Genomic DNA, 52,860 nt, shown 5'->3' with positions numbered 1-52,860 from the left:
CCAGCCAAACCAAAGGCCTGACCAGTCCGGGGTATAAATCATAATTGGCACTGGCTTTACAAGCACCCTGTTGAGTTCTCAAAGAACAACCACACACCGATCAGAAGCACCACACTCAGTGGAACCCATCTCGGGGCTTTTCCCGCTCTGTGTCCCCGCCGCTCTCGCGCCGGGCACTTTTACTACGTTACCTCACCGTTTTCGCCGTGTCAAACCGTGTGTCCCGGTCTGTCATGCTTCGTACGGGTTGGCACCGGCGCACTCACGCAGCAGCGAACCGCTGCGTCAGGTCGTCGGATTCGGCAGGCCGGCCGCTGCGGTCTCCCGCAGGCTCGCCCGGTGCCCTGCCGGTCGTAAACCTTACCCGGTCGGTTCCGCTGCACCAAATCCGCCTCGCGGCCGATCCGGCGAGCCCCGCCCGGACCGTGTCCCGCAGGAGCTAACCCCTGCCTGACCCGGTTGCCAGTCCGTTCCGGTGCTCCAGGATCTTCGTCCCGTTTGCCCCGTTCCGCGCTGGCAGAGAGAAAGTTACGCGTCCACGGGTTTGATCGTCAAATCGACGGGTAGCGTCCCGCGTCACACTCTGGTTGTAACGACGTTTTCGCAGTTCAGGATGCGGCGTTGCGACGGACGGCCAGCCACGAGCGGACGCCGAGGACACCGACGGTCGTACCGATGGCCAGCGACGCCGCGATCAACAGCGCGTGCACCCACAGGAAACTGGTGGGCGTGCCGTCCCCCACCGTGCCGGCCGACCAGGCCCGCGGGTCCTGCCAGATGGCCACCGCGAACCTCGGCCAGATCACCCAGGTCCAGATCCCGACCCCGACCAGGAAGACAGACCACCCGCGCGACAGCACCATGGCTGCCGAGTATGCCACCGGGGCTGGTCACCGGGGCGGACGGCGGCCCAGCTCGTTTCTGGCGCCACCAGGCTGGGCACTGAGTAGCGGGACAGCCGAAAGCCGTCCCCGGAGGTGCCCCGTGCAACCCTCGATCTTCAATCCATGGGCCTGGCGAGACCCGTCCGCTCTGGCCGGTGGGTACACGCAGACCACTCCCTCGACCAGCCCTCCGGACGAGCCGGGCGACAGGCGTGAAGGTCCCGACGCCCCCGGCCCGGGTACGCCCGTCGACCTGGTCGGCTACCAGGTCCAGGCGAGCGACGGGCGGATCGGCGCAATCGACGAGGCGAGCGACGAGGCGGATGCCGGCTACCTGGTGGTGGACACCGGGCCGTGGATCCTCGGTCGCAAGGTGCTGCTGCCAGCCGGCACGGTGGACCGGGTCGACCACCAGGACCGTGCCGTACACGTCGACCTGACCCGGCAGGAGATCAAGGACGCGCCGCCGTTCGACCCGGAGTCGACCGACCCGGAGTACCGGGACCGCGTCGGCAGGTACTACACGGACCGTTACCTGCCACCACCGGGAGAGGCACCGCGGGTAATGTGAGGCCGTGGTCCGGGTGAGCAGCTGCGCGCCGGAGGCGGTCGATCTGGTCGATGGCCTCCCGCTCGGCGTGGTGCCCCGGTTCCCATACAGCTCCGGCGATGGCCGTGAGCAACTCCTCGATGTCCTCCGTGCCGGTGGTCTGCGTTTCCGCGCCGGCGCGCGATGGCGGGCGACCCGCTGAGTCGATCCCGCTGACCGAGGGGGCCAACCCGCCCCGCTCGGCGCGCGCCCACGCGTGACCCACCTTCCGAGTACGAGAGGCACACCACCATGTCCGTCGCACGCATGCTCACCGGCGACCGGCCCACCGGTCGCCTGCACCTAGGCCACTACGTAGGCAGCATCGCCAACCGGGTGCGGTTGCACGAGCGGTACGAGAGCTTCTTCATCATCGCCGACCTGCACATGTTGACCACCAGGAACCGCCGCGAGGACATCGACCAGGTCTCCACCAACGCCCGCGAGATGGTGACCGACATCCTCGCCGCCGGCGTGGACCCAGCACGGGCCACGTTCTACCTCCAGTCGGCCATCCCGGAGGTGGGCGACCTCAACACCCTCCTGCAGAACCTGGTGACTGTCCCCCGGCTGGAACGGGTGCCGTCGCTCAAGGACATGGCCCGCGACGCCGGCAAGGAGGAGATGCCGTACGGGTTGCTGGGTTACCCGGTGCTCCAGGCCGCGGACATCCTCTGCGTCAAGGGTGAGGTGGTCCCGGTCGGCCGGGACAACGCCGCGCACGTCGAGGTGACCCGCGAGATCGCGCGCCGGTTCAACCACCTCTACGGGCCGGTCTTCCCGGTGCCCGAGCTGATCCCGGCGGAGACACCCAGCCTGGTGGGCACCGACGGGGCGGCCAAGATGAGCAAGAGCCGGGGCAACACGATCGCCCTCTCCGACGATCCGGCGACGGTGCGTCGAAAGGTGCTGGGCATGTACACCGACCCGAACCGGGTGCGGGCGGACGTGCCGGGAACGGTGGAGGGCAATCCGGTCTTCGCGTACCACGAGGTGTTCAACCCGGACCGGGACGAGGTGGCGGACCTGGCCCGGCGCTACCGGGCCGGGCGGGTCGGCGACGTGGAGGTCAAGGAGCGGCTGGTCGTCGCGTTGGAGTCGTTCCTGGCGCCGATCCGGCAGCGTCGGGCCGAGATCGAGGCTGACCGAGGGTTGGTGGACCGGTTGATCGTCGAGGGCACCGAGCGGACCCGGCTGGAGGCCCGCCAGACCCTGGTCGAGGTACGGCGGGCGATGGGGTTGACCGGCGCGTACCAGCAGGTGCGGCGGCGAGCCGAGCGCAGCAGGCGCCGGCGGGAGGCGTCGGCCTGAGCGGCGTGCGCCTCCAGAAGTTCCGGTCGTCGTGTCGACATCCCCGGTCCCCGTTCGTCGTCATGCTGTACGGCGGACGGCCCGCCGCGCGAGAGGAGCCGAGACGTGAAGTACATGCTGCTGTTCATGAGCCCCGCGACCGACGGGGAGGCCGGCAACGGGTGCACCTTCGAGGACTGGATCCGCTACGACCGGGAGATGAAGGACGCCGGGATCTGGGTGTCCGGGCATCCCCTCCAGGACCTGACCACCTGCACGACGGTGCAGGTGGGCCCGGACGGCGAGCGCACGATCACCGACGGGCCGTTCGCCGAGACCCGCGAGGTGCTCGGCGGGTACGACATCATCGACGTGCCGAATCTCGACGTCGCGCTGGACTGGGCGGCCCGCAGCCCGGGTGCCACCGGCGGCGCGTCGGTGCAGGTGCGGCCGGTCGCCGAGGTCAAGGTCGAGGTCTGACCGTGGCGGGTGCGGAGGCGGCAGCCGGGTCCGTGGAGGCGGTGTTCCGCGAGGAACACGGTCGGCTGCTCGCCTCACTCGTGCACCGTTTCGGCGACCTCGACCTGGCCGAGGAGGTCGCCTCGGAGGCGATCGAGGCGGCGCTGGTGCGCTGGCCCGTCGACGGTGTCCCGAGCCGGCCCGGCGCCTGGCTGCTGACCACGGCCCGCCGTCGGGCTGTCGACCGGCTGCGCCGGGACCGGGGGCTGGCGACCCGCCTGGCGGTGCTCCAGGCGGAGGCCGAGCGGGCCGACCCCGCGCCGCCCGCCGACGCGGACCCCGACCTGCCCGACGACCGGTTGGCGCTCTTCTTCACCTGTGCGCACCCGGCTCTGCCCGCGCAGGACCGTGGGGCGCTCACCCTGCGCTTCCTCGCCGGTCTCACCACGGCGGAGGTCGCGCGGGCCTTCCTGGTGCCGCACGCCACCATGGCCCAGCGTCTCGTCCGGGCCAAGCGGAAGATCCGCGACGCCCGCATCCCGTTCCGGGTGCCGGGCGCGGACGAGCTGCCGGGGCGTCTGCCCACGGTGCTCCAGGCCGTCTACTCGATCTTCACCGAGGGGTATGCCGCCAGCTCCGGCCCCGATCTCCAGCGCACCGAACTGGCCGAGGAGGCGATCCGGCTGGCTCGGATCCTGCGCCGGCTGCTGCCCGCCGAGCGGGAGGTAGCCGGTCTGCTCGGGCTGATGCTGCTGGTGCACGCCCGGCGTGTCGCCCGTACCGGGCCGGACGGGGCGGTGGTCCTCCTCGACGACCAGGACCGCGCACGCTGGGACCACGCGATGATCGACGAGGGGCGGGCGCTGGTACTCGTGGCGTTGACCGGCCCGGCGCCCGGGCCGTACGGGGTGCAGGCCGCCATCGCCGCGCTGCACGACGAGGCCGCCGACGTGGCCAGCACCGACTGGCCCCAGGTGGTGGCGCTCTACGACGTGCTGCTCACCATGGTCCCCTCACCGGTCGTGGCGCTGAACCGGGCTGCCGCCGTGGCGATGCGCGACGGGCCGGACGCCGGGCTCGCCCTGCTGGACGGGTTGGCCGACGATCCGCGTCTACGCGGCTACCACCTCTATCCGGCGACCAGGGCCGACCTGCTGCGTCGGCTCGGCCGCCACGACGAGGCCGCGGCGGCGTACCGCAGCGCGTTGGCGCTGGTAGGGACCGAGCCGGAACGGGCGCACCTGCTGCGCCGGCTGGCATCCGTCACCGACGACGGACCGGACCGCGGCTGTACCCTTCCCCGATGAGTCTTCCCCTGCCACCCGGTGAGTTCGCGGCCTACCTGTTCGACTGCGACGGCACCATCGTCGACTCGATGCCGCTGCACTACCTGGCCTGGCAGCGGGCCCTGGACGAGTGGGGCTGCGAGTTCCCGGAGGACCTCTTCTACGCCTGGGGTGGCCGTCCGACCGCCGACATCATCGTCGCGCTTAACGAGCGGCACGGCCTGGCCATGCCGGTGGCGACAGTGGTGGAGAACCGCGAGCGCATCTACCAGGAGTTGTTGCCGCAGCTCGCCGCCGTGCCCGAGGTCGTGGAGCACATCCACAACGCGCACCGGCGGGTGCCGTTCGCCGTCGTCTCCGGCAGCACCCGGGCCTCGGTCATCGCCTCCCTCGACGCGCTCGGCCTGCTGGACCGATTCGACGTGCTGGTCTGCGCCGAGGACTACACGCGGGCCAAGCCCGATCCGGAGGCGTTCCTGCTCGCGGCCGAGCACCTCGGCGTACCCCCGGGGTCCTGCCTGGTCTTCGAGGACACCGACCTGGGCATCCAGGCCGCGACGGCGGCCGGCATGGCTTCGGTACGCGTGCCGCAGCAGCGCACCCGCTGAGTGCTCAGGCCACCGTCAGCAGGAGCTTGCCCAGGTAGGAGGTCTCCAGGCGCTGGTGCGCCTCCCGTACCTTGCCCAGCGGGAACGTCTCCGCCACGTGCACCACGAACGGTCCCACCTCGATGAGTTCGTTGAGGCGCTGCAACTGTCGAGGGCTCGACTCGCCGTCGTAGGCCCGGACGACGACACCGGGTCGTTCGCCCGGCTCCGGCCGCACCCCGTGGGCGTACGCGACCACCCCGCCGTCGACAAGCGCCTCGGTGAGCCGGTCCAGCGTCCTGCCGGCAGCCATCGCGAGGATGGCGTCCACGCCGGCCGGTGCCGCGTCGCGGATCCGGGCGAGCACCTCGGTCATGTCGCCGTGCCCGTCGAGGGACACGTCGGCGCCGAGCCGGGTCACCAGCGCGACGCCGTCCGAGCCGGAGGCCACGGCGATCACGTTGAGCCCCTGCCGCTTGGCCAGCTGCACGGCCAGGTGGCCCTGGCCGCCGCTCGCGCCGAAGATCAGCAGCCAGGCGCCGGCCGACAGGCTGAGCGCGTCGAGTCCGGCGAGCGCGGTCAACGCGTCGGTGGGCATGGCGCCGGCGTGCTCGGCCGGTACGCCGTCGGGCACCTTCGCCGCGTACTGCGCCTGCACCGCCGCGTACTCGGCGTAGAAGCCGCCCTTGGGCCGTGCGGTGGCGGAGACGTAGACCAGGTCGCCCACCCCGACATTGGTGACCTGGCTGCCGGCCGCGACGACGGTCCCGGCGCCGTCGGAGCCGGGCACGATCGGGAGGTCGGAGCCCTCCGGAACCAGGACGCCCTGCCGCTCGTACACGTCCCACACCCCGACGCCGGCGCTCAAGACCTTGATCAGCACCTCGTCGTCGGCGATCTCCGGCACCGGCAGCTTCCGCAGGGTGATCACCTCCGGGCCGCCATGCTCGTCGAAGGCGGCAGCCTGCATCTGCTCGGGCACGTCCCCGTCAACCATGTGGACTCCCTGAAGATCACCACGGTGGCCGCCGCCGGTGGCGGCAGCAAGGCGGCCGCCGCCATGAAGCGGTTCGCCGTCTAGGCCGGGAAGGCGAGCCAAGCATGGCCGCGCGGATCACGCGGGCCAAGAAGAAGATCACCAACGCCCGGATGCCGTACCAAACCCCGTCGATGCCGCCCACCTACGGGCAGCGGCGGTGTCCACCGGAGTCAATGGCTGATAGTCGACGTCGTCTACCTGTCGTACACCCCGCGTTCATCTCCAGTTCCTACGTCGTTCAAAGGCTGCTTTGAGGTTCACCTGGTTACGTCCCCTTCGTCCCGACCGTGACCAGATTGGCTACCAGGATGCGACTGCCGTTCCGACGACGTGCCGTGCCGCCGGATCGCTCCGGCGGGGGTGGACCGCCAGACTCCGACCGTTCGACCCCGTCCGCCAGCCAGGCGCCGGACCGCAGTGATGATCACGCCGGTCATGCGCTGCGGGCACCGAGCAGGCTGCACGCCTTCAATCGCTACGAGATCAAGTACCTGATGTCGAGTACCGCCGTACCGGTGCTGCGCAAGGAACTCGCCCGGCGGCTCGACGCCGACAGTCACGGCATCGGTGGTGGCTACGGCGTCTGGAGCGTCTACTACGACACCCGTGATCTCCGGTTCTACTGGGAGAAGATCGAGGGCTTGCGGTTCCGGCGCAAGTTGCGGGTGCGGCACTACGGCGACCGGTCGACCGTCGACGACGACAGCACGGTGTTCGTCGAGATCAAGCAGCGGGTCAACCGGGTCACGCAGAAGCGCCGGGTCGCGTTGCCGTACCACCTCGCCCGCGACCTGTGCGACCGCCGGGAGATGGTCGCGCACGAGCCGGGCCAGCGGGCGTTCCTCGAGGAGGTCCTGGATCTGCTCTGTCGGCTGGACTTGCGCCCGGTGGCGATGACCGGGTACCAGCGCGAGGCGTTCGTCGGTCGCGGCGCCGAGGCCGGCCTGCGGGTCACCGTCGACCAGCGGGTCCGTGGCCGCGACCGCGACTTCGACCTCGGCGCGGACGCCGAGAACCGGCTCATCATCCCCGCCCGGCTCGCGGTGGTGGAGCTGAAGGCGAACGAGCGGATCCCGTACTGGCTCACCGACCTCGCGGCCGAACTGAACATGTCAGTGGTGCGGATCTCGAAGTACTGCCAGAGCGTCGAGGCGTTCGACCGCGCACCCCGATCGGTCTTCCATGTTTCCGATGACGACCCCTCCGGCACCCCCGTGCCGGCTGCTGCCCGAAGTGAGGCCTGACCCATGCCATTCGACGTCCAGGATCTGTCCGGCACGTTCAGCGTCGGCGACATCGTCATCGCGCTGTCACTGTCGTTCGTGCTCAGCGCCATGATCGGTTGGGTCTACCGGTTCACCCACCGCAACGTCTCCTACAGCCAGTCCTACGTGCAGACCCTCGTCATCCTCGGCATGCTCATCGCTCTGATCATGCTGGTGGTCGGGTCGAACATCGCCCGCGCGTTCGCGCTCGTCGGAGCGCTGTCGGTCGTGCGGTTCCGCAACGCCATCAAGGAGACCCGCGACGTCGGCTTCATCTTCCTGGTGATGGGCATCGGCATGGCCGCGGGCACCCGGTTCTACACCCTGGCAGTCGTCGCCGCCGTGGCGATCTGTCTCATCATCCTGGTCATGTACCGGTTCAACTGGTTCGCCTCCAGCATCCAGCGGCAGGTGGTGAAGGTCCAGGTCCCGCCGGACGGTGACTACACCGCACACATCCAGGACGTGCTCATCGCGCACACCAGCGAGTTCGAGCTGGTGAGCATGGAGTCGATCCGCGGCGGCGCCCTGACCGAGATGATGTACACCGTCCGGCTCAAGAAGGGCCAGGGCCCTGGCGACCTGATCACGGCCCTCGGCGAGCGGACCGGCGGGCAGCGGGTGACCGTGCTGACCGGCTACGACCAGACGGACCTGTGATGACGCCATCGCAAACGTCTCCGGCACCCCCGGGCGCGGCGATGCGGCGGCGGCTGGTGCACCGGATTCCGGTACGGGTACGGCACTACTGGAAACTGCTCGCCACCTGCGCGGCGTTCGTCGTGGTGTGCGCGGTGGTGTTCAGCACCGTACGGGTCACACCGCTGGTGACCAGCAGCGCCACCACCGCCGACCGGGTCCGCCAGAACATCGCCGGGACGACGGCTCTCTTCGACCCGGCCGTGGCGCATCGGATCACGGTGACCTTCCGCGACGAGGACTACCAGCGGCTGCTCGACGAATTCTGGGAGGAGGGCGAGAAGAGCTTCCTCGAGGCCGACCTGACGGTCGACGGCACGCGCGTTCCCAGCGTCGGTATCCGGTTGAAGGGCAACTCCACTCTCGCCGGGCTGACCCGCAACGGCGAAGCCCGACAGCGGGGGTTCGGCCCTGGCCGTCCCCCGGGCGGAGGGCAGGAACCCGGGCCGGGCGGTGACGCCCCCGTGGGGGGCTTCCCCGGCGGGGACCCAGCGGGTGCGCCGGGAGGCGGGGCGCGCGGCGGTGCCGGTCCGGGCGGATTCGCCCGGGCGTCGCTCAAGGCCGAGGAGCCGGAGACCCTGCCGTGGCTGATCCGCTTCGACGAGTTCGTCGAGGGCCGCCGCTACCAGGGCCACCGCGAGATCGCCGTACGGGTCGCCGGCATGGGTGGCGGCAGCACGGTCCTCAACGAGGCCGTGTCGCTTAACGTGTTGGCCGCCGCGGACGAGACCGCCCAGCGGTACGCGTACTCGAGTTTCACCGTCAACGACCGGCCCACCACCGCCCGGCTCATCGTCGAGCACCCGGACGAGGGTTTCGCCGACACGCTTGGCGGCGACGGTGTGCTGTACAAGAGCCTGGCCACCGGGCAGTTCACCGACCAGGGCGACGACCCCACCAGCTACGCGGACGACTTCAAACAGATCACCATGAAGGGCAGCCAGGATCTCCAGCCCGTCATCAATCTGATCAGGTGGGTCAACACCAGTAGCGACGCGGACTTCGACGCGCACCTGGACGACCACGTCGACGTACAGGCCCTCGCCCGCTACCTGGCCGTGCAGAACCTGCTGCTCAACTTCGACGACATGGCCGGGCCGGGCCGCAACTACTACCTGTGGTACGACCTGGACACGAAGAAGTTCACCGTCGTCGGCTGGGACTACAACCTCACCCTCACCGGCGACGCCAAGCAGGGCCCGCACGACGCCAGCCGGATGGGTGGCCGTTTCCCGCCGGGCGGAGGCGCCGCACCCGAGGGCATGCAACCGCCCGAGGGGATGCAACTACCTGAGGGGATGCAACTGCCGGAGGGAATGCAGCCGCCTCAGGGCATGCCGGGTCCGGGCGGCGACACCGCCGGTGCGCAGGGCCGACCGAACGGCTTCGGCGGCCACAAGCTCAAGGAACGCTTCCTCGCCAGCGCCGCCTTCAAGCCGGTCTACGAGAGCGCGTACCGCGACCTCTACCGCAGGATCTACGCGGACGGCACCGCGATGAACGCCGTCGACAGCATCACCACTGTCCTGTCCACGGTCGCCGGGTACGACCAGCAGAAGACCGCGACGGACGCCGAACAACTGAAGACACTCGTCCGGCAACGCACCGAGCACCTCGCCACCGACAGCGTCATCACCAGCGGGTGACGCGGATGGTCGGCGACGAGGCGTAGGACGCTGCGGGCGGTGGTGCGTTCGCGCACCACCGCCGCAGCATTCGCCCTTACGGCGTGGCGGTGGCCGTGGGGCGGAGCACCTCGCACGCCTTCAAGGCCTCGGCGGCCTTGGGGTCGGTCGTCGCCGGGTTGGCCCGAAGGTCGACGCCACGGTCGGCGAGGCAGTTGCGGTAGGCCGCGGTGGCGTCACCGTTGCCGCCCGCCGGGCCGCCGGGGCCGTTGCCTCCCGGGCCACCGGTGGGCCGCACCGACGCGCAGGCCTCCTGTGCCTTCTGCCAGGTCGCGTCGTCGACTCCCTGGGGGCGGAAGCCGTCCGTCCGTCCGCCACCCGGCCCGCCGGACGGGAACCCGCTGGGACGCCCGGACGGGGACGCGGTCGGGCGACCGGACGGGAAGTCGGTCGGCCGCCCGGCGGGAAACCCGCTGGGACGACCCGAGGGGAGGGTGTTCGAGATGTCGATGCCCTGGTCGCGGAGGCAGCCGAGGTATGCCGAGACACCCTCCGGCGCGCCTGCGGGCGCCTGGCTGGGGCCGTCGGAGCCACCGTCACCATCCGAGCCGCAACCGGCCGCCATGAGCAGCGCCGCCGACCCGGCGGCAAACGCCAGGGTCCATCGCGTACGGCGAGACTGTCGCATGCGCAGAGACACAGGTCCTCCATCCTCGTCGTGCCGCCGGGGTCGGAAACGTTCGGCGGCACACCGGCCCATGCAACCGTCACGACCTCCGGGCCAGGTCAGGCCAAGCTCAAAGAACCCTTCGAATCGACTCTGAGGGAACTTCGAGGTTCGGTTCAGCCATCTGCGAGGTGCGCCACCGATACTCGCCGCTTATGGGCTTCCTCCGAAGAAGATGGCGTGGCCACGGCAGGCTCGCCGTGTGCGGTCTCGCCGCGCTGGTCGTGCTCGGCGTCGCGGTGGTGGTGTGGACGTCGCACCGGGGAGAGCCGGCCCGGTCAGGCGACAGCAGCACCGCGCGGGTCGACCGGGGTGAGGTCGTCACGGCCGTCGCGACGACGGGATCGCTCGAGCCCGCGCAGACCCGCACGCTCGGCTTCAGCACCGACGGCACGGTGACGGCGGTCAACGTACGGCCCGGTGACCAGGTGAAGGCCGGTCAGGTGCTCGCCGAGATCGACGCGGCCGCGGCCAAGAAGCGGGTGAACGACCGGCGACAGTCACTCGACGACGCCGAGGACGCGCTCGACGAGGCGGAGGCGGCGGCCGACGCGGGGACGGGTGCCTGCCCCGTCGCGTCCGTCCGGAGCGGGCGGGTCCTCCCGGTCGCCCTGGTCGCCGGTGGCAGCCAGACGCCGTCGCCGTCCGCAACGCCGTCGCCGTCCGCGGTCCCGTCGGTGTCACCGAGCGGCCAACCGTCGCCGTCGCGATCGGTTCAACCGCCAGCGAGCCAGCCGTCGCGCTCCGCCGGCGGGCAAGAACCGGGTGGTGGCAAGGCACCCGGCGGTCAGGTGCCGGGCGGCGGCCGAAATGCCGCGTGTTCCGCTCAGCGGTCCGGAGATCCCGTGCTCGCCGCGCAGCAGCGGGTGACGAGTGCCGAGCTCGCCCTGGCCGAAGCGGAAGATCAGCTCGCCGGCACCAGGATCAAGGCACCGATCGGTGGCAAGGTGCTCACGGTGGCCGGCGCGGTGGGTGCCGACGTCGGTGCCGGCAGCACCTTCGTCACGCTGGCCGACGTGGGTGGCATGCAGGTGGCGGCGGATGTTCCGGAGGCCTACGCGGGCCGTCTGGAGATGGGCCAGAGCGCGACCGTCACGCTCGCCAACCGGCCGAACGAGGAGTTCGCCGCCCGCGTCGTACGGATCGACCCGGTGGGGACCGCCGACGGAAACCTGGTGCGGTACGGCGTCGTACTCGCCTTCGAGGAGGTTCCGGCGGAGCTTCTCGTCGGCCAGAGCGCGAACGTCCGGGTGCGGACCGGAGAGGTCGCCGGTGTGGTGCGGGCACCCTCGGCCGCGGTGCACGGCGACGACACCGTCGTGATCAGGACGGCCACCGGTGACCTGGTCCGCGCCGTTTCCGTCGGGCTGCGCGGCGACCAGTACACGGAGATCACGAGCGGGCTCGCCGAAGGCGACGAGGTCGTCACAGCCGGCGCAAAGGGTGGTCCTAGCTGACTCCGAGGTAGCTCCGATAGAAGAATGGCGTGGCTGGACGGTTGACCCGAGTGCTCGTCGTCGACGACGAGCCCAACATTTGTGCCCTGCTGTCGGCGACGCTGCGGCTCATCGAGTTCGACGTGCGTGTCGCCGGCAGCGGGCACGAGGCGTTGGCGGCGGCTGTCGAGTTCGACCCCGACCTGGTGGTGCTCGACGTGATGCTGCCCGACCTCGACGGCTTCCAGGTCGCGCAGCGTCTGCGGTCCGGGCAGGAACCGCACGTACCGGTGCTGTTCCTGACCGCACGCGACGCGGTCGAGGACCGCATCTCCGGCCTGACCGTCGGGGCCGACGACTACGTCACCAAGCCGTTCAGCCTGGAAGAGGTCGTCCTCCGCATCCGGGCGATCCTGCGCCGCAGCCGCATCGAGCCGAACGGCGACACCGGCATCCTGCGCTACGCCGACGTCGAACTCGACGAGGACGCGCACGAGGTACGCCGCGGCGGCCGGCTGGTCGACCTGTCGCCGACCGAGTTCAACCTCCTGCGCTACCTGCTCGTCAACGCGGGCCGGGTGGTGAGCAAGGCGCAGATCCTGGACCGGGTCTGGAACTACGACTTCGGTGGTGACGGCCGGATCGTCGAGTCGTACGTCTACTACCTCCGCAAGAAGATCGACTGCTGGGAGCCGCCGTTGATCCACACGGTCCGTGGTGTGGGGTACGCGCTGCGCCGGCCACCGGACGAATGAAAGTGCCCAGGTGGCGGCACTGGACGCTACGGTCCCGCCTCGTCGTCGCCGTGGCCGCGCTGAGCGCCGTCGCCCTGATCGTGTCCAACACGGCCGGCATCGTGCTGCTGCGTCAGTACCTCACCGACCAGATCGACAACCAACTCGCCGGAATGCGTCACGTCGCGACCCGCCCGTTGCCACCCGACCCGACCGGCGATAACCCGTTTCCGCGCGGCCGCTTCGACATGTACCGCACGCTGCTGGTCTTCGACTCCGATGGCCGCCAGATGCCGTCCCCGTCGTCGGACGAGATCTCACCCCCGCAGGTGGGGTCGATCGACGCTCTGCGGGACAGGGCGGACGGCGAACCGTTCACCGTGGAATCCGTCGACGGTGAGGACCACTGGCGGGTGACGGTGGTCACCCAACCCGACGGCGCGGTCGCCGTCCCCGCCATCTCGCTTCGCCAGGTCGAGGCCACGGCCGACCTGCTGATCGCCATCGACCTGGTCGTGATGATCGTCGTGCTGGTCCTGCTCGCGCTGGTCGCCGCCGCGGTGGTGCGGATCGGCCTGCGCCCGCTGATCCGGATGGAGAGCACCTCCACCGCGATCACGGCGGGCGACCTGACCCACCGGGTCGACGACGCCGACCCGCACACCGAGTCGGGCCGACTCGGCATCGCGTTGAACTCGATGCTCGACCGGATCGAGTCGGAGGTCGCCGCGAGGACCGCTTCCGAGCAGCGGCTCCGGCAGTTCGTCGCGGACGCTTCGCACGAACTGCGTACCCCGCTCACGTCGATCCGGGGCTTCGCCGAGCTGTACCGGCGCGGCGGGGCGCCGCCCGGGCGGCTGCTCGACGAGACGATGTCCCGCATCGAGGCGGAGGCCGCCCGGATGGGGCTGCTGGTCGAGGACATGCTGCTGCTGGCCCGGCTGGACCGCCAGCGGGAGCCGCAGCGACGCCCGGTCGACCTGCTCGCCATCGCCGCCGACACGATCAGGGACGCGCACGCCCGCCGCCCCGACCGCCGGGTCCAGTTGGCCAGCTTCGGCGGCGACCAGTGCGCCTTCGACCCGGTGACGGTGCTCGGCGACGAGCACGGGCTCCGCCAGGTCGCCACGAACCTGGTCGCCAACGCGTTACAGCACACGCCGCCGCACTCCGACATCACCATCCGGGTCGGCCGGCTGACGACGTACCGCCCGCGCCGGCACACGGCCGCCGTGGTCGGCGAAGAGCCGCCACGTCGTACGCCGATCGCGGTGTTCGAGGTCGCCGACAACGGCCCCGGCCTGCCCTCGCAACACGCCGGGCGCGTCTTCGAGCGGCTCTACCGGGCCGATCCGAGCCGAGCCCGGAGCAATGGCGGCTCGGGGCTCGGCCTGTCGATCGTCGCGGCGATCGTGAGCGGCCACGGTGGGCGGGTCGAACTGGAGACGAGTCCCGGCCAGGGAGCCGCGTTCCGGGTGCTGTTGCCCACCGGTTCCCAGTCAGCTTTGAGCTGACGCGGGGCTTGCTCCGAGCCGCCTCCTGCAGGCTGTCGCGCATGCGCCACAACCTCCCGAGACTGGGCAGGCCGTCGTTCGCGAGACTGCGGAGGTCGCCTGCCCTGATCGTCAACGTCCTACTCGCCTTGGCGGTGGCCGGCGCGGCCACCTGGGCGTACACGTCATTCAGCACCGCGAAGGCCGCCGAGCCGGGGGCCGGCGGCAGCCGCACCATCGCCGCGGCCCAGGGCACGGTCACCGCGACGGTCTCCTCCACCGGCACCGTACGCAGCGCCTCGACGGCGACTGCCACGTTCGGCACCTCCGGCACCGTCACCGCGATCAGGGTGCAGGTCGGCGACAAGGTGACCAAGGGGCAGGTCCTGGCGTCGGTTGACGACACGGCCGCGCGGCGGCAGCTCACCACCGCCCGGACCAACCTCGACGCCGCCGAGGCGGCGCTCGACCGGGCGCAGGACGCCGACGGCGACACCTCGGAGGCCGAGTCGCAGGTGGACCAGGCCGAACTCGACGTCGACGAGGCCGAGGACGCGGTGGCCGGTGCCACCCTCAAGGCGCCGATGGGGGGTACGGTGACCGCCGTCAACGGCACCGTCGGCGGATCGGCCTCGGGAAGCGGCGGCAACGCCTCGAACGGCGGCGGCAGCGCGCCGGGCGGCGCCTCCAGCGGCGGCGACACCGGAACGTCGTCGACCGGCTTCATCGAGATCGCCGACCTGAGTCGGCTGGAGGTCTCCGCCTCGGTCGCCGAGGCCGATGCCACGAAGCTCAAGGCCGGCCAGACCGGCACCGTCACCTGGAACGCACTACCGGGCGCGCGGTCGGCGGCCAAGCTCGCCGCCATCGACCCCAACGCGACGACCGAGAACAACGTCGTGACCTACGGGGTCACGTTCACCCTCGACGACCTGCCCAAGGGGGTACGCGCCGGCCAGAGCGTCAACGTGTCGGTCATCGTCGGCCAGGCCGACAACGTCCTGTACGTCAACTCGGCGGCCGTCACCAGCGCGGGCAACCGCCACACCGTCACCGTGATGGACAACGACCAGCGGGTCGTCCGCGCGGTGGAGGTCGGCCTCGAAGGCGACGGTACGACCGAGATCAAGTCCGGGCTCACCGTCGGAGAGCACGTGCTGATCACCATGCCGAGCAACTCCAACCAGGGGACGCAGCCGGGCGGCGGATTCCCCGGCGGAGGGGCGGGCCCCGGCGGTGGAGGCTTCCCGGGCGGCGGAGGGTTCCCCGGCGGCGGGCGTCCCGGAGGTGGCCGGTGACCGTCCTCGACGTACGCACCGTAACCAAGGTGTACGGCCAGGGCGCCGCCACTGTCCACGCGCTGCGCGGAGTGTCACTGACCGTCGCGCGGGGCGAGTACCTGGCGATCATGGGCTCGTCCGGCTCCGGCAAGTCCACACTCATGAACATCCTGGGCTGCCTCGACATCCCGACCACCGGTCAATACCTGCTCGACGGCGTCGACGTGAGCCGGCTCAACGACCGACAGCTCGCGCTGGTGCGCAACCGCCGCATCGGCTTCGTCTTCCAGTCGTTCAACCTGATCCCCCGCACGACCGCGGTGGCCAACGTCGAACTCCCCCTCGCCTACGCGGGCATCAAGGCGGCCGAGCGTCGTCGACGGGCGCGCGGCGCGCTGGACATGGTCGGCCTCGCCCAACGCGGTGACCACGAGCCCAACCAGCTCTCCGGCGGCCAGCAACAACGCGTCGCGGTCGCCCGGGCGCTGGTCACCGAGCCCGCGCTGGTGCTGGCCGACGAACCGACCGGCAACCTCGACAGCCGGTCGACCGAGGACATCCTCGGCATCTTCGACGACCTGCACGCCGCCGGCCGCACCATCCTGCTCATCACCCACGAGGAAGACGTCGCCGCCCGCGCGAGCCGCCTGATCCGGCTCGTCGACGGTCAGATCGTCACCGACGTCCGGCAGCGGGTGCTGGCATGAGCGCCTTCGAGGTGTTGCGTTTCGCCGTACGCGGGATCGGCGCCAACAAGCTCCGCTCCAGCCTCACCATGCTCGGCATCCTGATCGGCGTCGCGGCGGTGATCCTGCTGGTCGCCGTGGGCAACGGCTCCGCCCGCCAGGTCGCCGACCGGATCGAGGCGCTGGGCACCAAGACCCTGACCGTGCAGGGCGTCGGCGGCAGCGGCGCCCTCACCCCGGCTCTCGCCGAGGCGCTCCAGGACCCGGTCCTCGCACCCGACGTCGCATCGGTCTCGCCGGTCAGCAGCACCCAGGCGACCCTGACCTACCAGGGCACCGACCACTCGGTGCAACAACTCGTCGGCAGTTCACCCAGCTACTTCGCGGCCTCGAACTCGCCGATCGGCGCCGGCACGGCCTTCACCGCCGACGACGTCGCACAGGGTCGCCCGGTCATCGTGATCGGGCGGACCGTCGCCGACGAACTGTTCCCCGGCGTCGACGCCGTCGGCGAGGAGATCACCGTCAACGGCGCCCTGTTCTCGGTCATCGGGGTGCTGGACGAGAAGAGCAGCGCCTCCGGCTTCATGGACGCCAACGACGTCGCGATCGCACCACTGACCGCGGTCCAGCAGGCCCTCACCGGGTACGGGCCACTCACCTCGATCGTCGTCGAGGCCCGTACGCCAGAGAAGGTGACCGACGCGCAGTCACAGGTCGCCCTGATCCTGTCGCAGCGAATCCAGGTGTCGGCCGGCTCGACCAATCAGCCGTACCGCATCCAGAACGCCTCCCAGCTCCTGCAGACGCAGACCGAGACAGCCGACACGTTCACGACGCTGCTCGGCGCGGTGGCCAGCATCAGCCTGCTGGTCGGCGGCATCGGCATCACCAACATCATGTTGGTCACGGTCACCGAGCGGACCCGCGAGATCGGTATTCGCAAGGCGCTCGGCGCACCCCGCCGGGTGATCCTCACCCAGTTCCTCGCGGAGGCGACGATGCTGAGCCTGATCGGTGGTGGGTTGGGCGTCGCGGCCGCGTTCGTCGGCAGCACCTTCACCATCGTCGGCGTACGGCCGGTCATCGTGCCCAGCTCGATCGCCCTCGCCCTGTGCGTGTCGGTCGCGATCGGGCTCTTCTTCGGCAGCGTACCCGCCAACCGCGCAGCCGGCCTCCGTCCCATCGACGCCCTCCGCTACGAGTGACCCGGGAGAACCCTGTGACCGCATCCACCCTGGACGCCGAACTGGCCGCCTCGGCGAACCGCCGCTGGTGGAACAGGACGACGATCGTCCTCGCTGTGACGCTGCTCCTCGTCGGTGGCTTCGTGGCCGGAATCGCGGCACAGCAGAAATTCGGCGAACAGCCCACCGCCACCGGACCGGGCGGACTCCGGGGGCAGGGGGACTTCACCCCACCCACCGCCTTCCCGGGCGGTGGTTCGGTCGGCTCGCAGGGCAGGCAGCAACGCCCCGAGAGCACCACCGGAACCGTGAAGCTCGTCGACGGCACCACGATCTACCTGCAGACGGAGTCGGGTGAGGTGGTCACCGTCCGCACCGACGGTGACACGGCCGTACGGGTCCCCGGGAAGTTGACGAGCGTCAAGGCCGGCGACAAGGTCAGCGTGGACGGCGACGCCGACACGAACGGCTCGGTGACCGCGTCGTCGGTCACGAAGACCGACTGAGGGGTCACGTTCAGGCCGTCGGGCTACTGAGATCCCTTCCGGCCGTACCGCTGGGCGCGCTGGGCCCGGTACTCGGCCAGCACCTCCACCGCCTCGTCGAGGCGGCGGCACCCCTCGGCCGTGCACCGCCCGCACGTGTTCCTCTCGTGAAATCCGATGCAGTACGAGGCCTGCTCAACATAGAACGGCACGTGGCTCAGGCCATCCGGTCCCGCACAGGTTCGGTCACGATGATCGGACCTGCGCGGGGCCGGACAGCGCGCTCTCCGCGTTCACGCCGTCAGCGGGGCAGCGCGGCTCTGTGTCAACAAGGGATACTCCGCGAGCCCGCTTCGCCAAGTCGTTCAGCCGCGCCGCACCGGCACCGGGCAGCGCCATCGCGGCACCCATTGCTACGCCGGACGGTCATCTCGACCTTCCGCGCAAGGAGGACCTCACCTCACCATGCCAAGAAGATTGCTCTGTGCGCTGATCTCCGCCGGGCTCGCGATCGGTGGGGCGCTCGGCGTGCCGCAGCCGGCACAGGCCGCAGACCCGACCGCCGACGGTGGCGGCCGGGCCAACGCCGGCGTCGCCCCCGGCGCGCGCAGCGGCGCGGTGTCCACGAGCGCCGACATCCCGGCCGGCTACACGATCCGGGGCATCGACGTCTCCAGCCACGATCACAACCTTGGTCCAATCAACTGGCCGCAGGTCGCGGCCAGCGGCGTCAAGTTCGCGTACGTCAAGGCGACCGAGGGTCGGACGTACCTCAACCCGTACTTCGCCGAGGACTACGCGGGAGCCAAGGCAGCCGGTCTGGTCGTGGGCGCCTACCACTTCGCCCGCCCGGACAAGCGTGACCCGATCAACGAGGCGAACTACTTCATCGACAATGCGCTGTGGGCGACCGACAGCCAGACGCTCGTGCCCATGGTGGACATCGAGTGGCCCTACTGGGACGGGGCGCCGACCTGCTACGGGCTCACCCCGACCGAGATGTCGGCCTGGATCCGCTCCTTCACCGACCAGGTCAAGGCGCGCATCGGTCGGCCCGTGATGATCTACACCAACACGAACTACTGGAACCCGTGCACCGGCAACGACGCGTCCTTCGGCGCCAACCCGCTGGACATCGCCGGCTACACCACCACCCGCCCGCCCCTGCCGTCCGGCTGGACGACGGAGACCATCTGGCAGTACGCCGCCGGTAACTCGAGCAACCCCGGCGACTACAGCCAGAACGTTTTCAACGGGACGTACGCGGAGCTCACCCAGCTCACCGGCGCCCCGGTCGCCGCGCCCCCGCTCGCCCTCCGCTCGTGGACCAACGGCAAGTACGTCTCGGCGGACGGCCGAGGCTCCCTGCCGCTGATCGCCAACGGACCGACGATCGGCACGTGGGAGAAGTTCACGCTCATCAACAACTCGGACGGCAGTGTCAGCCTCCGCGCCGACATCAACGGCAAGTACGTCTCGGCGGACGGCCGAGGCACCCTGCCGCTGATCGCCAACGGGCCGGCGATCGGCACGTGGGAGAAGTTCACGCTCATCAACAACTCGGACGGCAGTGTCAGCCTCCGCGCCAACATCAACGGCAAGTACGTCACCGCGGCCGGCAAGGGCACCCTGCCCCTGATCGCCAGCGCGCCGACGATCAGCACCTGGGAGAAGTTCGACCGGTTCGCCGCCTGAGGCACCGCTGCTGCCCGGCGCGGGAAGTGCCGGGCAGCAGCGCACCGGGACGAGGCGGTTACCGCTTCGCGGCCCAGAGGACGTAGACCGCGCCGTACGGCACGGCGGTCGTCTCGCCGTCGGTGCAGGCGCCGGCCGGGGCGACACCACCCGAGGTCAGCAGGCGGTTGATGTACGCGACGTTGCCGAGCATGCCGGCGCCGCTGTGGCTGTCCACCGTCGGCAGCCAATCAGGGTGTGGGTTGAGGTAGACCGGATCAGCCCCAGGAATCTACACTCGTCTGTGTTAGCGCTCACACTCGTCCCAGTGCTGAGGCAGTACCGCCGTGCCGGCCTGTCGATCGGCGCGTGCCGGGCGATCCCGGCGGCCCACATAACGGCCCTTGCCCTCGGCCAGCTCGACCAACTCAGGGGAGAAAACATGCGAACGAGGGCACGATGGCTCGCGACGCTCGCCGCGCTCGGTGTCGTGGTCGCCGGTGTGGTGACACCAACCGGCCCGGCCAGCGCGGAGTCCAACGGCGGGGTGCGCGTGATGCCGCTCGGCGACTCCATCACCGAGGGCACCCAGGTCCCCGGCGGATACCGCATCGGGCTCTGGCAGCGCCTCGCCGCCGGACGGTACACAGTGGACTTCGTCGGATCGCAGTTCAACGGGCCGGCCAGCCTGGGCGACCACGACCACCAGGGGCATCCCGGCTGGCGCATCGACCAGATCGACGCCAACGTCGTGGGCTGGCTGAACACCCAGCGGCCGCAGACCGTCCTGCTGCACATCGGCACCAACGACATCCTGCAGAACTACAACGTGAGCAGCGCGCCGAACCGGCTCTCCACGCTTATCGACCGCATCACCACCACCGTGCCGACGGCTGAGGTGTTCGTGGCGCAGCTCATCCCGCTCGCCAACAGCAACCAGGAGAACGCCGTCCGCACCTTCAACGCCGCCATCCCCGGAATCGTGCAGAGCAAGGTCAACGCCGGCAAGCGGGTACGCCTGGTCGACATGCACAGCGCTCTCACCACCGCCGACCTGATCGACGGCATCCACCCCACGGCGACCGGCTACGACAAGATGGCCGCCCGCTGGTACAGCGCGTTGCAATCGGTCCCCGGCAGCATCGGCAACCCGAGCAGCGGCGGGGGCGAGACCACCACCACCACCATCGTGGGTACGCTGTCCGGCCGGTGCGTCGACGTCCCCGGCTCCTCCACCACCAACGGCACCCAGGTGCAGTTGTGGGACTGCCACGGCCGCACCAACCAGCAGTGGACCTACACGTCCGGCAAGGCCCTGACGGTGTACGGCAACAAGTGCCTCGACGCCGCCGGCTACGGCACCTCCCCGGGCACCCAGGTCACCATCTACGACTGCCACGGCGGGACGAACCAGCAGTGGAACGTCAACGCGAACGGCACCATCACCGGAGTGCAGTCCGGCCTCTGCCTGGATCCCGTCAACCAGGGCACCGGCAACGGCACGAAACTCGTCCTCTGGACCTGCACCGGCCAGACGAACCAGCAGTGGAGCCGCCGATAGCTCGCGGGACCGTGTGGACACCACCACCACCGCCGCCGCGCACGCGCTATCTACCTGAAGCGTCGTGCGGGGCGGCGGGGGTGACCGGCTGCCGGAGGATGGTGCGCTGCCTGTCCGGTGCGACCTTGCGGAAGTCGCTGAGGTAGATCTCGTGGTGAGTTCCGGCCATGCGGAGCCGGTTGGCCGGGATGTACTGGTGATGCAGTTCTGCGAGTACGTCGGCCTCGTCGTCGAAGGAACCGACGTGCAGCGTCTGCACGCACCGCCCCTCGGACAGTGTTCGGAGACGGACGTCGTCGATACGCGCCGGTCGGCCCTTGGCGCCGGCCTGGCCGATGGCGGTGGTGACCATCGGCTGGTCGATCCAGTCGGGGACCATCAGCATCAACGTCCAGTGCCACCGCGCCTTGTGCCGCGCGGTGGTGAAGGACGCCATGTCCTCGGCCCACCACAGACCTTCCAGGGGCGGGACGACGTAGTCGCGTCCGAGGTCGCGCTTGCTGGCGAACTTCAGCCTGTAGGCCGTCGGGTAGAGCGCCTCGATCGCCTCGGTGAAGGCGGGCGAGGTGTTGGGGTCACCCTGGCCGTCGATCATGAGGTACTGCATGTCGGGGACGTCGACCATCCGGAACCGGCCCTGCTGCGCCTTGTAGGCGTCAAGCGTCCTCTTGAAGTCGATCTTGTCGGCGCTCTTGTTGGTCACGGGACACCTGGACTCGGGTGGCGAGCCACTGCCTTTCTGCATCCATGAGCTTCAGCGAATAGGAGAAGACCTCGCCCGCCGCGTCCGGGAGGGGACCCTGCGCATGCTGCGCCGCCCGGATCGCGGCGATCCGGGCTTCGAGCTGCGCCAGCCGGGTGCGCAACGCCTGCTCGTACTGCCGATGCGTGAGCAGGGACAGGTTGGCGACGCCGACCAGCAGGGGCTGCGGATGCGGACGCGCCTCGGCGATGAGGGCCAGCGTCGTACGTGCGGCAACCCGCCGGCCCTCGTCGGTGGGGTGCAAGACGCGGCGGGACCTGGGGGCTGCCGGAGCCTCCGGCACATGGAGCAGGCCACGCCGTTCCAACTTGGCGAGCAGGTAGTAGATCGAGGAGAACCCGATGTCGGTCCACTGCCGAATGCCCCGCTGCTCGATCACCTGCTCCAGGTCGTACCCGTGCTGCGGCCGTTCGATGACCAACCCCAACACGGTCAGCTCAGCGGGTGTCAGCTCCACCGTCCTATTCTAGCGCTAGAATCCCGCCCGCCGCCGGCGCCGATGGCGGCCGGTGACCTGTTGCGCTGGCCGAGAGCCGGGAAGAGCCCTGACTCGATCATCAGACCGTCACTCACCGGCCAGCCCGTTGTCGGCGAGCCACTGCGGGTCCGGTGCCACCATGTCCCCACGGCTCGGTCACGAGCGGCATGCTGACCCACACTCGTTACTCGATCTCGGCGTCGAACAGCGTGCGGGCGTGCTCGATCTGCGGCATGTGCGCGTCCGCCCACTCGAGGAGGGCGTCGATCGGTGCACGCAGGGTTTTCCCCAACCGGGTGATCCGGTACTCGACCGCGACCGGGCGGGTGGCCACGACGTGGCGTTCGACGATGCCGTTACGTTCGAGTCGTCGCAGGGTCGCCGTGAGCGACTTCTGTGTCACCGCCGGGATCGCGCGGCGCAGTTCGTTGAAGCGGCATGGGTGCTCGCACAGTTCGTTGAGCACGCTGAGCGACCACTTGTCCAACACCTGGTCGAGCAACTCGCGGTGCGGCGCGTCGATGCGTAGCTCCGCGGCACGAGGGGCGGTATCGCGCATGAAACCAGGTCTCCTTGAAGTGTGCTGCGGCAACTAGGTATCAATGGTAAACCGCAGTTGTTCCGTGGAGGAGAACCGATGTCTGTCACCCGCTTCAGCCCCGACGGCCTTCAGCCGCACACGCCCTACCATCACGTCGCGGTGGCCACCGGATCGCGCCACATCCACGTCAGTGGCCAGATCGCCCGACGGGGTGATGGCACACCCGTCGCGCCGGGCGACCTGAGCGGACAGGTCGCGGAGGCGCTGCGCAACACCGGCCGCGCCCTCGCCGGCGCCGATTCCTCCTTCGAGGACGTCGTCCGGTTGACCTTCTACGTCACCGACTGGGCGCCCGAGAAGATCGGGCCGTTCATGGCTGGGATCGAGTCCGTCATCGAGGAACTCGGCCTACCCTGGCCTCTTCCGCCGGCGTCGCTGATCGGCGTGGACCACCTCTTCGAGCCTGACGTACTCGTCGAACTCGAGGCGACCGCGATATCGCACTGAGTACCGGAACATCAGGCCGCGCGGTCCGTACTCCTCGCCCGTAGCGTTGGCCAGGATGGGCGCCGAGGAGCGCCCTCGTTCATGGGCGAACGGGCGATGAGATGAGCGGACACTCCATCCGGTTGCGGCCGGTCGTCGAGGAGGATCTGGCCATGTTCCGTCGATTCGCGACGGAACCAGGCCTCATCGGATTGGACTGGACCGGATTCAAGGACCCGCAGGAACCGGCGCGGCGCTTCGCCACCGATAGCTACCTCGGGGCGGAAAGCAGCCGGCTCATGGTCGAGGTAGAGGAAGAACAGGTCGCGCCCGGGTTCGTGAGTTGGGCGCTGCGGGACTTCGGCGGCCCGACCAGGCACTGGGAGATCGGGATCGCGTTGCTGCCGGAGTGGCGCGGGCACGGGATCGGCTGGCGGGCGCAGGCGATGCTGTGCGACTACCTGTTCACGCACACGCCGTTACAGCGCATCCAGGCGGGTACTCACGCTGAGAACATCGCCGAACAGAAGTCTCTGGTGAAGGCCGGATTCCAGTTGGAGGGGGTGGTGCGAGCCTGTGAGTTCCGGGACGGCCGATGGTGCGACGGGTACCTGTACAGCCGCCTGAGGAACGACCCGTCGCCTTTGTGACCTGAGCGCACGCAGTGGCGCTTCCGGAGGACATGAAAGAACCCCCGACCTTGCCGTTTGGCTGGTCGGGGGCTTCCTCTTGCTATGTGCGCCCGAAGGGACTCGAACCCCTAACCTTCTGATCCGTAGTCAGATGCTCTATCCATTGAGCTACGGGCGCTCGTGCTCAGCCAGTGTACACACCCGGCTTTCGCGCGGAGACTCCGGGATTCGAACCCGGGAGGGGCTTTAAGACCCCAACCGCATTAGCAGTGCGGCGCCATAGACCAGACTAGGCGAAGTCTCCCTGGTGGCCCGCAGACCACCGCGCCCGAGGATACAGGTCGTCACCCACCGGGGGCAAAACGACTTCCGGGGTACGCCGACCGGGGTGGCACGCCGCTGGGTTTCGCGGCTGTGCGGTGACGTGATCGGGACTAGGCTCCATCGATATGCAGGAGCAGCCGCCCAGCGAGCCGACCCGTCGAGAGCCTGCTGACCGGGCGCGTCGGCGCTCGGCGCGGGCCACGTTCACGCCGCCGACGGCAGCCGAGCCGCCCGCCGACGAGGCGTCCCCGCCGGCGGTTCCGGCGAGCCCGCGTCCGCGCCGGGCCAAGGCGGCACCGGCGGTGCTGTTCCAGCCACCCGAGCCGGACCGTGTCCTGCCCCGACAGCCGGACAGCACGCCAGCCGACGCGAACGGCACGAGCGCCACGAACGGCGCGAAGACCGTGCAGCCCGACACCACGAGATCCGACCGCAGTGGCACCATAGCCGGGAAGCCCGACCGCACGAGGTCCGACGACAGCGGCACGAGTGCCGAGCGACCCGGAGGGAGCGGCCCGACGTCCGGCCAGGCCGGCGACGTGCCGCCGGCCGCGGCGGGCGCAGCACCCGCCGGCGCGGAGGCAGCCCGGCCAGCGAAGGCACGGGCTCCCCGGGCCCGGAGGGTCGCCACGGAGGCGGCCGTCACGGCACCGACGCCACCGCCGTCCACGGATGCGATCCCGCTCACACCGGAGCCGGCCCAGAGCCCGCCGACCCCGCGCAAGCGCGCCGCAACCCCGCGCAAAGCCACCACGCCCAAGGCCACGCCGCGCAAGGCCACGCCGCGCAAGGCCACCTCACCCGGTGCCGCAACGCCGAAACCGCGAGGGCCGCAACCCGCACCAGAGCCCGGCCCGGAAGCGGCGTCACCGAGCACGGCGTCGGCACGTACCCCCGGGGCGCTTTCACCGCGTACCCCGGAATCTGACCTGCGCGCGGTGACCGCGCGCGTGCTCGACCACCCGGGTTTCGCTCCGGAGCTGCTGGCGTTGTCGGCGGTGGAGTCGCTCGGCCCGAGCGCGGCCGACTGGGCCGAGCGGCTACGGACCCGCTACCCGGACGCCTCGGCGGACGGCCTGGCCCGGCTGGCGACCCGGCGGTTCGTGCGGTCGGCGGGCGTGGGAGGGGCGGCGGCCGCGCTTGCCGGGTTCTTCGCGCCGCTGGCCGAGCTTGCCTCGGTGCTCTGGACCCACTCGAACCTGGTGCTGCACCTGGCGGCGGCGTACGGCAGGGATCCGGCGCATCCCGATCGGGCCGTCGACCTGCTGGTGCTCACCCAGGTGCACCCGGATCCGGAGAGCGCGCGCGCCGCGTTGGCCGCCGCGCGGGCGGCCGACGACCCGGTCGAGGGGGCGTGGCCGCGAGCGGCGGAGGCCGCGTGGCGGCTGGCGGCGCCCCTCACCGCGCAGGCCGGCGGCTGGGTGGCGTTGCGGCTGGCGGCCCGGTTGCTGCCGGGTGCGGCGGTCCTCGCGGCGGCGTTGGGCGACGCGGCGGCGGCGGACCGTCTCGCGGCCCGGGCGGTGGCTACCTACCGGCCGCGTCAGAGCCAGTCGAACCACTCCCGGGGCAGCAGCGCGTAGCCGACGAAGGCCACCACGTCGAGCAGGGTGTGGGCGATGACAAGCGGCATCACCCGCCGGGTACGCAGGTAGAAGAGGCTGAAGACCACGCCCATCACCGCGTTGCCGACGAACGCGCCGAAGCCCTGGTACAGGTGGTACGAGCCGCGTAGCAGCGCGCTGGCCGCGACGATCGTGACCAGCCGCCAGTGCAGCTGACGCAGGCGGGTGACCAGGTAGCCGACCACGATCACCTCCTCCAGCACGGCGTTCTGCACGGCGGCGAGGATCAGCACCGGAACCGCCCACCAGACCTGCGGCAGCGCGGCCGGCACCAGCGTCGCGTTGAGGCCGAGCTGGGCCGCGACGAAGAACAACGCCAGCCCGGGTAGGCCGATCAGCGCGGCGAGGCCGGCGCCGCGGGCCAGGTCCTGGCCGGGCCGCCCGGCGTCCAGGCCGAGGGTCCGCGCCGGGTCGCCGGGGTCACGGCTGAGCAGGTGTACGGCGAGCAGCACCGGCAGCAGCGCGAACACGATGCCGAGGAGCTGGTACGTCAGGTCCAGCCAGGGGCGGGCCGACGCCGACGTGTTCAACGAGGCGGTCTGCTTGGAGAGCGGCCCCTCGGCGGTCAACTTCGCGATGATCGAGACCACCGCGTAGACCGCGGACTGGCCGAGGGACAGGCCCAGCACCAGCAGCGTCTCGGTCCCCAGCAGCCGGCGTGACACCGGGCGGGTCAGCTCAACGGTCACCGCACCACTCTGCCCGACGGGATGCCCCGCCGGCAGGACCGACCAGCCAGCGTGAGCCGATCGCACATTCTGTGCGATCGGTCGGCACTCTCCGTGGACATTCTATGGGCGCCCGATCCGCTGCCGTCTGGAGAAGGAGCACCCCCGTGGATGACGTCGCGCGGCTGCTGAAGGAGAGCTGGACCCTGGTCGAGGAGGACCGGGACCGGCTGAGCGGGCACTTCTACGCCCGCCTGTTCCTGCTCGACCCCGCCCTGCGTCAGCTCTTTCCGGTGCAGATGTCCGGCCAGGGCGACCGCCTGCTGGAAGCGATCATCACGGCCATCCACACCGTGGACGACCCGGAGAGCTTCGACGAGTTCCTCCGGGCGCTGGGCCGTGACCACCGCAAGTACCACGTCGACGACCGGCACTACGCGACGATGGGCGTCGCGCTGCTGGACGCGCTGCGCAGCACCGCCGGCGACGGCTGGAACCTGGAGTACGACCAGGCGTGGCGGGACGCGTACGCGGCGATCTCGGCGAAGATGATGGCCGGTGCGGCGGCCGACGACAATCCGCCGTTCTGGCACGCCGAGGTGCTGACCCACGAGCGGTACGGCCCGGACACGGCCGTGCTGACCTGCCGCGCGTTGCAGCATCCGCTGCGCTGGCAGGCCGGGCAGTACGTCAGCCTCGAGGTGCCGCGGCACCACCCCCGGGTGTGGCGGACGTACTCGGTGGCGAACGCCCCGAACGACGACAGCGTCCTGGAGTTCCACGTGCGGACGCCGGGCGCGGGCTGGGTGTCCGGTGCGCTGGTCCGCCGGGTACAGCCGGGTGACCTCCTGCGGCTCGCCGCGCCGATGGGGTCGATGACGCTGGACCGATCGTCGGAACGGGACATTCTCTGCGTGGCCGGCGGGGTCGGGCTCGCGCCGATCAAGGCGCTGGTCGAGGAGTTGGCCACCTACAACCGCACCAGGTGGGCGCACGTCTTCTACGGCGCCCGGCGGGCGGCGGACCTGTACGGCCTGGCCGGGTTGCAGGAGCTGGTGGCCGTACACCCGTGGTTGTCGGTGACGGCGGCGTGCAACGAGGACCCGGACTTCGACGGCGAGGTGGGTGACATCCCGGACGTGGTGGCCCGGTACGGCCCGTGGACCACCCACGACTGCTATGTCTCCGGCTCGGCCCGGATGGTCCGCGCCACGCTGCGGGTGCTGGCCGCGGACGACGTGCCGCCGCCGCACATCCGCTACGACACCTTCGGCGACCTCTAGGCGTTCCTCCCCCCACACCGGGGCGCGTGCCCCTGCCCCCTGGGGCGCGCGCCCCGGTCCCCGCGTCGATCAGTACCGCCAGGGTCGCCCGGTCTCCCGGTATTCCTCGACCGGCACGAGCGGCACGCCGGGTGCCATCCGGTCGACGTAGAGCCGGCCCTCCAGGTGGTCGATCTCGTGCGCGACGAGCCGGGCCATGCCGAACTCGAACGAGGTGATGATCCGGCTGCCGTCCCACTGGGCGTGCTCCACGTCCAGGCGCAGTGGTCGGGGCACCAGACCCCGGTGGTCGAAGAAGGAGAGGCAGCCCTCGTACTGCTCGTCGGTGTCCGGGTCGGCATCGACGACCCGGGGGTTGAGCAGTACGACCGGATCGGCCGACCGGTCCGGGGGCCGCACCACGGACACCGCCCGACCGACGCCGAGCTGGGGAGCGGCGACACCGACCCCCTTGCTGAACGGGTGCAGCTCGTCGAGTCGGACCAGGACCGCGGTGAGCCGGTCGACGACCTCCCGGGCGGCCTGCTCCTCAGCGGGCAGGTCGAATGGGCGGGCTCGTTGGCGGAGCAGGTCGGCGCCGCGCTGGACGATGCCGATGCCGCGCATCCGGTCGCTGGGCCGGACCCGTACGCCGGCGGTGTCGACGTCCGGGTCGGTGTCCGGGCGGGCGCGGAAACGCCACTGCATCCGGTAGCGCGCGTTCAGCGGAGGGTCGTCGGTCTGCCAGTCGAAGATCGCCCGGTCGCCCTCGTCGTGTCGCTGCGGAGCCGTACGCAGCGGGCCCTCCTCCGCCGAGAGCGAGGTCTCCACGCCCCAGACCTGCGGGTCGAACGCCGCCGGCAGGTCCAGACGTACGGCGAGGTGCCGGGTGGGCAGCCGGACGGCCCGCTGGAACCAGGGGCCCCACTTCTCCTGCCCGACGCTGTACGCGTACTCGATGGTGGCCCGGTCGCCGGGGTAGAGCGGGAAGCGCCGCTCACCGTTCTCGAAGAGCAGCCAGATCTCCTTGAACGCGTCCCGGTCGTGTTTGGCCCGCCAGTGCATCGGCTCCGGGTCACCGCCCCCGTCGTCGCGCCGGGCCTGCAGTTGCAGCTCGGCGAAGGTGAGGGGGTGTTCCCGGTGGTGCCGGTTGGAGCGGCCGGGGTCGTTCGGGTAGCGGTCGACGGCGACGCGGACCAGGTAGCGGGTGACCGGTTCGGTGCCGGCGTTGTACAGCTCGCGGTGGATGACGCACCGGTAACTGTCGACGGTGTGCGTGAGGGTGGCCGTCTCCCGCTCCACGACGAGGCCGGTGCCGGGTGGCAGCCACTGGCCGGGCAGGTGCGACTCGCGCGGCGGTTGGCCGGCACGGGCGTGCCTGACGTCGTCGTACTCCCGGAAGCGCTGCCAGATCGCGCCGCCGGCCTCCAGGACCGCCTCGGCGCGGCGGGCGAAGTCCTCGGTGGGGCGGTGCCGGCGCCCTTCGACGTGGCTCACGTACGACGGGTCGAACCCCATCAGGATGGCCAGTTGCTTCTTGGACAGCCCTCGCCCGGTCCGCTGTCGGGCAAGCTCGGCCGCGAAGGAGTCGGCAGCCCGATCGAGGGGTGAGATCGTCATCGGCTTCCTCGTGGCCGGGAGTATCAGTTTCACGTTCCGTGGCGAAGCGCACACGTAACTGGCACTTTGCCGACACACCGCTTGACAGACCACCGAGGTACGTCGATCCTTGCGGCGTTTTCCGGGGCCGATGAGGGGTAGTACGCCGTGGCGGCAGGCCACGGCGTGGCCTGCACCTCCCGATCCGATCGAGGTGAGGCTTCCCTTAGACCGGCGGGCATGGTTAGGCTAGCCTTAGCTCAGGACGGCAGCAGGTCGTCCGCCGGGGCACTTCCTCGGCCTCTCGGACGGGGGACGACTCAGGTGACAGCGGTGATGCCGAGGCGGGACGTGGCCGCCACGCCGCTCGCCCCCGTCACCGCGGCGCTGCGCTCGATGTTCGGCACCGACGACCTCCCCGGGCTGGCCCGGGGCCTGCTGGTCGACGATGAGTTCGGCTGGGCGCCCGCCACCACTCTGATCGACGGCACCCGGCTGCCGGAGCTGCTACGCGCCGCCGCCGTCCGCTGGGGCGGCACCCCGCACGCCTGCGCGGCGCTGGCCTGGAAGTCGTACAGCTACTGGACGGCCCTTCCGGTCGTCCTCGGCTGGGCCTCGGCCCGCCGGGTTCCCCTGCTCGACCCGACCGACGTGCTGATCCACTTCGAGGACCACCGGCCGTTGCTCACCCTGGGCCTGCGCCGCGGCACCACCGTGGCGGTGCTGCCGAACGACCCGCTGGCGCTCGCCGGCCTGCCCGAGGTCCGCGTCGTCGCCGACGAGGCCGAGTTGCTGGCCGTGTTGCGGGCCTCCCTGCTCGACGCCCACCTGGCCCCGCTGATCACGGCGATCCAGGCGGAGGTCCGGGTGGGCACCCGCACGCTGCTCGGATCGGTGGCCTCCGGCATCGCGCACGGCATCCTGCGCGCGGCGGACGGGCTGCCCGGCTCGACGGTGCAGAGCATCGACACGCTGCTCGGCGCGCTCGACCTGGCCGACCTGGTCGAGCTGGTGCCCGGGCCGACCGGCGAGCCGAGCGTGCAGCGACGCACCTGCTGCCTCGCGTTCACGCTGCCCAGCCCGAAGGTGTGCCAGGGCTGCTGCGTCCGCCAGGGCTGACCCTCGGTCAGTCGGTCAACGGCCGCACGTCCCACACCCACACGCCGCCGGTGAAGACCGGCTGGATCCCGGTCAGCTCGGTCATCCCCCGACGCAGCGCCTCGTTGTGCTCGTGCGGCCCGAGGATGACCACCCCGGCCCGCCAGTAGCGCAGGTCGTCCACGGCCTTGACCCGGCTCTGCGGGGTGATCGGCGGCACCGCCCCGGTGCGCCGGATGGTGGCGAAGAAGCTGCTGGTGGGGCGGGGCGGCGCACCGAACAGCGCGACCTTCGGCGCCTCCGCGTTGGGTCGGGTGTCCGGGCCGAGGAAGTAGCCGCGGGCAAGCGGCATGTCCAGCCGGGTCACCGCGGACCAGCGCAGCGGCTCCGCGTAGTTGGTGTCCGGCAGCGGCAGGGTCACCACGCTGCGCCCACCGGCCACATAGGGCCGCCAGGCCCCACTGGTCACGAACCTCGGGACCGGGTCGAGGTCCACCACGGGCAGCGGGGTGGGCAGGATGGGCAGCAGGGCCATCGTGAGCACGGCGGCGGTGGCGAAGCGGATCTGCGGCCGGGCCGCCGGATGCGCCCGGGACAGCTCGCGGGCGCGCTCGGCGCCGTAGGCGAGCAGCACCCCGACGATCGGAGTGATCGCCAACGCCCACCGGGTCGGCACCACCGAGTGCAGGATCGGCAGGTTCTCCAGCGCCGCCCAGGGGGCCGGCACCCCGGTGCCCCGACCGTCGAAGCGGACCTCCCGGCCCAGGGACAGCACCGTGAAGAGCAGCCCGAGCGCGCCAAGCGCGAGCACCACGATCGACCGGCGCATCCACCAGACCAGGGCGATCACCAGCACCACCAGCGCCCAGCCGAAGAAGCTGTTCTCCTCGGTGGGGTTCTTGGCCAGGCCCGCCGCCGTACGCGGGCTGCCGGCGAGGGACTCCCGGGAGTACGCGACGAACGAGGCGAGGTCGCTGGAGTAGCCGCGGATCAGGCGGGACAGCCCGGAGTAGGCGCCCGGGCCGAAGAACTGCACGTACAGCGGGTACGCCAACAGCACACCCGCGACCACTGCGGCGACGGCGAGCCCGGCGAGGAACGGCCGGGCCCGGGACCGCAGCGCCGGGCGACCGAGGGCGAGGACGCCGACGACCACGCCGAGACCGATCGCGGTCATCAGCAGGATCTCCAGGTTGAGGAACGCCTGCCAGACGATCACCAGCGCGAGCAGGACGCCGTTGCGGAGCCAGCGTCCCGGCTCGCCGAGACGCAGCGTGCGCCAAATGATCAAGGGGACGACGAACTGGGACACGATGTTCGGATGCCCATTGGCGTGCGACACCATGGCCGGCGCGAACGCGCAGAAGCCGGCGCCCAGCCAGGCCGGCCCTCGGGCGCCGATCACGACCCGGGACAGCAGGAAGTACCAAGCGGTGGCGGTGGCAATCATTCCGACTGTGAGAAAGGCCAGGAAGCTCGCTCGCGGCCCGATCAGCAGGGTGACCGGCGTCATTGGCAATGAAATGGATAATACGGACGTATTCGCCATCAGGTTCACGCCGTCCGGCACGTTCATCCGGTCCGAATGGAACGGATAAGCGAAAGGCGTAACGACCCGTGCACCGTGCGCCATCATCCATTCGAACTGCGACTGGTCGGAGCGGTTGTCCCGCACCCCGCTGCCCGGGTCCAACCAGAGCCGCCCGGTCACCCAGAAGCCGAGCGCCACGAAGCTCAGCACCGCGAGCACGTCGGTCCGCTTTCCCTTGCGGCGCAACGAAGCGTCCACGTCGCCGGGCGTGGCCGAACCCTCGCCGGGCACGGCCGGACCGTTGCCGGGCGCGTCCGGTTCAGGAGTAGTCATGACAATTCGTAGGGTAGCCAGCGTATGGCGCTGCCGTGACATGTTTCGGGGTACTGCCGTACTATGTGCCGGGTTCGCCGACCGCCGATCACGTGCCCACCCCCCGACCACAATTCGGCTACCCCGATGCCCCGATTCTTCTGCCGTCCCAGTGGATGATTCACTCTGTCGGTCCAGGCACGGGTCGAGTTCATATCGTGAGGAATCGACGTATGGCAGAAATCACTGGGGATCAGCGCGTCCAGTCCGAGGTGCTGGAGGGCCTGGCGACAGCTGTCAACCACCGTCGCTGGTTCGTCGAACTGGCGGTGCCGTACCTCGGCGACGACCCGATCGAGATCGGCAGCGGTCTCGGTGACTACGCGCTGGAATGGTCACAGCGGCTGCCCCGGTTCACCGCCACCGAGGCCGACCCGGACCGGCTGGTGCAGCTCAAGGAGCGCCTCGCCGACCAGCCGAGCATCGATGTCCGGCAGATGCTGCTGCCGCACGAGGACCGGGGCAACTACAGCGCCGCGGTCTCGTACAACGTGCTGGAGCACATCGATGACCACGTGGGCGCGCTGCGCAGCATGCGCGACCTGGTCCGCCCCGGCGGCGCCGTGATCATCATCGTGCCGGCGTTCGAGTTCGCGATGAGCCCGGCCGACATCGCCACCGGGCACGTCCGCCGGTACACGAAGAAGACCCTCCAGGCGGCGATGACCGAGGCCGACCTGACGGTGGAGAAGATCCACTACGCGAACGCGCTGGGACTGATCGGCTACTTCATGGCCACCAAGGTCTTCCGGCTGATGCCGAAGGAGGGCCCGATGGTCAAGGTGTACGACACCCTCGTACTGCCCGCCACCAAGGCCGCCGAGCAGCGCATCCGCCCCCCGTTCGGCCAGTCCGTCTTCGCCGTGGCCCGAGTCCCCTCCTGACCTCACACCCCCGCGATCTTGCACTCGCCCTTTCAGAGGGAAGTGCAAGATCGCGAGGTACGGGTCACTCCTTGATCTGGTACGTCGGGCGGATCACCGCTCTCGCCAGGGTGTGGAAGGTCAGGTTGAAGCCGACGTACGCGGGGCTCGCGTCGGGGGTCACATCCAGGCGGTCCACGTCCAGGGCGTGCACCGCGAAGACGTACCGGTGCGGGCGGTCACCGGGCGGTGGCGCCGCGCCGCCGTAGCCCTGCTCGCCGTAGTCGTTGCGGACCGAGAAGGCCCCACCGAGGTCGGTGCCCGCCGCGCCGCCCGCACCGCTGGGCAGCTGGGTGACGTCGACCGGCACGTTCACCAGCACCCAGTGCCAGAAGCCGCTGCCGGTCGGCGCGTCGGGGTCGTAGCAGGTAACCGTGAAGCTCCTGGTCTCGGCGGGGAAGTCGGACCAGGTCAACTGCGGGGAGACGTTCTCACCACCGGTGCTGCCGTGCGCGTGCCGGGCGTCCATCGGCTCGCCGTTCTGCACGTCGTCGCTGGCCAGCGTGAACGAGGGCACCGTCGGCAGCAGCTCGTAGGGGTCCGGGGCAATGGGTCGTTCCAGGGTCATCGGTACGCGTCCTTCCGGTGTGCGGAGATACCTGCCCCTTCATACCCCCATCTCGGGCGATGAGAGACCGGAAGCCTGGGGTGTCCGCAGTCACGCCGGGAGCGCTATCGTTGTCACCCTGCAACGTTCCACGGGGGGAATTCTTGGCACGGATCTGGCGGGATTTCCTGGTCGCCGTCTTCAGCGCGCTCCGGAAGCCGAACGAACAGGCAATCGCCGAGGAACGCCGGCGTGCGGTCGAACGCCTGGCCGACGAGACGATCCGGGAGAACCGGCGGGACGAGGCGGACTGAGCTAGCCGCCCGCGTTGTGCTTCGCTACCAGGCTCGGGAGTTCGTCCAGCACGTTGATGCGGAACAGGCACCGCTGCGACACGGCCGGCATGTCGAGGATGTGACCCCACGGACCGCGCCGGATCAGGCACGCCCTCATACCGGCCTCCATGGCCGGGCGCGCGTCGTTGTCGGGCCGGTCGCCGACGTACAGGATCGACGACGCGTCGCCACCGCCCTCGCGGATGACCCGCTCGAAGAAGGCCGGCGCCGGCTTCGCCACGCCCCAACCGTCCGACGTCCCGATCATGTCCACGGAGAGGTCGAGGTCGCGCAGGATGCCCTCGGCACGAGCCGGCTGGTTGCCGGCCAGGCCGACGAACAGGCCCTGGTCCTTCAGGGCGGTCAGGCACGCTCGGGCATCCGGGTAGAGGTCCTCTTCGCCGAACAGCTCCGGCCTGCCGGCGGCCGCCCGGCGCTCAAGCTCGGCCGGGAGGTCGAAATCGGGCCGGAAGGTCCGGAACGTCTCCCGGTAGTCCAGGCCCCGGGCGATCACGGCACCGAAGACCGCCGAGAACGTGTGCCGCGGGACGCCGAGCCAGTCAGCCCAGGTCCCGAACTCGCGGGACTCGTCCAGGATCGTCCCGCCGACATCGAAGAAGACCACTTTGATCATGCCCGGATCATAGATGCGGAGGGTGTGGGATTCGAACCCACGAAGACATCGCTGCCTTACCGGTTTTCAAGACCAGCGCCATCGGCCACTAGGCGAACCCTCCCGGGCCGGCACCCGCAGGTGTACGGCCACGCATAGTCTGCCACGGCCCGCTCCAGGCGGCCCGCCGTCCCTCCCCGATGCGGTGACCAGGCGGTCCGGCCGGTCCACAGTGGGCCATGGGGTGCGCCTGCGGTGGGGGGCGACATTGGGTAAGACTGGGCCCATGCGAGCCATCACGATTCCACAGCCCGGTGGTCCCGACGCGCTGGTCTGGGCGGAGGTGCCCGACCCGGAGCCCGGCCCCGGTGAGGTGGTGGTGGACGTACGGGCCGCCGGGGTCAACCGCGCGGACCTGCTGCAACGGCAGGGTCACTACCCGCCACCGCCGGGCGCGCCCGAGTATCCCGGAATGGAGTGCTCAGGGGTGATCAGCGCGGTCGGGCCGGAGGTGAACGGTTGGACCGTCGGGCAGGAGGTGTGTGCGCTGCTGGCCGGTGGCGGGTACGCCGAGAAGGTGGCCGTACCGGCCGGGCAGTTGCTGCCGGTGCCGGCGGGTGTCGACCTGGTCGACGCCGCGGCGCTGCCGGAGGTGGCCTGCACGGTCTGGTCGAACGTGGTCGGCGTGGGCCGGCTCGGCTCAGGTGACCGGCTGCTGGTGCACGGCGGGGGCAGCGGGATCGGCACGTTCGCGATCCAGTTCGGGGCGGCGCTCGGCGCGACGGTCCTGACGACCGCGCGGGCGGCGAAGCATCCCCGGCTGCACGAGCTGGGCGCGGCGGTGACTATCGACTACCGCAAGCAGGACTTCGTCGAGGAGGTCCGGCAGGCCACCGACGGCCACGGCGCGGACGTGATCCTCGACATCATTGGCGCCTCCTATCTCGGCCGCAACGTCGCCGCGCTGGCCACCGGCGGCCGGCTCGTGGTGATCGGGATGCAGGGTGGGCGCAGGGCCGAGCTGGATCTCGGGGCGCTGCTGGCCAAGCGGGCGCTCGTCGCGGCGACCGCGTTGCGGTCCCGTCCGCTGCCCGAGAAGGCGGAGATCGTCCGGGGCGTACGCGACGAGGTGTGGCCGTTGGTCGAAGCCGGCACGATCCGCCCGGTGGTGGACCGGCGGCTGACGATGGCCGAGGCGGCGCAGGCTCACCGGCTGGTCGAGTCGAACGATCACATCGGCAAGGTGCTACTCACCGTCGGGTGACGCTGGCCGGGGCAGCATCAGGCGCGCGCCCGGCCCCTCGCCGGCCAGGGCGTCCCCCGGGTTGTTGAGCGTGCAGCGTTGCAGGGACAGGCAGCCGCAGCCGATGCAGCCGTCCAGGTCGTCGCGGAGCTTGGTGAGCAGCCGGATCCTCTCGTCCAGCCGGCCCCGCCAGTTCGCGGAGAGCCGTTCCCAGTCCTGTGGGCTGGGCGTGCGGCCCCCCGGCAGTGACTCCAGCGCGGCCCGGATCTCGTCCAGCGAGACGCCGACCTGCTGCGAGATCCGGATGAAGGCGACCCGCCGCAGCTCGGCGCGGGCGTACCGGCGCTGGTTGCCGCCGGTGCGGTCGGCGCGGATCAGCCCGAGCCGCTCGTAGTAGCGCAGCGCGGACGGCGCCACGCCCGACCGGACGGACAACTCGCCGATCGTCAACAAATCCGTCATCACCCGGTCCTTGAGTTGAAGCGCGCTTCAAGTTAGAGGGTAGTGGCATGGCCACCACACTCACCACCGACAGCACCGCCGCGCTCCCCACGCTGATCCGCCGGCTGACGGGCGACGAGAAGCACGCACCAAGCGCCCACTCCACCATCGACGTGCTCCAGGTGCTCTACAACCGGGTCCTGCGGATCACCCCGGAGACCGCCGACGATCCGGAGCGGGACCGGTTCCTGCTCTCCAAGGGGCACGGGCCGGTCGCCTACTACGCGGTGCTCGCCGCGCACGGCTTCATCCCGGACGACTGGCTCGACGACCTCGCCGGCCCGGAGAGCCGACTCGGCCACCACCCGGACCGGATGCTCGTGCCGGGGGTCGAGATCGGCTCCGGCTCCCTGGGCCACGGGCTCGGTCTGGGCGTCGGCACCGCACTCGGGCTGCGGGCCCAGGGCCTCCTCACACCCCGGGTGTACGTGCTGCTCGGCGACGCCGAACTGGACGAGGGCTCCAACCACGAGGCCATCGCGTACGCCGGCGCGACAGGCCTGGGGAACCTCACCGCGATCGTGGTCGACAACTCGTCGACCACCCACGGCTGGGCGGGCGGAATCGCCAGCCGGTTCACCGTGAACGGCTGGACCGCCGACACGGTCGACGGCCGGGACCACACCGACCTGTACGTGGCCCTGACCGGACACCGGCCGGGCCGGCCGCACGTCGTCGTCGCCCGCGTCGAGAGCAAGGGATGACCGCCATGCGTGCCGCCTTCATCGACACCACCACCGCGCTGCTCGACGAGGACCCCCGCACCGCCCTCGTGCTTGCCGACATCTCGGCCAGCCAGTTCGCGCCGGCCGGCGCCCGACACCCGGACCGGGTGCTCAACGTCGGCATCCGGGAACAACTCATGATCGGCGTGGCCGGCGGGCTCGCCCTGACCGGACTGCGCCCGATCGCGCACTCGTACGCGACGTTCCTGGTCGACCGGACGTACGAGCAGATCAAGCTGGACCTGGACCACCAGGGCGTCGGCGCGGTGCTGGTCAGCATCGGCGCGTCGTACGACGGGTCGCGGGAGGGCCGGACCCACCAGTCGCCCGGGGACGTGGCGCTCTTCGACTCCCTCGGCGGCGCGTGGACGGTGCGGGTGCCCGGCCACCCGGATGAGGTGGCGCCGCTGCTCCGGGCCGCCGCGGCCACCGACGACCCGGTCTACCTACGGCTCGGCGAGCAGCGCAACGCCCAGGCGTACCCGGACGCCGACCGGCTGCGGGTGCTGCGGCGGGGCGGGGTGGACGCGCCGCTCGTGGTGGCCGTCGGGCCGATGCTCGATCCCACACTGGCGGCGACCGAGGGGCTGGACGTGACTGTGGCGTACACCCACACGCCCCGCCCGTTCGACGTGGCCGGGCTGCGCGCGCTCGCCGCTACGGAGGTGGTGCTGGTCGAGCCGTACCTCGCGGGGACGTCGAGCGCGGTCGTCGGCCGGGCGCTCGCGGATGTGCCGCACCGGCTGCTCACCCTCGGGGTGGGCCGGGCCGACCTGCGACGGTACGGCGATCCCGCCGACCACGCCCGGTGGCACGGCCTCGACGCCGAGGGTCTGCGGCGGTCGCTTGACGCGTTCCTGGGATCAGTTCGACGATGAGACGGCGGGACGGCGGCGGGCGCGTTCGCGACCGAGGATCCAGATCGCCTCGACGCCGTCCTTCCACGTGATCTTCTTGCCCTCTTCGCGGCCACGGGCCCGGTAGCTGATCGGCACCTCGTACGGGCGGATGCGGCGGCGCAGCAGCTTGCCGGTCACCTCGGCCTCCATGCCGAAGCCACGCGAGCGCACCCCCAGCGACCGGTAGAGCGCCACCGGCATCAGCTTGAAGCAGGTCTCCAGATCACCGATGTACGAGTTGAACAGCACATTGGCCGCCATCGTGACGCCCTTGTTGCCCATCACGTACCAGAAGCTGTAGGCGCTGTGGCTGCCGAAGGTGCGATTTCCGTAGACCACTGTCGCGCGCCCGTCGAGCACCGGGTCGAGCAGTTTGGGGATGTCCTGCGGGTCGTACTCCAGGTCGGCGTCGAGGATGACCATGTAGTCGCCCTCGGCGCTGTCCACCGCGGTCTTGATGGCCGCGCCCTTGCCGGCGTTGCGCTGGTGGGTGATGACCCGCAGGCGAGCGTCGTCGGCGCGACCGAGGATCTCACCTGTGCCGTCCCGGCTGCCGTCGTCGACAACGACCAGTTCGATCTCGCAGGGATAGTCCACCGCCAATGCCTGCTTGAGGGCATCCGCGATGCGTTCTTCCTCGTTGTAGACCGGCATGAGGATCGAGAGCTTCACGGGAATCTCCACGGTGGCGACAACACGTCGGGCATAGCCTAGCCTGGCTGGTCAGCTCGACGCCGGCCGCCATCGTCGGACGGTCGGCGTGGCGGACTCAGACGGATGGTGTTTACTTCCGGCCATGTCGGCTGCCGGCTCCCTGCTCGCGGCGGTTCCCGCCGCCTCGGTGCTCCTGCTCACCGTCGCGACGAGGCCGCGCGGGGTCGGTGCGGTGGCTCCACTGCGACTGGCCGTGGTACGCGCCGCCCTGCTCACCGGAGCGTACGCGGTGCTCGTCGTCGAGGTGCTCGGCGCACTGCACGCGCTGAACCGGGCGGCGTTCACCATCGCCTGGCTGCTCTTCCTGGCCGTCGCCGCGACCGCCGCCGGGTTGCGGTGGCGCCGGACGAACGACGTCGTGCCGCCACCCACCGCCGCACCCCGGCCGGTGCCGGTCGGTGCCGTGGCCTCCGGCGGTGGACCCGACACACCCACCCCGGTCGCCGCCGAGGACGCGCCCGCGCCGACCCGGACCGACCGGTCGCCCGCCGGGCTGCTCGCGGTGGCGGTCGACGCCTGGCGTACGGCCGGCCGGGGTGAACGGCTGCTCGCCGGCGCGGTCGCCGGGCTGGTCCTGGTGGAGCTGCTGATCGCGCTGCTGGCCGAGCCGAACAACTTCGACTCGCAGACGTACCACCTGCCGAAGGTGGAGCACTGGGTCGCCCAGGGAAACCTGGACTTCTGGCCCACCGCCATCCACCGGCAGGTGACCATCCCGCCGGGCGCCGAATACCTGCTGCTGCATTTGCGCCTGCTCACCGGCGGGGACGCGCTGCACAACCTGGTGCAGTGGGCCGCCGGGGTGCTCTGCCTGCTGGTGGTCGCGCGGATCACCGCGCAGCTCGGCGGTGGCCGGCGGGCCCAGCTGCTCACCGCGTTCGTGCTGGCGAGCACGCCGATGGTGGCCCTCCAGGCGACCAGCACGCAGACCGACCTGGTCTGCGCGGCGTGGGTGGCCTGCGCGGCGACCCTCGTGCTCGACGGGCTGCGCCGACGGACCGGCTGGGGCACGCTGCTCGCACTCGGAGCCGCCACCGGTCTGACCGCGGTGACGAAGACCAGCGGCCTGATCGCGGTGGGCCCGCTGCTGGTCCTCTGGGGTCTGGCCCAGCTCCGCCTGGTCCTGGCCGACCGAGCACCGGCCGGTCCGGCGCGGGCCGGCGGCGTGGCCCGTACGGTCGGCGGTTCGGTACTGATCCTGCTGGTCGCCGCCATGGTCGTCGGTCCGTTCCTGGCCCGGGTGACCGCCGAGTTCGGGCACCCGCTGGGACCGCCCCGGTTGCGCGAGTCCATCCCGATGGAACGGCACGATCCGGCGTCGGTGCTGGTCAACGCGCTGCGGATCGGGCACACCGCGTTCGACACCCCGTTGGCGCCGCTGCGTCGCGCCGGGGCGGAGGCGATCATCGGCGGCGCGGACGCCATCGGCGTCGACCCGCAGGACCGGGCGATCACCTTCGGTCGGGAGATCTTCCCCGAGCCCGCCTGGTATCCGGACGAGGACCGGGTGGCATTCCCGATCGCCGGGGCGCTGGCGTTGATCGGCGTGGCCGTCGCGCTGGCCCGGCCCCGCCGGATCGACTCCGGGCAGGCCGGGCCGCTGCGCGCGTACGCGGTGGTGACGCTGGCCACCGTCCTGCTGCACACCGCGATGATCAAGTGGCAGCCGTGGGGCAACCGGCTGATCCTCTACGCTCTCGTGCTCGCCGTGCCGCTGGCCGGGCTCTGGCTGGACGCGCTGCTCCGTCGCCACGCCCGAGCGACGGCCGGGGTGGCGGCACGGCGGTCGGTGGCCACGCTGGCGGCGGTCACCGTGCTGGCCACCTCGGCGCTGGCCGGGGTGCTCGCCCTGTCGTACGGCTTCCCGCGTCGGCTCGTCGGCGCCGGCTCGGTCTTCACCACCTCGGACTGGGACACCCGGTTCCTGCGGCGGCCACAGTGGGCCGACGAGTTCCGGTGGGCCGCGGCGTCGGTGCGCGACAGCGGCGCCCGCCGGATCGGGCTGGTACAGCAGAACGACAACTGGGAGTACCCGTGGTGGCTGCTGCTGCGGCAGCCCGACGGGGGCTCGCCGGAGCTGGTGGCGTTGCAGTCGGTGCTGCCCGAACGACCTCCGGCCGACCCGGCCTCGGTGGACGCCATCGTCTGCACCGGCAGCAGGCCGGCCTGCGCCAAGCTGGTTCCGGCCGGCTGGCGGCTGGAGTTCCGCGACTACGTCGGCTACGCGCTGCCGCCCGGCCGCTGACCGCACCGTCAGGAAGGCATCGCCGCGCCGCCCGGATCGTCTGATCCGGGCGGTTCCGCATCCCGCGCGCAAGGATCCGAGGCGCATTCACATCTGCTGATCGGCACGTTACCGTCTGGTAACTCAATCGACATCCCGCGATTGAGCCGAAAGGAGTGCGTCGATGCCTGCCACCCCCGCCAGGCCCGAACGCGCGACCCGACGACGGGCCATCACCGTCGCCGTCGCCGTCGCCGCTCTCGTCCTGCCGATGCTCGCCGGACCGGCCGCCCCCGCAACCGCCGCCGACCGACCAGCCGTCCAACCACTCCCCGCCAACCTCGAAGCAGTCCGTGCCGCCGAGGCCACCGCCCTCTACGGCAGCCCCGCGATCCGCCCGATCGACCAACGCCGCACCGCGCTGATCACCATGGGCGACAGCGAGATCTCCGGCGAGGGGGTCGGCAACTACGTCCCCGGCACCCACCAGGACGGCAACTGGTGCGACCGCTCGTACGACCAGGCGGTGTTCCGGACCGGCATCCCGTCGGACACGCAATACAACCTGGCCTGCTCCGGCGCCACACCGTGGAACCTGATCGCCGGCGGCCCGACCCAGCACAACGAACTCAACCAGGGCGACTACCTGGGCATCAAGGCCCGTAACACGCACGTGAAGCTGATCTGGGTCGTGGTCGGCGCGAACGGCGACGGCACCATCCAGTTCGGCCCGGTCGCCACCGACTGCGCCATCCGCCGGGTCTTCTTCCAGGGCGCCTGCTACCCCACCTACACCGACCAGTGGACGATCCGCACCGACGGCAGCCGCCAGGCCGTGACCGACGCGCTCAACGACATCCGGCAGACCATGACCAACGCCGGCTACCTGCGCTCGGACTACGAGCTGGTGCTCATGTCGTACCCGAGCCCGGGCAGCCCCGACGTCGAGGACAACCCGAACTTCCCCGGTTGGTACTCCGGCGGCTGTCTGCTCTACCTCGCCGACGCGGCCTTCGCCCGGAACAAGGCGGTACCGATGTTCGAGTCGGCGCTGCGCGCCGCGGCCACCGCAACCGGCACCCGCTACCTCGACGCCAGCCGACTCTTCCACGGCCACGAGGTGTGCACCGACAACACCTCGGTCCGTGGCCTCTACATCGAGGTCGGGATCTGGAACGAGAACGCCGCCCGGCAGTCGTTCCACCCCAACGCCCGGGGCCACGGCATGTTCGCCCAGTGCGTCACCCAGTTCTGGAACTCCGGGCAGCAGCGGGCCAGCTGCGTCGACCCGGCCAGCACCGGCAGCGGTGTGCTCTACCCGGGCCTGCTCGACTTCAGGCAGTTGCGCAACCTGGCCACCGGCACCTGTGTCGACGGCAAGGGGTACGACTCCCGCAACGGCACCGTCCAGCAGCCGTACTCCTGTCACGGTGGTCGTAACCAGGGCTTCTGGTACGACTCGACGCGGCGCTCACTGCACTCGGAGTTGTCCCACGACCGTTGCCTGGACGTCTCCAACAGCTCGATGACCGCCGGCACCGCTGTCAACATCTACGACTGCAACGGCACCGGCGCACAGCAGTTCGTCTTCGTCGGTAACCAGATCAAGCCGGCCGCCGCCAGCAACCTCTGCGTGGCGTTCGACAACCCGTTGCTGGGCAGCCCCCGCCTGCGGTTGGCGAGTTGTTCCGGCAGCACCCGGCAGCAGTGGTCGTTCGAGGCCCGTACCGCCGCCAACCCGGTCGGCTACGGCCACGACGACTTCATCGGCTCGCGCGTCTACTGACGCCAGGAAGGGGCCCTGGCGTCGGCCAGGGCCCCCTTTCCTCACTTGGCGCGGGGGATGAGGATGAGTCGGGCCGCGCCCTTGTCGCCGTCCTTCGCCCCGGCGACACCGAGCGTCGTACCGACCTTGACGTCACTGGCCTGCACGGTGGCCCGACGCTCGACGACCCGCAGGTCGTCGCCGAAGGTCCAGGTCATGGTGAAGCCGTCGGTGGACTTGACGGTCATCGAGTCGCCGTCGATAGCGGTCACCTCGCCGCGCTGCACGGCGACGGTCTGCGTACCGCCGTCCTTCGTCTTCACCACCGCCTCACCGTGCAGGGTGTTCCTGCGCAGCAGCACGCGGGCCTGGCGGCGCTTGCGCCACTCCTCGCCGCGCTTCTGCTTGGCCTTGTCCTGGGCGGTGGGGGAGGCGCCGGGCGTCGGGGTGGCCGGTGCGGCGACGGTCAGTACGTCCAGGTCGTCGGCGTCGAAGCCCATCGCGGCCAACGCCTGACCCTCCACCCCCATCGCCGCGGCGACGTCGACGGCGGCGTCCCGGGCAGGCTGGCTGGCCACCTCGGCCGCACCGCAGCCGCTGACGCCGAGCGCGACCGCCGCGAGCAGAGCCGTGGTGCCGGTGGCGAAACCCCAACGTGGCATGACTGTTCCTCTCGTCCGTGGAGCCCCCAGCCTGCCCCGGGTCCACGAGCGCAGCGTCAGGCCGATGTTCGGGCCAGGTAAGGATCACCGGGCAGCCGGACCGCGAAGGCCGCGCCGCCCTCCGGGGCGTGGCCGACGACGATCTCCCCGCCGAGCCGGCGGACCAGCCCGGCGGCCAGCGCCAACCCGAGCCCGCTGCCCACCTTGCGCACCCCCCGGTACCGCTCGTGCAGCGCGCCCCGCTCGAACGCCACCGCCAGGTCGTCGTCGGTGAAGCCGGGTCCGCCGTCGCGGACCTCCAGCACACCGCCGGCGGCCGGGTCCGCACCGACCGGCCGGACCGCGAGCACCACCGGCGCACCCGGGGGTACGACCCGCAGCGCGTTCTCCAGCAGCCCGTCCACCACCTGCCGGATCCGACCCGGATCGGTGTACGCGGGCACCGGCTGACCCGGCGTCTCCACGCGGAACGGCACACCCACCGCCGCGCACCTGCCGGCCCAGGTCGGCTCGGCGTCCGCGGCCAGCCGGGTCAGGTCCACCGACACCGGTTCGAGGGGGAAGTCGGCGGCCTCCAGCCGGGCCAGCGCCAGCAGGTCACCGATCAGCCGGTCCAGGTGTTGCGCCTCGGCCAGCATCGTCCGACCGGTGTCGACCGTGTCGTCCGCGCCGAGCACGCCGTCGGCGAGCGCCTCGGCGTACCCCCGGATCGCGGTCAGCGGGGTCCGCAGCTCGTGCGAGACGGAGAGCAGGAACTCCCGCTGCCGGCCCTCGCTGGTGGCCAGGGCGGCGGCCAAGCCGTTCAGCGCCTCGGCCAGGTCGGCGACCTCGTCCGGCGGCTCGACCGGCACCCGCACCGCGCGGTCACCGGCGCGCAGCCGGGCGGCGGCGGTCGCCGCGACACGGATCGGACGGGCCAGGCGGCGGGCCAGCAGCAGACCGGCCACCACGCCGGCGGCCAGCCCCGCCAGCAGCGGCAGCCAGAGGCTGCGCAGCACCTGTGCCCACAGCCCGTTCGCCGACGGGCGGGAGAGCACCACTCCGTTGCCGCCCGGCAGCGCCCGGCCCTCGACCAGGGCACGCCGGCCGTTGACCGCGCGGCGGGCCGACACGTTGCGGCCCTGCTCGATCCGCTGCACCACCCGGGGCGGCAGACCCGGCCGGTCGACCGCCCCGCGCCGGATCAGGTACGCGTCGATGCCCTGGTTGCGGAGTTGCTGGATGAGCCGCTCCTCGTCGGCCGTACGACCACGGTCCAGCCGGGTCCGCAGCACCTCGGCGGCGAGCCGGGCCTGTGCGGCGAGCGCCTCCTGGTCGCGGCGCTCAGCGCCACGGATCGCCAGCGGCACCGCGACGATCGCGGTGACCAGCACCGACACCAGCGCCACCGCGCAGGTGACAAGCACCGCGCGGGCGGTCAACGTCCGGCCGAACCGGCTGCGCCGGGGCGCGGGCGGCGGGCCGGCACCGACCACGGGCAGGGTCATGGTCGGGGACTGGGCGCGGCCGGGGTGTTCAGGCATCGACGGCGTACCCCACGCCGCGATGGGTCCGGATGACGCTGGCCGGGCCGAGCTTCGCGCGTACCTGGGCGACGTGCACGTCGACGGTGCGGGTGCCGGCGTGCGCGGCGTAACCCCACACCCCGGCCAGCAGCTCCTCACGGGTGAAGACCCGCCCGGGCCGGGCCATCAGATGCGCCAGCAGGTCGAATTCGGTGGAGGTGAGCTGCACCGGCGCGCCGGCGGCGGTGACCGTCCGGCGGGCCGGGTCGAGGGTCACCGGGCCGACGACGCGCGGCCGGTCCGCGCCCTCCGGGCCGCCGGCGGAGCGGCGCAGCACCGCACGCACCCGGGCGACCAGCTCACGGGGGCTGAACGGCTTGGTCACGTAGTCGTCGGCGCCCAACTCCAGGCCGACGATCCGGTCGACCTCGTCGTCGCGGGCGGTGAGGAAGATGACAGGCGTCCAGTCGCCGGCCTCCCGCAGCCGCCGGCAGATCTCCGTGCCGGGCAGGCCGGGCAGGGCGATGTCCAGGACGCAGGCCACCGGGCGCAGCCGGCGGGCGGCGGACAGGCCGGCCGAGCCGTCACGCTCCAGGTGTACGCCGAACCCGTCCCGGGTGAGGTACAGCCGGACCAGGTCGGCGATGGCCGGCTCGTCCTCGACCACGAGGACGAGCCCGCGGTGCGGCGGGTCGACTGTCACCGGCCCATGATTGCCGACCCGTGGCGTCGACGCGATCGGTACGTGTTCGAGTTTCGTAAAGGCCCGCGCGGTGTGGCGTCAGCGCGCCACGGCGGGACGGAACACGCCCGGTCGGGCGGTCGCCGGTGTGTCGCTGATGGTCGCGACGATCCGCTCGCGGGGCGTCCGCAGGCGGGTCCGGAACGCGTGGTTCAGCAGCGCGTCGAGCTGCCACACCCGCTTCGGGTGGGTCGTACGGATCAGGAACCGTTCCCGGATCCCGTCGATCGCGGTGGCGGCCAACTCGACCGAGTGCAGCCGCGGGTCGGGGCTCCAGGTGACGTTGCTCAGCTCGCGCAGCTCGGTGTTGAGGTGCAGGCGCAGCCGGTGCAGCAGGCGGGTCTGCTGGGTCACCACCAGCCGCCGATGGGTGAGCAGCAGAAGGTAGTCGCCGGTGACCGGGCGGTCGGGGCGACTGCACCGGGTGACCAGGATGGTGGCGTCACCGGAGCCGACGCAGCGACGGAAGACAGGCATGTGCCGGCTGAGGGTCTGCACGGCGAGGCCGGCCTCGGCGGCGGCCGGGAGGAACGTTCGGGAGAAGACGTCCATGACCTGCCCAACGACCTCCCCGACGGGAGTGACGTGGGTCACGGGCAACTTTTGGAAGTTCCACGTCCGGGGTCGCACCGGCTGTCCGACATCGGCGGGGCCTCCGGCCGGTTCAGACCCCCAGCAGCTCCTCCAGCCAGCCGGGAACCGCGTCGGCGTACTCGGCGCGCGCCGGATCGGCCGTGTCGAGGGCTCGGCGCCAAGACAGCGACCGGCTCACCGCGCCCAGCGCGATCGCCAGGTCGGCGGCCTCGACGAGGGTCCGCCTGTCGTACCGGTCGGTCCACGCCTCCAGGTAGGCGTCCCGCAGCCGGGCCAGCCGCGCGTCGTCGGCCGACAGCTCGTCGGCGTACCGGATGGAGCGCAGCGTCACCAGCAGCGTGCCGAACGGGTGCGCCACCGAGGCGTCCCCCCAGTCGAAGAAGCGGTACCCGTCCGACCCCGCGAAGACGTTGCCGTCGTGCAGGTCGTCGTGCTGCAGCGTGGCCGGGATGCCGATGTCGGCGAGCCGCCGGCACCGCTCGGCGTACGACGGCAGCTCCGCCCGCAGCCGGTCGTACGCCTCGACGCTGAGCCCGCCCTCGCTCCCGATCCGCAGCGACTCGTGATCGTCGAGCAGGTCGGCGAACAGACCGGCGAGCACCTCGGGGCGGTGGTCCGGTACGCCGAGGACTACCAGCTCGTCCACCTGCGACGCGGTTGCCCTCTGGAGCTCGGCGTACCCGGGCAGCGCCCGCTCCCAGTGCTTCAGGTCCGGGTCGCGCCCCAGCACGTCACGCAACGACTCGCCGCCGTCGGGCAGCAACGACCAGCCCTCCTGCGGGTCCACCGCGATCGGTGTCAGCACCCGCTGCGGGGCGAGCCGGGACAGCGCGGCGACCAGGACGGCCTCGTGGGCCGTCCCCGGGTTGTTCGCCTTGAACCAGACCGGACCGCCGTCGGTGGGCACCCGCCACACCAGCGACCACGGACGGACCCGGGCCTCCACCTGCCCGGTCACCTGCCGGCCGGCCCGGGTCACCTGCTCGTCGACCCAGGCCCGGGCCCGCGTCTGCCACTGCTCGCCGGACCAGTCGGGGGCGCGCTCGATCGTCGTCACGGTGGGCACCCTAGGCGGCCCGCCCGGAGCGGGCGAGACGTTTTCCTCAGACCAGCTCGACGATCGTGGCGTTGGCCATGCCGCCGCCCTCGCACATGGTCTGGAGCCCGTAGCGGATCTCGTTGTCGCGCATGTGCTGGAGCATCGTGGTCATGATCCGGGCGCCGGAGCCGCCGAGCGGGTGCCCGAGGGCGATCGCGCCGCCGCGCGGGTTGAGCCGCTCCGGGTCCGCCTCGGTCTCCGCCAGCCAGGCCAGCGGCACCGGGGCGAACGCCTCGTTCACCTCGTACACCCCGATCTCCTCGATGCCCAGCCCCGCGCGGCGCAGCGCCTTCGCGGTGGCCGGGATGGGCGCGGTGAGCATGGTGACCGGGTCGTCGGCGGCGACCACGGCGGTGTGGATGCGGGCCAGCGGGCGCAGGCCGTGCCGGCTGGCCCACTCGGAGGTGGTCACCGCGAGGGCGGCGGCGCCGTCGGAGATCTGGGACGCGGAGCCGGCCGTCACCACACCGTCGGCGCGGAACGGAGTGGCCAGCTCGCCGAGCTTCTCCAGCGAGGTGTCGCGGCGGATGCCCTCGTCGGCGGCGAACTTGCCACCGTCGGCGAGCGGCACCGGGGCCAGCTCCGGGTCGAACGCCCCGGCGTCCTGCGCGGCGGCGGCCTTCTCGTGGCTGGCCAGCGCGTACTCGTCCAGCTGGGTACGCGAGAAGCGCCAGCGGCGGGCGATCAGCTCGGCGCCGACGCCCTGGTTGAACGGCAGCGGCGCCTCGTCGGCGAAGCCCTCCACACCCCGGTAGCGGTCGCGGATCTGGTCGCTGAACGGCATCCCGCCGGCCACGCTGGAACCCATCGGCACCCGGGTCATCGACTCCACCCCGCCGGCGACCACGAGGTCGGCCTGGCCGGAGAGGACTGTGGCGGCGGCGAAGTGCAGCGCCTGCTGGCTGGAGCCGCACTGCCGGTCCAGGGTGGTGCCGGGGACGCTCTCGGGCCAGCCGGCCGCGAGCACCGCGTTGCGGGCGATGTTCCAGGACTGCTCGCCGACCTGGGACACGCAGCCCCAGAAGACGTCGTCGACCTGCGCCGGGTCGAGACCCGTCCGTTCGGCGAGGGCGCGCAGCACGTGCGCCGAGAGGTCGACCGGGTGGACGCCGGCGAGGCTCCCCTTGCGCCGCCCGACCGGGGTGCGTACCGCGCCGACGATGACCGCGTCACTCATGTTTACCCCTCGGTAACTTGGGTGCCCCGATCCTACGTCGTCGGTGGACCGGCCGTCCGCCCCCGGGCATGCTGGGCGGATGGACGAGATCACCGCGAGCCGGGCGTGGCGCGTGCCGGCGAGCCTGCCGGCGGCGAAGCTGGCCGGCGCGGTCCTGCTGGTCACGCTCGGGCTGCTCTTCGCCGACGGCGACCCGGTGCGGGTGGCGGTGGCCGCCCTGGCCGCCGCCGCGGTGGCCGGCTGGGCGGTACGCGACCTGGTCGCGCCGGTCCGGTTGGCCGTGGGCCCCGACGGCCTCACCGTCATCCGGGGCTTCGCCGGCCGGCGGCTGCTGCCCTGGTCGGCGGTCGAGGCGATCGCCGTGGACCGCCGACCCCGGTTCGGCCTCACCAGCGAGACCCTGGAGATCGACGCCGGCGAGTCGCTGCACCTGTTCGGCAGGTACGACCTGGGCGCCAACCCGGAGGAGGTCGCCGCCGAGTTGCGGGCCGCCCGCCCGAACCCCTGATCCGTCAGCCGAGCAGTTGCGCGGTCCGGAACAGGACCAGGGCGAGCAGGATCAGCAGGATGATCACGCCGCCCGCGACCTGCACCAACGTGCGCCGGCCACGCGGCGCGTACGCGAGCACGAGCGCCATCAGCGCGCCGACCGTCAGGCCGCCCAGGTGCCCCGGAATGGAGATGCCCGGCACGGTAAGCGTGAACACCAGGTTGATCACCAAAATCGGGATCACCTGGGAGACGTCCCGACCCAACTTGCGTTCGATGATGATCAGCGCGGCGAAGAGGCCGAAGACCGCCGTCGACGCGCCGGCCGTGGCCGAGTTCTGCGCGCTGAACAGGTAGGCGGCGACGTTACCGCCCAGGCCCGCGATCAGGTACAACGCGCCGAAGCGCAGCGGCCCGAGGTTGGCCTCCAACGACCGGCCGAGCACCCATAGCGCCCACATGTTCAGCAGCAGGTGGATCACGCCGTAGTGCAGGAACATCGCGGTGACCAGCCGGTACCACTCGCCGTCGGCGATGCCACCGAGCGTGCCGTCGGGGAAGACCGCCAGCCCCAGCACCGAGCCCCAGTTGGTCAGCGGGGTGCTGCCGCCCATCAGCCCGCCGAAGCCGGAACCGCCCACCGCCGCGTCCCCACCCCGGTCCGAGGCGATGGACAGCAACATGAGCAGCACATTCAGCGCGATGAGGCCCTTGGTGACGTAGCCGTGCCGGCCGGCCGTACCGCCGCCGAAGGCGGTACGCGCCGGCCGCACACTGCGACGTCCCTCGTTGACGCACTCCGGGCACTGGTGCCCGACGGACGCGTCCCGCATGCAGTCCGGACAGATCGGCCGGTCACAGCGGGTGCACCGGACGTAGGTCTCCCGACCGGGGTGCCGGTAGCAGACCGGGGTGGTCGGCGGGGACTCACTCACCGGGCCGACCCTCCGCCCGCCACCGCGCGGTCCACCGGCACCGGCCGTGCTCCGGAGCGCTCAATCATGCGAGCAAAGGTACCTCGCCGGTCGGTCAGGAGGCGGACCGCTCGATCTCGACCCGCTCGATGACGACGTCCTGCAACGGACGGTCGCTCGGGCCGGTCGGGGTGTTCGCGATCGAGTCGACGACCTTCACCGACTGCTCGTCGGCGACCTGCCCGAAGATCGTGTGCCGGTTGTTCAGGTGCGGCGTCGGCGACACGGTGATGAAGAACTGCGAACCGTTGGTGCCCGGTCCGGCGTTCGCCATCGCCAGCAGGTACGGCCGGTCGAAGCGCAGCTCCGGGTGGAACTCGTCGGCGAACTTGTAGCCCGGTCCGCCCCGGCCGGTGCCGGTCGGGTCGCCCATCTGGACCATGAAGCCGCTGATCACCCGGTGCGAGATGGTGCCGTCGTAGTACGGCCCACTGCCCGGCTGACCGGTGCGCGGGTCGGTGTACTCCCGGTTGCCCTCGGCCAGGTCGACGAAGTTGCGGACCGTCTTCGGCGCGTGGTTCGGGAAGAGCTCCAGCCGGATCGGGCCAGCGTTGGTGTGCAGGGTGGCGTAGACAGCCTCGGCCACGGGTACTCCTCACTCGTTGGTCAGTTCCATGCGGATCCTCCCATGTGCCCGATCTGGCAGTGCGGAGGCATCCGAAGGTGGAGGATGACGAAGGAACAACTCCCAGGAGGTAGGACCGTGTTTGGATTCGGGCGGCGTAAGTCCCAGGGGCAGCTGGCGAAGGCCGAGCTGAACCAGAGCATCAGCCACCTGATGCAGGCAGCCAACCACGCCGCGAAGGGCGCCGGCGCGACCGTCGGCCCGCGGGTCCAGGTGGCCCGGGGCTACGTCGGGCCGGCCGCGACGAAGGTACGCGACCGCGCGTCGACCGGCTGGGGGACGACTCTCACCACGCTGGCACCGCTGGCGGCGGCGGCCCGTGACGGCGCCGCGCAGGCAGGGCCGATGACCAGGAAGGCCAAGTCGAAGACCATGCGGATCACCGGTAAGAAGAAGCAGCCGCGCCGTCGCGGCTCGATGATGACCGGCCTGTTGGCGGCGGGTGCCATCGCCGGACTGGCCGGCGCGGTCGCGCTGCGTCGCCGCCGGGAGCAGCAGGAGTGGGCCGAGTACGACCCGACCCGCAGCACCCTGGAGCCGATGCGCGACGAGGTCGACTCGATCGAGGTGCGTACCCCGTCCGTCGGCAAGGGCAGCGACGGCTCCGCCATGACCGGCGCGGCCGGGATGACCGGTGCTGGCAGCTCGGCGGTCGCCGGCGGCGACAGCGCCAGCACCACCGGCACGGCCAAGCCGACGGGTGTCCGTCCCACCGACAAGGTCCCGGCCGTCGCCGAAGGCGCCACGGACGTCTCCGGCCGTCCGGCCGACGACCTCACCAAGGCGCTGGGCAAGGACACGGCCCGCACCAACGGTCGTCGCTGACCTCAGCGGCAGCGCATCGAGCGCCGGCGACGCGGGTTCCCCGCCTCGCCGGCGCTTTCGCGCGTCAGAGCCAGCCGTTGCGGCGGAACCAGCGGTACAGGGCCAGCGAGACGCCGAGCATCAGGGCCAGCACCACCGGATAGCCGTACGTCATCTTCAGCTCGGGCATGTTCTCGAAGTTCATGCCGTAGATGCCGGCGACACCGGTCCAGAACGCGGCGATGGCCGCCCAGGCGGCGATCTTGCGCATGTCGTTGTTCTGGTCGACGGTGACCTGGGCCAGCCGCGCCTGGAGAATCGAGTTCAGCAGGTCGTCGTACGAGTTGACCTGCTCGACGGTGCGGCTCAGGTGATCCTGCACGTCCCGGAAGTACCGCCGGATCTCCTTGGGCACCTCCCGGTTCATCTGCGAGGTCAACGTCATCAACGGCCGCTGCAACGGGACCACCGCCCGCTTGAACTCCACAAGCTCCCGCTTCATCTGGTAGATCCGCTGGATGCGCCCGTGGCTGTTGCGGTCGAAGACCTCGGCCTCCAACTGGTCCAGGTCGTCCTCGAGCTGCTCGGCCACCTCCAGGTAGAGGTCGACCACCCGGTCGGTCACCCCGTACGCCACCGCCCACGGGCCCTGGAGCAGCAACTCCTGCTTGGTCTCCAGGTCGGCGCGCACCGGCGAGAGCCGGCAGGCGTCCCCGTGCCGGACGCTGATCAGGAAGTTCGGGCCGATGAAGAGCATCACCTGGCCGGTCTCCACGACCTCGGAGGTCTCGGTCAGCTCCGTGTGCTCGCAGTACCGGGCGGTACGCAGCACCAGGAAGCTCACCTCGCCGAAGCGCTCCAGCTTGGGCCGCTGCTCGGCCTTCACCGCGTCCTCGACGGCCAGCTCGTGCAGGCCGTAGGTCTCCGCGATGGCGGTCATCTCGGCCAGCTCCGGCTGGTGCAGGCCGATCCAGACGAAGCCGTGCTCCTCCCGGCGGGCCGCCTCCAGCGCGTCCGCGTACCCCCAGTCACCGGGCTGCCGCTTGCCGTCGATGTAGAGCGCGCAGTCGACCACGCCGCTGCGTCCGCTGCCGGCGGGGGCCGGCACGGGTGGCGAACCGTCGGCGTTGAGGATGCGGGTCATCGCGCGGACCGGCGACGGCCACGCCCTGGGTCGGAGGACCCGACCGGTGTGCGACGGTGTGGTCCGGCCCTGCCCGGTCCGATCTGTCATCGTGTCACCTCCCCGCGCTCGACTGCGGCTTGCAGGCTACGCCGCTCGCGGCCGGAGGCCCGTGTGACGGCCGTCGCGGGGGGCGGCGCCGGGCGGGCCGGGCC

The 52,860-nt window shown here is 71.2% G+C and carries 54 protein-coding genes and 3 tRNA genes; 31 read left to right on the top strand and 26 right to left on the bottom strand.

The features are described 5' to 3' along the window. Nucleotides 1-608 precede the first annotated feature (608 nt). Nucleotides 609-863, bottom strand: coding sequence for an SCO4848 family membrane protein (locus FHG89_RS30540; protein WP_139587842.1), 255 nt, complete (start codon nt 861-863; stop codon nt 609-611). A gap of 121 nt (nt 864-984) precedes the next feature. Between FHG89_RS30540 and FHG89_RS30535 the strand changes: the two genes are divergently transcribed. From FHG89_RS30535 to FHG89_RS30515, 5 genes are all read left to right on the top strand, one after another. Next, nucleotides 985-1,455 carry a PRC-barrel domain-containing protein gene (locus tag FHG89_RS30535; protein WP_139587841.1) on the top strand — a complete coding sequence of 157 codons (471 nt, stop codon included), beginning with the start codon at nt 985-987 and terminating at the stop codon, nt 1,453-1,455. A gap of 270 nt (nt 1,456-1,725) precedes the next feature. Continuing rightward, nucleotides 1,726-2,784: a tryptophan--tRNA ligase gene (gene trpS / locus FHG89_RS30530; protein WP_139587840.1), complete on the top strand. Its 1,059-nt coding sequence runs from the start codon at nt 1,726-1,728 to the stop codon at nt 2,782-2,784. A 114-nt stretch (nt 2,785-2,898) separates the two neighbouring features. Further along, nucleotides 2,899-3,243, top strand: coding sequence for a YciI family protein (locus tag FHG89_RS30525; protein WP_341874284.1), 345 nt, complete (start codon nt 2,899-2,901; stop codon nt 3,241-3,243). Between the two features lie 2 nt (nt 3,244-3,245). Then, complete coding sequence (locus FHG89_RS30520) at nt 3,246-4,529, top strand: RNA polymerase sigma factor (protein ID WP_139587838.1); 1,284 nt, start codon at nt 3,246-3,248, stop codon at nt 4,527-4,529. Continuing rightward, nucleotides 4,526-5,116, top strand: coding sequence for an HAD family hydrolase (locus FHG89_RS30515; protein ID WP_139587837.1), 591 nt, complete (start codon nt 4,526-4,528; stop codon nt 5,114-5,116). Before FHG89_RS30520 ends, FHG89_RS30515 begins: the two co-directional genes overlap by 4 nt. A gap of 4 nt (nt 5,117-5,120) precedes the next feature. Here FHG89_RS30515 and FHG89_RS30510 read toward each other — a convergent pair whose 3' ends face one another. Beyond that, nucleotides 5,121-6,092 carry an NADP-dependent oxidoreductase gene (locus FHG89_RS30510; RefSeq protein ID WP_208761164.1) on the bottom strand — a complete coding sequence of 324 codons (972 nt, stop codon included), beginning with the start codon at nt 6,090-6,092 and terminating at the stop codon, nt 5,121-5,123. Between the two features lie 350 nt (nt 6,093-6,442). Between FHG89_RS30510 and FHG89_RS30505 the strand changes: the two genes are divergently transcribed. From FHG89_RS30505 to FHG89_RS30495, 3 genes are read left to right on the top strand one after another with little or no spacing between them, the layout of a single operon-like run. After that, a complete protein-coding gene (locus FHG89_RS30505) occupies nt 6,443-7,378 on the top strand; it encodes a polyphosphate polymerase domain-containing protein (RefSeq protein ID WP_139587836.1) in 936 nt (311 codons plus the stop codon). A 3-nt stretch (nt 7,379-7,381) separates the two neighbouring features. Next, the gene (locus FHG89_RS30500; RefSeq protein ID WP_139587835.1) at nt 7,382-8,059 is read left to right on the top strand and encodes a DUF4956 domain-containing protein; all 678 of its coding nucleotides are present in this window, start codon (nt 7,382-7,384) and stop codon (nt 8,057-8,059) included. Beyond that, nucleotides 8,059-9,744, top strand: coding sequence for a CotH kinase family protein (locus FHG89_RS30495; protein WP_208761163.1), 1,686 nt, complete (start codon nt 8,059-8,061; stop codon nt 9,742-9,744). The genes FHG89_RS30500 and FHG89_RS30495 overlap by 1 nt, the downstream gene beginning before the upstream one ends. A gap of 76 nt (nt 9,745-9,820) precedes the next feature. On the opposite strand, the gene FHG89_RS30490 is transcribed toward FHG89_RS30495, so the two are convergent. Beyond that, nucleotides 9,821-10,423 carry a hypothetical protein gene (locus FHG89_RS30490; protein ID WP_244296011.1) on the bottom strand — a complete coding sequence of 201 codons (603 nt, stop codon included), beginning with the start codon at nt 10,421-10,423 and terminating at the stop codon, nt 9,821-9,823. Between the two features lie 227 nt (nt 10,424-10,650). On the opposite strand from FHG89_RS30490, the gene FHG89_RS30485 reads away from it, so the two are divergent. The 8 genes from FHG89_RS30485 (at nt 10,651) to FHG89_RS30450 (ending at nt 19,446) form a co-directional block, all read left to right on the top strand. Beyond that, entirely contained in the window at nt 10,651-11,907 is a 1,257-nt protein-coding gene (locus FHG89_RS30485) for an efflux RND transporter periplasmic adaptor subunit (RefSeq protein ID WP_244296009.1), read from the top strand. A gap of 29 nt (nt 11,908-11,936) precedes the next feature. Continuing rightward, nucleotides 11,937-12,641, top strand: a complete 705-nt coding sequence (locus FHG89_RS30480; RefSeq protein ID WP_139587833.1) for a response regulator transcription factor — start codon at nt 11,937-11,939, stop codon at nt 12,639-12,641. Continuing rightward, a complete protein-coding gene (locus FHG89_RS30475) occupies nt 12,638-14,134 on the top strand; it encodes a sensor histidine kinase (RefSeq protein WP_139587832.1) in 1,497 nt (498 codons plus the stop codon). The genes FHG89_RS30480 and FHG89_RS30475 overlap by 4 nt, the downstream gene beginning before the upstream one ends. A 41-nt stretch (nt 14,135-14,175) precedes the next feature. Next, nucleotides 14,176-15,411, top strand: a complete 1,236-nt coding sequence (locus tag FHG89_RS30470) for an efflux RND transporter periplasmic adaptor subunit (protein ID WP_139587831.1) — start codon at nt 14,176-14,178, stop codon at nt 15,409-15,411. Next, on the top strand, nt 15,408-16,100 hold the full coding sequence (locus tag FHG89_RS30465) for an ABC transporter ATP-binding protein (protein WP_139587830.1): 693 nt from the start codon (nt 15,408-15,410) through the stop codon (nt 16,098-16,100). Before FHG89_RS30470 ends, FHG89_RS30465 begins: the two co-directional genes overlap by 4 nt. After that, nucleotides 16,097-17,287 carry an ABC transporter permease gene (locus tag FHG89_RS30460; protein ID WP_139587829.1) on the top strand — a complete coding sequence of 397 codons (1,191 nt, stop codon included), beginning with the start codon at nt 16,097-16,099 and terminating at the stop codon, nt 17,285-17,287. The genes FHG89_RS30465 and FHG89_RS30460 overlap by 4 nt, the downstream gene beginning before the upstream one ends. 14 nt (nt 17,288-17,301) lie before the next feature. Continuing rightward, nucleotides 17,302-17,772: a hypothetical protein gene (locus tag FHG89_RS30455; RefSeq protein WP_139587828.1), complete on the top strand. Its 471-nt coding sequence runs from the start codon at nt 17,302-17,304 to the stop codon at nt 17,770-17,772. Between the two features lie 444 nt (nt 17,773-18,216). Then, nucleotides 18,217-19,446, top strand: a complete 1,230-nt coding sequence (locus FHG89_RS30450; protein ID WP_139587827.1) for a GH25 family lysozyme — start codon at nt 18,217-18,219, stop codon at nt 19,444-19,446. A gap of 58 nt (nt 19,447-19,504) precedes the next feature. Here the strand turns inward: FHG89_RS30450 and FHG89_RS30445 are convergent, their stop codons facing one another. Next, the gene (locus tag FHG89_RS30445) at nt 19,505-19,663 is read right to left on the bottom strand and encodes a DUF3455 domain-containing protein (protein ID WP_244296007.1); all 159 of its coding nucleotides are present in this window, start codon (nt 19,661-19,663) and stop codon (nt 19,505-19,507) included. 204 nt (nt 19,664-19,867) lie between these two features. Between FHG89_RS30445 and FHG89_RS30440 the strand changes: the two genes are divergently transcribed. Then, on the top strand, nt 19,868-20,986 hold the full coding sequence (locus FHG89_RS30440; RefSeq protein WP_139587826.1) for a ricin-type beta-trefoil lectin domain protein: 1,119 nt from the start codon (nt 19,868-19,870) through the stop codon (nt 20,984-20,986). A gap of 46 nt (nt 20,987-21,032) precedes the next feature. On the opposite strand, the gene FHG89_RS30435 is transcribed toward FHG89_RS30440, so the two are convergent. The 3 genes from FHG89_RS30435 to FHG89_RS30425 form a co-directional block, all read right to left on the bottom strand. After that, on the bottom strand, nt 21,033-21,689 hold the full coding sequence (locus tag FHG89_RS30435) for a GyrI-like domain-containing protein (protein ID WP_244296005.1): 657 nt from the start codon (nt 21,687-21,689) through the stop codon (nt 21,033-21,035). After that, nucleotides 21,643-22,206, bottom strand: coding sequence for a PadR family transcriptional regulator (locus tag FHG89_RS30430; RefSeq protein WP_139587824.1), 564 nt, complete (start codon nt 22,204-22,206; stop codon nt 21,643-21,645). The genes FHG89_RS30435 and FHG89_RS30430 overlap by 47 nt, the downstream gene beginning before the upstream one ends. Before the next feature lie 205 nt (nt 22,207-22,411). Then, a complete protein-coding gene (locus FHG89_RS30425; RefSeq protein ID WP_139587823.1) occupies nt 22,412-22,786 on the bottom strand; it encodes a winged helix-turn-helix transcriptional regulator in 375 nt (124 codons plus the stop codon). Between the two features lie 21 nt (nt 22,787-22,807). On the opposite strand from FHG89_RS30425, the gene FHG89_RS30420 reads away from it, so the two are divergent. Beyond that, nucleotides 22,808-23,275 carry a RidA family protein gene (locus FHG89_RS30420; protein ID WP_244296003.1) on the top strand — a complete coding sequence of 156 codons (468 nt, stop codon included), beginning with the start codon at nt 22,808-22,810 and terminating at the stop codon, nt 23,273-23,275. Nucleotides 23,276-23,376: 101 nt separating this feature from the next. After that, on the top strand, nt 23,377-23,904 hold the full coding sequence (locus tag FHG89_RS30415) for a GNAT family N-acetyltransferase (RefSeq protein WP_139587822.1): 528 nt from the start codon (nt 23,377-23,379) through the stop codon (nt 23,902-23,904). 87 nt (nt 23,905-23,991) lie between these two features. On the opposite strand, the gene FHG89_RS30410 is transcribed toward FHG89_RS30415, so the two are convergent. Together FHG89_RS30410 and FHG89_RS30405 are read right to left on the bottom strand one after the other, a co-directional pair. Further along, nucleotides 23,992-24,064, bottom strand: a tRNA-Arg gene (locus FHG89_RS30410). Between the two features lie 35 nt (nt 24,065-24,099). Beyond that, a tRNA-Ser gene (locus FHG89_RS30405) sits at nt 24,100-24,190 on the bottom strand. 958 nt (nt 24,191-25,148) lie between these two features. On the opposite strand from FHG89_RS30405, the gene FHG89_RS34030 reads away from it, so the two are divergent. Beyond that, nucleotides 25,149-25,790: a hypothetical protein gene (locus tag FHG89_RS34030; RefSeq protein WP_244296001.1), complete on the top strand. Its 642-nt coding sequence runs from the start codon at nt 25,149-25,151 to the stop codon at nt 25,788-25,790. Here FHG89_RS34030 and FHG89_RS30395 read toward each other — a convergent pair. Further along, nucleotides 25,751-26,521: a CPBP family intramembrane glutamic endopeptidase gene (locus FHG89_RS30395; RefSeq protein WP_139587821.1), complete on the bottom strand. Its 771-nt coding sequence runs from the start codon at nt 26,519-26,521 to the stop codon at nt 25,751-25,753. The two genes, FHG89_RS34030 and FHG89_RS30395, sit on opposite strands and share 40 nt — an antisense overlap. Before the next feature lie 146 nt (nt 26,522-26,667). Here FHG89_RS30395 and FHG89_RS30390 point away from each other — a divergent pair, with 146 nt between their 5' ends. Further along, complete coding sequence (locus FHG89_RS30390) at nt 26,668-27,783, top strand: globin domain-containing protein (RefSeq protein ID WP_139587820.1); 1,116 nt, start codon at nt 26,668-26,670, stop codon at nt 27,781-27,783. A gap of 69 nt (nt 27,784-27,852) precedes the next feature. Here FHG89_RS30390 and FHG89_RS30385 read toward each other — a convergent pair whose 3' ends face one another. Then, nucleotides 27,853-29,382 (bottom strand): peptide deformylase, encoded by a 1,530-nt coding sequence (locus FHG89_RS30385; RefSeq protein ID WP_139587819.1) that lies wholly within the window; start codon nt 29,380-29,382, stop codon nt 27,853-27,855. A 315-nt stretch (nt 29,383-29,697) separates the two neighbouring features. Here FHG89_RS30385 and FHG89_RS30380 point away from each other — a divergent pair, with 315 nt between their 5' ends. After that, nucleotides 29,698-30,480, top strand: coding sequence for an IucA/IucC family C-terminal-domain containing protein (locus FHG89_RS30380; RefSeq protein ID WP_139587818.1), 783 nt, complete (start codon nt 29,698-29,700; stop codon nt 30,478-30,480). A 7-nt stretch (nt 30,481-30,487) separates the two neighbouring features. Here the strand turns inward: FHG89_RS30380 and FHG89_RS30375 are convergent, their stop codons facing one another. After that, nucleotides 30,488-32,323: a DUF6311 domain-containing protein gene (locus FHG89_RS30375; RefSeq protein ID WP_244295999.1), complete on the bottom strand. Its 1,836-nt coding sequence runs from the start codon at nt 32,321-32,323 to the stop codon at nt 30,488-30,490. A gap of 212 nt (nt 32,324-32,535) precedes the next feature. Between FHG89_RS30375 and FHG89_RS30370 the strand changes: the two genes are divergently transcribed. Continuing rightward, nucleotides 32,536-33,246 carry a class I SAM-dependent methyltransferase gene (locus FHG89_RS30370; RefSeq protein ID WP_139587817.1) on the top strand — a complete coding sequence of 237 codons (711 nt, stop codon included), beginning with the start codon at nt 32,536-32,538 and terminating at the stop codon, nt 33,244-33,246. Between the two features lie 64 nt (nt 33,247-33,310). On the opposite strand, the gene FHG89_RS30365 is transcribed toward FHG89_RS30370, so the two are convergent. Continuing rightward, nucleotides 33,311-33,853: a YbhB/YbcL family Raf kinase inhibitor-like protein gene (locus FHG89_RS30365; RefSeq protein WP_139587816.1), complete on the bottom strand. Its 543-nt coding sequence runs from the start codon at nt 33,851-33,853 to the stop codon at nt 33,311-33,313. Between the two features lie 143 nt (nt 33,854-33,996). Here FHG89_RS30365 and FHG89_RS33180 point away from each other — a divergent pair, with 143 nt between their 5' ends. Beyond that, nucleotides 33,997-34,146 carry a hypothetical protein gene (locus tag FHG89_RS33180; RefSeq protein ID WP_167517568.1) on the top strand — a complete coding sequence of 50 codons (150 nt, stop codon included), beginning with the start codon at nt 33,997-33,999 and terminating at the stop codon, nt 34,144-34,146. A gap of 1 nt (nt 34,147) precedes the next feature. Here FHG89_RS33180 and FHG89_RS30360 read toward each other — a convergent pair whose 3' ends face one another. Both FHG89_RS30360 and FHG89_RS30355 read right to left on the bottom strand, forming a co-directional pair. Further along, complete coding sequence (locus FHG89_RS30360) at nt 34,148-34,801, bottom strand: HAD family hydrolase (RefSeq protein WP_139587815.1); 654 nt, start codon at nt 34,799-34,801, stop codon at nt 34,148-34,150. Between the two features lie 16 nt (nt 34,802-34,817). Beyond that, nucleotides 34,818-34,904 (bottom strand) — tRNA-Ser (locus tag FHG89_RS30355). A 162-nt stretch (nt 34,905-35,066) separates the two neighbouring features. On the opposite strand from FHG89_RS30355, the gene FHG89_RS30350 reads away from it, so the two are divergent. After that, the gene (locus FHG89_RS30350; protein WP_139587814.1) at nt 35,067-36,044 is read left to right on the top strand and encodes an NAD(P)H-quinone oxidoreductase; all 978 of its coding nucleotides are present in this window, start codon (nt 35,067-35,069) and stop codon (nt 36,042-36,044) included. On the opposite strand, the gene soxR is transcribed toward FHG89_RS30350, so the two are convergent. Then, nucleotides 36,027-36,485, bottom strand: coding sequence for a redox-sensitive transcriptional activator SoxR (gene soxR, locus FHG89_RS30345; RefSeq protein WP_139587813.1), 459 nt, complete (start codon nt 36,483-36,485; stop codon nt 36,027-36,029). The genes FHG89_RS30350 and soxR overlap by 18 nt on opposite strands. Before the next feature lie 47 nt (nt 36,486-36,532). On the opposite strand from soxR, the gene FHG89_RS30340 reads away from it, so the two are divergent. Together FHG89_RS30340 and FHG89_RS30335 are read left to right on the top strand one after the other, a co-directional pair. Next, complete coding sequence (locus FHG89_RS30340) at nt 36,533-37,228, top strand: transketolase (RefSeq protein WP_139587812.1); 696 nt, start codon at nt 36,533-36,535, stop codon at nt 37,226-37,228. A 5-nt stretch (nt 37,229-37,233) separates the two neighbouring features. After that, nucleotides 37,234-38,127 (top strand): transketolase family protein, encoded by an 894-nt coding sequence (locus FHG89_RS30335; protein ID WP_139587845.1) that lies wholly within the window; start codon nt 37,234-37,236, stop codon nt 38,125-38,127. On the opposite strand, the gene FHG89_RS30330 is transcribed toward FHG89_RS30335, so the two are convergent. Next, nucleotides 38,113-38,820, bottom strand: coding sequence for a glycosyltransferase family 2 protein (locus tag FHG89_RS30330; RefSeq protein WP_139587811.1), 708 nt, complete (start codon nt 38,818-38,820; stop codon nt 38,113-38,115). The two genes, FHG89_RS30335 and FHG89_RS30330, sit on opposite strands and share 15 nt — an antisense overlap. Nucleotides 38,821-38,944: 124 nt before the next feature. On the opposite strand from FHG89_RS30330, the gene FHG89_RS30325 reads away from it, so the two are divergent. Together FHG89_RS30325 and FHG89_RS30320 are read left to right on the top strand one after the other, a co-directional pair. Next, nucleotides 38,945-41,107 (top strand): glycosyltransferase family 39 protein, encoded by a 2,163-nt coding sequence (locus tag FHG89_RS30325; RefSeq protein ID WP_167517567.1) that lies wholly within the window; start codon nt 38,945-38,947, stop codon nt 41,105-41,107. A 163-nt stretch (nt 41,108-41,270) separates the two neighbouring features. Beyond that, entirely contained in the window at nt 41,271-42,872 is a 1,602-nt protein-coding gene (locus tag FHG89_RS30320) for a ricin-type beta-trefoil lectin domain protein (protein ID WP_139587810.1), read from the top strand. Between the two features lie 41 nt (nt 42,873-42,913). Here the strand turns inward: FHG89_RS30320 and FHG89_RS30315 are convergent, their stop codons facing one another. The 6 genes from FHG89_RS30315 to FHG89_RS30290 form a co-directional block, all read right to left on the bottom strand. Beyond that, nucleotides 42,914-43,513 carry a hypothetical protein gene (locus tag FHG89_RS30315; RefSeq protein ID WP_139587809.1) on the bottom strand — a complete coding sequence of 200 codons (600 nt, stop codon included), beginning with the start codon at nt 43,511-43,513 and terminating at the stop codon, nt 42,914-42,916. Between the two features lie 56 nt (nt 43,514-43,569). After that, nucleotides 43,570-45,036: a sensor histidine kinase gene (locus tag FHG89_RS30310; protein ID WP_139587808.1), complete on the bottom strand. Its 1,467-nt coding sequence runs from the start codon at nt 45,034-45,036 to the stop codon at nt 43,570-43,572. Then, a complete protein-coding gene (locus tag FHG89_RS30305; RefSeq protein ID WP_139587807.1) occupies nt 45,029-45,721 on the bottom strand; it encodes a response regulator transcription factor in 693 nt (230 codons plus the stop codon). Before FHG89_RS30305 ends, FHG89_RS30310 begins: the two co-directional genes overlap by 8 nt. 78 nt (nt 45,722-45,799) lie before the next feature. Beyond that, a complete protein-coding gene (locus tag FHG89_RS30300) occupies nt 45,800-46,312 on the bottom strand; it encodes a hypothetical protein (protein ID WP_139587843.1) in 513 nt (170 codons plus the stop codon). Between the two features lie 112 nt (nt 46,313-46,424). Beyond that, nucleotides 46,425-47,411: a phosphotransferase gene (locus FHG89_RS30295; protein ID WP_139587806.1), complete on the bottom strand. Its 987-nt coding sequence runs from the start codon at nt 47,409-47,411 to the stop codon at nt 46,425-46,427. Between the two features lie 46 nt (nt 47,412-47,457). Beyond that, nucleotides 47,458-48,630, bottom strand: coding sequence for a thiolase family protein (locus FHG89_RS30290; protein ID WP_139587805.1), 1,173 nt, complete (start codon nt 48,628-48,630; stop codon nt 47,458-47,460). A gap of 79 nt (nt 48,631-48,709) precedes the next feature. Between FHG89_RS30290 and FHG89_RS30285 the strand changes: the two genes are divergently transcribed. After that, nucleotides 48,710-49,138 carry a PH domain-containing protein gene (locus FHG89_RS30285; RefSeq protein WP_139587804.1) on the top strand — a complete coding sequence of 143 codons (429 nt, stop codon included), beginning with the start codon at nt 48,710-48,712 and terminating at the stop codon, nt 49,136-49,138. Nucleotides 49,139-49,142: 4 nt separating this feature from the next. Here FHG89_RS30285 and FHG89_RS30280 read toward each other — a convergent pair whose 3' ends face one another. Both FHG89_RS30280 and FHG89_RS30275 read right to left on the bottom strand, forming a co-directional pair. Beyond that, nucleotides 49,143-50,054 (bottom strand): rhomboid family intramembrane serine protease, encoded by a 912-nt coding sequence (locus FHG89_RS30280; protein ID WP_139587803.1) that lies wholly within the window; start codon nt 50,052-50,054, stop codon nt 49,143-49,145. Nucleotides 50,055-50,148: 94 nt separating this feature from the next. Then, nucleotides 50,149-50,679: a peptidylprolyl isomerase gene (locus FHG89_RS30275; protein ID WP_130405633.1), complete on the bottom strand. Its 531-nt coding sequence runs from the start codon at nt 50,677-50,679 to the stop codon at nt 50,149-50,151. Nucleotides 50,680-50,763: 84 nt separating this feature from the next. Between FHG89_RS30275 and FHG89_RS30270 the strand changes: the two genes are divergently transcribed. Continuing rightward, nucleotides 50,764-51,543: a hypothetical protein gene (locus tag FHG89_RS30270; protein ID WP_139587802.1), complete on the top strand. Its 780-nt coding sequence runs from the start codon at nt 50,764-50,766 to the stop codon at nt 51,541-51,543. Between the two features lie 64 nt (nt 51,544-51,607). Here FHG89_RS30270 and corA read toward each other — a convergent pair whose 3' ends face one another. Next, entirely contained in the window at nt 51,608-52,756 is a 1,149-nt protein-coding gene (gene corA, locus FHG89_RS30265; RefSeq protein ID WP_139587801.1) for a magnesium/cobalt transporter CorA, read from the bottom strand. Nucleotides 52,757-52,860: the final 104 nt, after the last annotated feature.

Origin of the sequence: Micromonospora orduensis (assembly GCF_006228125.1) — a bacterium.
In the GTDB taxonomy this organism is placed as follows: domain Bacteria; phylum Actinomycetota; class Actinomycetes; order Mycobacteriales; family Micromonosporaceae; genus Micromonospora; species Micromonospora orduensis.
Note: the sequence above shows the minus strand (reverse complement) of the source record. Positions and strands in the feature narration are given on the sequence as shown.

What these genes read in the sequence shown, in the direction of transcription:
- FHG89_RS30540 (WP_139587842.1), bottom strand. Translation starts at nt 863, where the DNA reads ATGGTGCTGTCGCGCGGGTGGTCTGTCTTCCTGGTCGGGGTCGGGATC.
- trpS (WP_139587840.1), top strand. Translation starts at nt 1,726, where the DNA reads ATGTCCGTCGCACGCATGCTCACCGGCGACCGGCCCACCGGTCGCCTG.
- FHG89_RS30525 (WP_341874284.1), top strand. Translation starts at nt 2,899, where the DNA reads ATGCTGCTGTTCATGAGCCCCGCGACCGACGGGGAGGCCGGCAACGGG.
- FHG89_RS30515 (WP_139587837.1), top strand. Translation starts at nt 4,526, where the DNA reads ATGAGTCTTCCCCTGCCACCCGGTGAGTTCGCGGCCTACCTGTTCGAC.
- FHG89_RS30510 (WP_208761164.1), bottom strand. Translation starts at nt 6,092, where the DNA reads ATGGTTGACGGGGACGTGCCCGAGCAGATGCAGGCTGCCGCCTTCGAC.
- FHG89_RS30505 (WP_139587836.1), top strand. Translation starts at nt 6,443, where the DNA reads ATGCGACTGCCGTTCCGACGACGTGCCGTGCCGCCGGATCGCTCCGGC.
- FHG89_RS30500 (WP_139587835.1), top strand. Translation starts at nt 7,382, where the DNA reads ATGCCATTCGACGTCCAGGATCTGTCCGGCACGTTCAGCGTCGGCGAC.
- FHG89_RS30495 (WP_208761163.1), top strand. Translation starts at nt 8,059, where the DNA reads ATGACGCCATCGCAAACGTCTCCGGCACCCCCGGGCGCGGCGATGCGG.
- FHG89_RS30475 (WP_139587832.1), top strand. Translation starts at nt 12,638, where the DNA reads ATGAAAGTGCCCAGGTGGCGGCACTGGACGCTACGGTCCCGCCTCGTC.
- FHG89_RS30470 (WP_139587831.1), top strand. Translation starts at nt 14,176, where the DNA reads ATGCGCCACAACCTCCCGAGACTGGGCAGGCCGTCGTTCGCGAGACTG.
- FHG89_RS30460 (WP_139587829.1), top strand. Translation starts at nt 16,097, where the DNA reads ATGAGCGCCTTCGAGGTGTTGCGTTTCGCCGTACGCGGGATCGGCGCC.
- FHG89_RS30450 (WP_139587827.1), top strand. Translation starts at nt 18,217, where the DNA reads ATGCCAAGAAGATTGCTCTGTGCGCTGATCTCCGCCGGGCTCGCGATC.
- FHG89_RS30440 (WP_139587826.1), top strand. Translation starts at nt 19,868, where the DNA reads ATGCGAACGAGGGCACGATGGCTCGCGACGCTCGCCGCGCTCGGTGTC.
- FHG89_RS30425 (WP_139587823.1), bottom strand. Translation starts at nt 22,786, where the DNA reads ATGCGCGATACCGCCCCTCGTGCCGCGGAGCTACGCATCGACGCGCCG.
- FHG89_RS30415 (WP_139587822.1), top strand. Translation starts at nt 23,377, where the DNA reads ATGAGCGGACACTCCATCCGGTTGCGGCCGGTCGTCGAGGAGGATCTG.
- FHG89_RS30385 (WP_139587819.1), bottom strand. Translation starts at nt 29,382, where the DNA reads ATGACGATCTCACCCCTCGATCGGGCTGCCGACTCCTTCGCGGCCGAG.
- FHG89_RS30380 (WP_139587818.1), top strand. Translation starts at nt 29,698, where the DNA reads ATGCCGAGGCGGGACGTGGCCGCCACGCCGCTCGCCCCCGTCACCGCG.
- FHG89_RS30375 (WP_244295999.1), bottom strand. Translation starts at nt 32,323, where the DNA reads ATGACTACTCCTGAACCGGACGCGCCCGGCAACGGTCCGGCCGTGCCC.
- FHG89_RS30370 (WP_139587817.1), top strand. Translation starts at nt 32,536, where the DNA reads ATGGCAGAAATCACTGGGGATCAGCGCGTCCAGTCCGAGGTGCTGGAG.
- FHG89_RS30365 (WP_139587816.1), bottom strand. Translation starts at nt 33,853, where the DNA reads ATGACCCTGGAACGACCCATTGCCCCGGACCCCTACGAGCTGCTGCCG.
- FHG89_RS30360 (WP_139587815.1), bottom strand. Translation starts at nt 34,801, where the DNA reads ATGATCAAAGTGGTCTTCTTCGATGTCGGCGGGACGATCCTGGACGAG.
- FHG89_RS30350 (WP_139587814.1), top strand. Translation starts at nt 35,067, where the DNA reads ATGCGAGCCATCACGATTCCACAGCCCGGTGGTCCCGACGCGCTGGTC.
- soxR (WP_139587813.1), bottom strand. Translation starts at nt 36,485, where the DNA reads ATGACGGATTTGTTGACGATCGGCGAGTTGTCCGTCCGGTCGGGCGTG.
- FHG89_RS30340 (WP_139587812.1), top strand. Translation starts at nt 36,533, where the DNA reads ATGGCCACCACACTCACCACCGACAGCACCGCCGCGCTCCCCACGCTG.
- FHG89_RS30335 (WP_139587845.1), top strand. Translation starts at nt 37,234, where the DNA reads ATGCGTGCCGCCTTCATCGACACCACCACCGCGCTGCTCGACGAGGAC.
- FHG89_RS30325 (WP_167517567.1), top strand. Translation starts at nt 38,945, where the DNA reads ATGTCGGCTGCCGGCTCCCTGCTCGCGGCGGTTCCCGCCGCCTCGGTG.
- FHG89_RS30320 (WP_139587810.1), top strand. Translation starts at nt 41,271, where the DNA reads ATGCCTGCCACCCCCGCCAGGCCCGAACGCGCGACCCGACGACGGGCC.
- FHG89_RS30315 (WP_139587809.1), bottom strand. Translation starts at nt 43,513, where the DNA reads ATGCCACGTTGGGGTTTCGCCACCGGCACCACGGCTCTGCTCGCGGCG.
- FHG89_RS30310 (WP_139587808.1), bottom strand. Translation starts at nt 45,036, where the DNA reads ATGCCTGAACACCCCGGCCGCGCCCAGTCCCCGACCATGACCCTGCCC.
- FHG89_RS30300 (WP_139587843.1), bottom strand. Translation starts at nt 46,312, where the DNA reads ATGGACGTCTTCTCCCGAACGTTCCTCCCGGCCGCCGCCGAGGCCGGC.
- FHG89_RS30290 (WP_139587805.1), bottom strand. Translation starts at nt 48,630, where the DNA reads ATGAGTGACGCGGTCATCGTCGGCGCGGTACGCACCCCGGTCGGGCGG.
- FHG89_RS30285 (WP_139587804.1), top strand. Translation starts at nt 48,710, where the DNA reads ATGGACGAGATCACCGCGAGCCGGGCGTGGCGCGTGCCGGCGAGCCTG.
- FHG89_RS30270 (WP_139587802.1), top strand. Translation starts at nt 50,764, where the DNA reads ATGACGAAGGAACAACTCCCAGGAGGTAGGACCGTGTTTGGATTCGGG.
- corA (WP_139587801.1), bottom strand. Translation starts at nt 52,756, where the DNA reads ATGACAGATCGGACCGGGCAGGGCCGGACCACACCGTCGCACACCGGT.